Origin of the sequence: Psychrobacter sp. ASPA161_9, from assembly GCF_051970275.1 — a bacterium.
In the GTDB taxonomy this organism is placed as follows: Bacteria; Pseudomonadota; Gammaproteobacteria; order Pseudomonadales; family Moraxellaceae; genus Psychrobacter.
The window spans coordinates 1-57,671 of sequence record NZ_JBEFNI010000009.1; the positions used below are offsets into that span (position 1 = coordinate 1).

A 57,671-nucleotide genomic window follows, 5' to 3' on the forward strand; every position below is an offset into this window, starting at 1 on the left:
GTGGGTGAAATAAGGGGATTAAATAATATAAGTGAACAACGATTAACGTTTACGATAAAATAAGCGCATTAAATAATAAGAATAAAAGGACAGGCCGTGTTCATTGTAAAAAGTATAGAAGAGCTGCCAATTAACGCAATAGAGTTTGAACAAGTGATTCAAGCAGTAGCAAATATTGAAGCTATGGTACAGCCGCAAGACATGTGGACTTATGAGACGTTAATCGAATTGCTCAAGCAAGATAGTATTAAGATGCTTAGTATTTGTGAGCAACAAGAGGAGGCTATCAATAATAAGGTAGTTGGTTATTGTTTATATCAAGTGGTTTTTGAACAAGCAGAAATTTTACGTATTGGCACCCATCCTGACTATCAGCGCCAAGGTATCGCATCGCAAATTTTTACTAGCTTAAATAAAGAGCTACAGAATCAGAAGATGGAGAGCTTACTATTAGAGGTACGCGCAGATAATTTCGCAGCTATTGCCTTATATGAGCAGCAAGGATTTACAGAGATTCACAGACGTAAAGGCTATTATCAAGCACCGCATCAGCCAACAGTTGACGCTTTAATTATGCAGCGCATTTATTTTTAATCACCATTTTTAGCCCATTAGAGGTTCACTCGTTCAGATTGAGGACACGCCCTAAGGTTGTAAAGGTATTTTCTTTTTACAGACTTCAACATCGAGTTTATAGTCACTGTCTGTTCTCATACGCTCTAAAATATCAATTCTTTCGCTTAACATCTCTACCATAACACTGATATTGGCTTGTTGTTTTCTAACTTGTGCCAGTTTTTGCTGCGTAAGCATCAGCTGCAAATCAATATCTAGCTGACCGTCATAATAATCATTGAGACTATCCTTGATTTCAATAAGGGTGAAGCCAATAGCCTGTGCGCTTTTAATGAGCTCAATACGTTCTACGCATTCTGGATGAAACTCAGTATACAGCCGTGATCCAGCTTGGCGTTTACGCGATTTTAGCAGCCCTAGTTGATCGTAATGGCGTACTGTATCTTTGGTCGTATTGGCCTGTGCTGCCAACGTTCCAATCAGTAAAAATGATGTATCAGCTGCCATAGGGTAATCTCATAAATGTAATGATTAACAAAAAGGGGAGGGATAAAAAAGCTCTGAATTCATGCAATGACATAGACAGAAGACTACGTGTGCTTTAGTTTTATTTTTTAAACATTTATTTGCCATGCTTCTGACATATCCAGTCTAGCAACTGCCATCGGTTTATGAGAATTATTTTGCCATTGTACCGAATGGCCTCCAATAAGCGTGTCCAACTGTGTTAAAAAATCAGCACGTGGCAAGGTCTTAGCCCCTAAGCTCATCAAATGCTCATTGGGCAATTGACAGTCCACAAGCGCTATATTGCTTTGTTCGCATAAACGCATCAAGCCCCAAAATGCCAGTTTAGAAGCATTAGAGCTACGGTGAAACATTGACTCACCAAAATAGATGCTGCCTATTTTTAGACCATATAAGCCGCCAATAAGCTGTCCGTTATCATCCCAAACCTCAACGCTATGAGCAAAGCCGTGCGCATGTAGCTCGGTGTAAGCCTCAATCATCTCATCATGAATCCATGTATGCTCACCCTCAGGCTGTTCATCATTGAGGCCATCGCTACGCGGTAAGCTACAAGCGTGTATGACATCATCAAACGCTCGATTGAGCGTAAGCTGCCAGCGTTCCTTTTTGGCCTGACGGCGTAGTGATTTACTTGGCACATAATCAGTCGGTATCATTACACAGCGCGGCTCAGGGCACCACCACGCAATAGGTTCATCTTCATTGAACCAAGGAAACAATCCCTGTGCGTAAGCTGAAATAAGTGTTTCAGGTGCTAGATCACCACCTATAGCGACAATCCCAACGCCATCAGGATCAATGATGGCAGGGTTAGGGAAGTCATAACGCCCAAGACTTTTTAGGGTCTCAGGCGTGATATGAGGGGTAAGCTGTTCAGAGAAATGACTCATTTAAGCTTCATTATCAGCAGTTAAGGTTGATGCATAAGTATGATCAGTAGCAACGGCTTCACCGATAGCATCCAGATATTTTTCCGCATCAAGTGCTGCCATACAGCCAGTACCCGCTGAAGTAATCGCCTGACGATAGACATGATCGGCTACGTCGCCTGCTGCAAATACACCTTCGATGCTGGTTTGAGTCGCATTGCCATTAAGACCACTATTAACAATGAGGTAGCCGTCTTTCATGTCTAGCTGATTTTTGAATAAGTCAGTATTTGGCTTATGACCAATCGCTACAAACATACCATGGCTATCTAACTGCTTGGTGCTGCCATCAATCATCGATTCGATGATAACACCATTGACACCCATGTCATCGCCGACTACTTCTTTGACTTTGTGGTTCCATTCGATTTTGATGTTGCCATTCTTGGCTTTTTCAAATAATTTGTCTTGTAAAATTTTTTCAGAACGCAAGCTATCACGGCGATGCACTAAAGTAACTTCAGAGGCAATGTTTGATAAATATAAAGCTTCTTCAACTGCCGTATTACCACCACCAATGACAGCGACTTTTTGATCTTTGTAAAAGAATCCGTCACAAGTAGCACAGGCAGAAACGCCTAAACCTCTAAATTTGGTTTCTGATTCTAGACCTAAATACTGAGCAGAAGCACCTGTTGAGATAATAAGCGCATCACAAGTATAGCTGCCATTGTCGCCGGTCAGCTTAAAAGGACGCTCGCTTAAATCGACAGCATTAATGTGGTCATAAACCAATTCGGTACCGAAGCGTTCGGCATGGGCTTTCATACGATCCATCAGGGCAGGGCCTGTTAGATCATGAGCATCGCCTGGCCAGTTGTCGACTTCGGTAGTGGTGGTTAATTGTCCACCCACTTCCATACCAGTAACCATAACAGGCTTTAGGTTGGCACGTGCTGCATAAACAGCGGCAGAATAACCTGCTGGGCCTGAGCCTAGAATAATAAGTTTTTCGTGACGGGCTTCTTGAGTAGCAGTAGTGTTTTCAGTTGACATGGTTTTTCCTTGCTAAATAATAATGATTAACTATTAGAAATTATTGAGTGCTGTTAATTATATGTGATACTAACATAAGGGTCGTTGCTATAAAGTGCAAGTTTGCTAAAACAAATATGGATATTATTAGAATTAAATCAGACTTGATAGCTGCTAATTCCGAGTGATTGTGGCACTATTTTTAAATGATTCGCTTTTACTCTTTTATCGATGTATCTGCTTACTCATAAATCCGTTATGAATGTGTTTTCTTGGCCTGTTTCTTAATAACAGGGTCGCCACTTGACCTATGTATTTGTTATTATAAGAAGTTATGCTAAATGCGTTAGATCCTAAATGATATCTTGTATCGATAGGCCTGCATTTGGCAAATGTAAAGCATTGAAGGCATATTTTACGTTATAAGTGGTTAGTTTTTATCTTATAAATGGCTACTTTTACGTCATGAATGACTATGAGATACCTTATAATAGCTATTTTACGACAGACACTTTTTGGTTATAAAAATTTAGCTACGTAAATTTATGTCAGCACTTTATGTCAGCATGGTTAGGCTTAATCATGAGTTGACGACTATTTAGTATGGATAACAAGGCAGATTCTACGTGATATCAGCACCGCTTATTGAGTATTTAAAAAAAGGGATATTTACCTTCCTTGGGATAATTTTGGCAGTTTATCTGTTCGTTATTTTGCTGACTTATACTGGCAATGATCCCAGCTGGTCGCATATCAGCAGTGATATGACAACGATTAATAATATGGGCGGCTCAACGGGCGCATGGTTGTCTGACCTATTCTATAGCTTCTTTGGCTTTGGTGCATGGTGGCTACTGGCTTTTTTAGTCTACGAATCTATCTTGATTTGGTGGGAAAATAAGCCGACGTTTTGGTTGCTGCGACTGGTTGCTTATGTCTTTTTGATATTGAGTAGTAGCGCTTTATTCGCTCAGCTCGTTGCGTTAGTGCAGCATGTTGCAGATCCCATAGCATCAGGCCTTGAAGGTGTCGCTGGCGGTATTATTGGGCTGGAATTACAAGCGCGCTTAACGCAGCTGTTATCGCAGTGGGGGAGTGTGTTGTTTTTGGCGGTATTTGTCGTCATTACGGCGACTTTTGCTTTTAATATTCATTGGCATGCACTGTATCGTAGACTTACCGATTTGTCATGGCTTGGCTCAGGTGTAAAAGACAATAGTGATCAGTATAACTACAGTCAACAAGGCTCTGATAATCAAGCATCCAATGATGAAAAAAGCAATGCAGCTCAGAACTCAGCTGCCAATGCTAGCAATACTAAAAGCGCTGAACGTAAAGCCAAACAAAGTGCAAATGACTATGAGCAACTACCACTTGAGCTACAAACCGCCGGCGTAAGCCATGCGCCAGATAATAGTAGCCGCTTTAGTCATGCACTAACGGATTTCTTAGCCAAGTCAGGACTTGGTGCTAGCGTTAAGGCGACTGTCGCGGCCGATGCTTCTGCGGAATCTATTGCAAGTCAGGCTAGTATGTATGACAGCTCGCAGGCGTCAGCTCCTGTATCGAACAACTATACTGAAAAATCTAATAATAATGTGCAAGCAGTAGCAGCTACTACTATGCCTACCCGTAAAGTTGAGCCTAGCTTTGCATGGAATGACGCTGGTACGGTCAATGATTTACTGGCGACGGAAGCTGAAAAAGATCAATACATGCCGACGCCTACTGCTGATCCAGTCATATCCGCGCCTGTAGAAACGCATGCAAATTTTGAGCAAGCAGTAGAATTTGATGAAACAAGATTCTATGAAAACAAATTTGAAGAAATAGATAGTAATGTTGCTAACGAACAGACGCCGAGCTTAGATGAGTTAGCGAATAATTGGTTAGCTGAAAATGAGCCTGCGAATACAGCATCTTCGTTTGATAACACTATCTCTTCTGACAACGTGACCAATGACTATCAAAATCCGACAAACGACGCTGAGGTAGTAAGTGAACAAAGCTCTCCAGTAATCGAAGACCAGCCTGTAGTTGTAGAGCCTGTGATAGAACAGAGAGAAACCGTAACAGCTAAAGCTGAAGTTAAAGAAAGTCTGCAAGTGCAAGAGCCAGTTGTACCAGCAGATATGACACCAACCAATACGCCGCCTGCTAATCCAAAAGCTGCGCCAACGGTACAAATAGCCGACCCAGTTACAAATGCTGAGCTGATAGCAGCACCTAAGCCAACAGTGAGCTTTTCGGTACCGGATGGTGATAGTAGTAACCATATCACCGATATGATGCCAGAAGACGATAGTCGTTCTGATGATTCTAATACGCTAGTTATGCCAGATATTAGTGATGATGCAGCCTTTGCTAAACGTTCACGTGCGATGCAAACGGCTGAATATCGCGGTAGTTTGACGCCTATTCCAGAAGTATCTATTTTAGATAAGCCAGACCCTGATCGTAAGCCAAGCTATACCATCGTCGAGCTTGAGCAATTGTCAGAGCTATTAGAGATTAAACTTCAAGAGTTCAATGTTAAGGCATCTGTGGTTAATGCTATTCCAGGCCCCGTCGTCACCCGCTTTGAAGTGGATCTTGCGGCTGGGATAAAAGCCAGTAAGGTCACAGGCATTTCACGTGATTTGGCACGTTCGTTATCGATGGCATCATTACGCGTAGTCGAGGTTATTCCGGGCAAACCTTATATTGGCATCGAAGTGCCCAATAAACAGCGCGAGATGGTGCGCCTAATTGAGTTACTTAACACCGAAAAATTCAAAGATCCCAAAGCCCAAATCAGCATGGCAATGGGTAAAGATATCGGTGGCAATCCTATTATCACTGATCTTGCTCGCGCGCCGCATATGTTGGTTGCTGGTACGACAGGCTCTGGTAAATCGGTATTGGTAAACTCAATGCTACTGTCCATGCTACTCAAATATACACCGAACGAGCTGCGTCTTATCCTCATTGATCCAAAGCAGCTAGAGCTTGCCAACTATAATGACATTCCGCATTTGCTTACACCTGTCGTCACTGATATGACTGAAGCAGCCAGTGCCTTATCATGGTGTGTGGCAGAGATGGAACGTCGCTATCAATTAATGAGCCTACTTAAAGTACGTAAGCTTAACGAGTTTAATAAAAAGGTTATCGCTGCTGAAAAATCGGGTAATCCGATGCTTGATCCTTTATGGCGACCTAACGATAATGTGAGCATTGACCAAGCACCGAAGCTCAAAACCTTGCCGATGATTGTCATTGTCGCTGATGAGTTTGCCGATATGATTATGCAGGTCGGTAAGCAAGCAGAAGAGCTTATCACCCGCTTAGCACAAAAATCGCGGGCGGCAGGTATTCACTTGATGCTTGCCACTCAGCGTCCATCGGTAGATGTCATTACTGGTTTGATTAAGGCCAATATTCCAGTACGGGCGGCATTACGTGTTAACTCAAAAGTAGATTCGCGGACGATTTTGGATAGTGGCGGTGCAGAAGACATGCTCGGCAACGGTGATATGTTGTTCTTAGGGCCAGGACAGATTGAACCCGATCGTGTCCATGGTGCTTATGTCAGTGACGAAGAAGTCAACCGTGTGTGTGATGCATGGCGCGAGCGTGGCGCACCGGATTATATCGATAATATGGCAGGTAATTTTGAGCTATCGAGTCCTGGTGGTGGTAGTAGCGGGGCTAGTGCCTCTGGCGAAGACGACGATCTTTACAACGATGCGGTCGCCTTTATTATGGAAACTCGTAAAGTATCTGCTTCTAGTATTCAGCGCAAATTTAGCATCGGTTACAACCGCGCTGCGCGCATCGTCGACTCCATGGAGGAAGCTGGGCTGGTTAGTTCCATGGGTAAAAGTGGTAAGCGTGAGTTATTGATGTAGAGCTGGGGTTTGATTGCATCAAGAAAAAGCGAGTCGCAATAGTGGCTCGTTTTTTTGTTTCAATAAACAGAGTAATGAACATAGTAGTACTGATAAGGTATCTACTTGTTTATTATTTAAACCGATATACTTAGGACGTGTTTGACAGCTCACAAGTAAAATTACTTTTTAAGCAAGGATGCAAAATATGTTTAAAGAATATACTCAGTACGATGCGCTAGGATTAGCAGGATTAGTGAATTCAGGACAAGTCAGCGCCAAAGAATTATTAGATGCTGCGGTAAATCAAGCCAATCGATTTAATCCAAAGCTTAATGCCATTATTCACCGTTTCGATGAGCGTGCTTATAATGCCGCGCAAACAGGATTACCGAAAGGCGCATTTACTGGCGTCCCTTATCTTCTCAAAGATTTGTCTTTTTATTTTGCCGATGAGCCATTAACGATGGGCAGTCGTAGTGTCAATATCGTGACCGATTACGACAGTGAAATTGTCAAACGCATGAAAGCCAGTGGCGTTAACACTTTTGGCAAGACCAATACCCCCGAGTTTGGTTTAATCATCACTACTGAGCCCAAAGCGCATGGCGCCACCCACAACCCATTCAAAAAGGGCTATAGCTCTGGTGGCTCATCTGGCGGTAGTGCAGCGGCAGTTGCGAGTGGCATTGTGCCGATGGCAGGTGCAGGAGATGGTGGTGGCTCGATACGCTTTCCTGCAGCATGGTGCGGTGCATTTGGCCTTAAACCTAGCCGTGGCCGCAATCCAATCGGCCCAGCATTTGGTGAAGGCTGGGATGGCGCAATCGCCGATCACGTAATCACGCGCACGGTGCGCGATAGTGCAGCGATGCTGGATGCGACTAGTGGCGCTGAGGTTGGTGCACCTTACGTCATCGCACCACCTGAGGGGACATTTTTACAAGCAGCGATGCGTGCACCTCGTCCGCTAACAATTGCTTTACATCAGCAGCCGTTAATTGCCAATACAGTAGTGGATAAAGAGGTATTAGCGGTCCTTGAACGAACCGCTAAGCAATTGGAGGCCATGGGGCATCGCGTTGTGCCAGCTGAGCCAGACATCGATATCGAAAAATTCTGGCATGATTTCATAGTGGTGGTTTGCGCCCATACAGCCTTTACTATTGATAATGTTGAGCGCTGCCATGGCAAACAGTATGTGCAAAATCTTGAGCCACAAACGTATAATATGGCGATGCTTGGGCGCTCATTATCTGCAGTGGATTTAGTACATGCCAAACATGGCTGGCATAACAGCCAATATCATACTGGTAAGCTACTTGAGCAATACGATATGATTCTATGTCCAACCGTACCGACAGCGGCGGTGAAGCATGGAGTATTGCCACCAAGCCGAGTAGAAGAGATGCTAATGAACACCTCTGGTCTATTAAGTAAAGGCGTGAATATGGGTAAGTATACTTTTAGCTCAGGTATGATTGAGAAGCTCAGCCACCCCGTGTTGAGTAAAATGGCGTTTACTTTGTTAGGCAATATTACTGGTTTACCTGCCATGTCTTTACCACTCGGCATGAGTAAAAAAGGCTTGCCAATTGGAATGCAATTGATCGGAAGGATGAATGACGAGACGACGCTATTAAGCTTAGCAGGAGAGATAGAGCGTGCGGGTTTATTTACAAAGCCCGCATTTGCTAAATAACGTTAATAACTGACATTTAAACAACTGATATTTAAAATCAGTTATAACAAACGCACTTTAGTCAAAGCGATAGATATCCATCCCAAGACTATGGTGCGCCATGCTTTCATGGACGACAGACACACGTTGACCCGCCCCTAAAGCAAAGAATAACGGTAATAAATGCTCGTCACTTGGATGGATGTTTTTATAGTTAGGATACTGTTGCCAATCTAACGCAGACGGAATATCTGTTTTAAGTTGTTGTAATAACCACAATTTAAAGTCTTTGGCGGCAGGGTCAATACTATCAGCTTGCCAGCGTAGTGCCTGCAAATTATGAGTAATGTTACCTGAGCCAATGACAAGTATTTGTTGCTCGCGCAGATGGGCAAGCTGCGCACCCAGCTGATAGAGAGACACGCTATCATAATGCCGGGGTAGCGATATCTGTACGATAGGGACATCTGCTTCTGGATACAGATGTTTGAGCGGCGACCATACACCATGATCGCAGACCCGCATCGGATTAACCCTGCAAGTAATACCGCGTGCAGTCAGCTGCTGCGCTAGTGATTCAGCAAGCTCAGCATGGCCTAAGGCCGGATACTGCAACTCATGCAATTCGGGATCAAATCCTGAAAAGTCATGCCAAGTCTTAGGTTTGGGGTTGCTGCTAATTTCAAGTTTTTCGGATAACCAATGCGCAGACATGATGACAATAGCACGAGGCTTAGGTAGGTTATGTCCTATCCGCGCAAGGGCATTAGTAGTTGCCGACTGCTCAATAGCAAGCGTCGGTGCACCGTGGGATATAAATAACGCTGGCAGCCTTGCTGCATTGTTTAATCCTGCAGGCGCGTCTGCCCAAGCTACGGCAGCACTTATTGGCTTGATAGCTTTAGCATCATCATAGTAATTATTAGACGGGGTATATTTAGCAGATTTCGGATAGCTCATGTACCGTTTATTAGGGCGCGCAAAGGTTTTTCAATCTATTGAGCCAGTCATATTTTATTGCGCTTAGTTTTCTGATAGATTAGTTTTACGACATTTATATAAGTGTCTTTAGTTGCCACGGTGATAAGGATGGTTATGATTGATACTCATCGCCCGATACAACTGCTCCATTAATACCACTCGTACTAAAGGATGCGGCAACGTCAATGCTGACAATGACCATTTTACATCTGCCTGTGCCAATACTTCTTGTGAGACGCCATCTGCACCGCCAATGACCAACGCAATATCATCGCCTTGCTGCATAGCATCCGCGAGCTTTTCTGCCAGATCTTCTGTCGATAGCATTTTACCTTTGACATCCAGTACCCACAGTTGCTCACGTGCAGCAGTTGCGTGAGCTGCCAAGATGGTCTGACCTTCTTGCTCGCGATACTGCGCCAAATTGGCATCAGAAGGATTTTTGGCACGTTTGGCTGCGGCAAGCTCAACGATTTCAGTGCTGAGCATGGGCTGAATACGTTTATAGTATTCATTAAAGCCGCTTTGCACCCAACTAGGCATCTTATTACCAACGGTTAAGAGTCGTGCTTTCATTGCCGTTTATTCCTTAGCTTTTTGTATTTGGTTTATCTTATAACAAGTAAACAGAATCTGTTTAATCGGTTAATGGCGATAGCGTTTCAGAAATAGTATCTGTATTCTGATCATTACTATCTTTAGTAATAACGGTCAACTTAGCATCAGATTCAAAGACAATCGCTTCAATCTCATTTAAGCTGCTGATACCTTCAGAACGCATCGCACATTCAAGCTCCTGACGAGTCAAGCGTTCTGCACGCATAGCATCCGGTAAATACTGTCCTTGATAAAAAACAATGCGTGGCTCAGATAAAATGACGCTGCTAAATTGCGGTGAAATCGAGGCGTATTTAGTCACTAAAAACTGTAATAAATAGAGCACTAAGATAGAGCTAAACCCTTCAATAAGGGGAACGTCTTTGAGCAAAATAGTACTCGCACCTAACGAGCCGATCATCACGGTGACGATCCAATCGAAGTTATTCAGCTGTGATGTAGAGCGCTTACCAGAGACCTTTGTAATTAGCACAATTAACACGTATACCATAACTGTAGTTAGGACAATACGCCCAAGCTTGTCTATGTTGTCAAAAAAGAGCATTTCCATCGTATTTACTCCTATCAATAATACAAAGCGATTCAAATTTTAAAGTTAGCGGCTCAAATATGAACAATTTAAACTAACTAAAACCAGCGTAACGGAATTTACGCTGTAATAGTGCAAAAACTTTGTAGTACGTTGTAGGTAGCTGCCAGACCTTAAGAGGTTTTGCGTTTTGGATCAAGGAGACGATTCAGCAGCAAAATACTTATCCGCGCGCTGATAAAAGTGAGTACCAATATCATTACTAATGCAGAGAGTAGAGGGAGAGGTTGCTGCATAGTCATCTCAAGTAACACCTCACGGCTTACCGCATCAAACAGCAAGAACCATATCCCTAAGAAGTAAATGGCAGTAAGCAGCCAAACAACACCAACCCCGCCGAACATTAAGCGATTGATCTCATCTCTATCCAGTGCCCGCTGTTGGTGCTTGATAAATTTATTCACAGCAATATAAGCGCCAACCATGATGGACAGTACCGTGACCAGTTGCGAGTTGAGGGCAACTTGGGTTTGAATCATCATAAATATCGTACTGGTAATAATATAGCCAATTGCAAAAAAACCGATATATTGAGCCATTTTGGGTTGAGTTGATTTAGAGTTTTGCGATAATCCATTACGTCCTGACTGAGTATTAGACTTGCTAAGTTTGGTTGTCTTGCGTGCCATAAGCTGACCTTTATAAAGGTAAAAACGTGCAGTTGATATAAATGTAATAAGTATTCGATAAAATCGTAACAAAAGCCACAATAAATACTGCGCCTAATTCTTTGAAGCTGCTTCTTTAAAAAAGACTAGTGCTGGGCGGTCCAGTCGAGCATGGTGTCTAACACCGTTCTAGCCGTATAAGCGTTTAGTGCCTGCTCGGTATTAATAAGACCAACGACGACATAGTCCTGTCCGGACGTCCCTTTGACATAACCTGCCATCGAAGTCACGTTATTTAAGGTGCCCGTTTTTATCCATGCACGGCCAATGGCTGCCGACTCAGGTAGGCGCTCGCTATGAGCGGCAATAGTACCACTGACACCCGCGATGCCTAAAGAGCTGACGTACGCGTCAAAGCTTGGATGATTATAAGCGTATGTTAACAGCTCGCTTAAGTTGGCGGCAGTTATTGTACAGTCGCGGCAAAGTCCTGAACCATTGGTTAAGTACGGCGGCGGAGTGCTTAGATTGGCTTGCCACCACTGGTTCATGGTTTGTAAGGCAGCAGGATAGCCCGTAGTAGTAGGCTTACCAAATTGGTATAAGCTGCTTGTTTTACTGTTTATTATTTTATTATTAGCTGTTTCATCATGGTTCGCTTTATCACTGTTTGTGCTAAACGTCTCAACAGTAGCGATGTGTGCTTCAGTGGTTTTGGCTTTGTCGTAAGCCCCAATCGATAGCGCCACTTGCTCGGTCATGACATTATTAGAGAAGTGATTAATATCATAAATTTGCTGAGTTAAGTTTAAGGATGGATAGCTGACAAGAGGTAGCGGTGACATAGGGAGCGCTGCCAGACCACGTGTTGGTTTTGTGTTTTTCAACGCCTCGTAAGGAGTTTCTTGAGTGATGACCTTTCCGCTCAGCGTATTGCCCAGCTCTTGCCATTTGGCGGCGATGACACGCGCAGCAAAATCTTTGGCATTAGGATACGCGACATAAAAGGCATGCTCCCCGCAGCTATCTGGTAGATTGGCATTCAAAGCTAGCTGTTGTGGCTGCCACTGCGGGGCTAAGCTATAACTAGCTTGACCACAGGAAGCTGAGCGTGTGTTGATCGTGTTAGGCATCTGATAATTTGCTAATTGCGGTTTATAAGTCAGCTGCGCCTGTCCATTAGCTAATGGATAGCTTTGGATACCGATAGTGCTAAAGTTCACCAAAAACCCATCAGGGCTGGCGTTATAAGGTCGCAGTGGTGCGTTATCAAACGCCGCAGGATCTTTGCCAACATTTTCAAAAACCCCGCTATCGATGATAATATCACCATTAATATGACGAATACCTGAAGCTTGCACTTTGTAAAGCAGCTGTTGCAAACGCTCATGGGTCATCTTGGGATCGCCACTCCCTTGAATAACCAAGTCACCAAGTAGACGATCGCCGATAATAATACCCGTATGATAGACGCGTGTATGCCAGACAAAGTTAGCGCCTAGCGTATCTAAAGCAATAAAGCTGGGCACAAGTTTCATGGTGCTGGCTGGCGTACGTGCGATATCTGGTTGATGACTCAATAAGGGTGAGAAAGAAATTTTGATAGTTGGCGTAGCAACATTAGCATTATCTATGTCGTTGGCGTTGGCATCTTCATTACTATTAGCATTGTTAATAGACTTTGAGCTTGCATTATCTGAGAGTACTGTTGGAATGCTTTCTAAGCTTTGATAAGTATAAGGGTCGTCAGTATAAGCGTGTAATTTTTGCTCATGCTTTTTAATCGTGCGCTTCTCAATAGTAGTCAATGTAATCTGCTGGCTAGCATCGTTTTTGACATTGTTATTCTTCTTCTGTGTCGTTTTTTGACTAATGCTATTAGTTTCAGAAGGGGTGCTCGCAAGCTTAGTCTGATTGACAAGCTTTGGTTCACTGTCGTCATTAACACTGCTGTCAATAACTTTAATCGGAGAGGGCAGTCGACTGGCGTTTTTATCACCCACTGGGGTAATGACAATACTGATATCAGCCGCTGTTAAGTCTGCTCGCGATAGTGCTGCTTGGATAGCTTCCGGTAGGGCTGCCTGTGCGTAAAGTGGCGATACAATAGCCGTTGCCAATAGTGCGAGCATTGATAAGCGTTTGCTAGACTGATTCGACGGTCGCAAATAAGTGCAAGGAAGCTTCGGTTTGGTAGTAGGAGACATATAAAATTTGGAAGTGGGTTGCATGAGCAGTCTACCATCAGGTGGCAAAAACCGCATATGTTAACATGAATTGGCGACGAGCTTTAGCGTACATGCAAAAATGCCATTGCCGTCATGATGGCATCGTTATAGGCATCATGAATGCCGAGCTCAGGAATATCATAATGCGCCAAGATACTGGTCAGATGCTGTGATTGACCGGAAAGGCCTTGGGTTTGACCGCTCATGCGCCGACTATATAAATGTCGCACATCAATGACTTCGTTGGGTAAAGTAGTGCCCATATAGTGCTTCACCAAGGGGTTTAGAAACCCAGTATCTATCTTTGGACAGAATCCCACTATCGGACGATTATCAATAAACGGTAATAGTAACTCTAGCATCTCATCGTAGCTCATACCATTTTCAACATCAGCGGTACGCAGACCATGAATTACAATGGTATCGCGGTCAGGCATCACAGGCGGCCTACAGACCAGATGCATACCATTACCTGTATCGATAGTATTTCCGTTGATATGAATGGCTGCTACAGATAATAAGTGATGCCTTTTCGGATTGAGCCCTGTCATCTCACAGTCAATCGCCACCCATTGCTCAGCCAAAGGTTTGCTAAACATCGATGCCAGCTCTGGACGCTGCAATTGCGACTTTTGCCATGTACACGACAACTGCTTTAGCCAATTCATATCAGTCTACTATCCCTCTATGATGCCTCTAGTTGATAGTGCTGCCGGAGCTGCGTTTTGAAGCTTTTGACCACTGCAAGACACTCTTTTAATAAGTCACGCTCAAGCGCTGATAAGGTAGTCGGGTCGATGTGCCGTGCATACTTATCATCTGTAGAGAGTGCGACTGACAAACGCTGCGCCATAAAAAACTCTAAGGCTTCCGATAAGGTGTCAGCCCGCTCTTGGTTTAAAGCGCCAGCTTGTACCAAACCTTTAAGGCGACCTTTAGTGCTAGGTACTTCTAAAATATCATTTTCTAATGCCAAGGTACGGATACCGTGTACCAATGGAAAGATACCGGCTTTTTTAAGGTCAATATCATGCGAGCTAGGTTTACCACTTAATAACGGCACAAACTTTTGCCACCATTGATTGACATCACCGAACTGGAGCGCCGCCCGTACAAATTGCCGTACGAACATCCGATCTGATTGCCGATGAGCTGTTTTTAAATGTTCACGTATATCCTTTAGCAGAGATTCATCGCCGCAGACGTACTCACCATCGAGTATGGCGGATAAGTAAATACTGTGCATCGGATCAGTATTTTTAAACCATAAGCTAATTTGTGCTTTAAACGGTTTCAGTGGTTGCCGCCACATTGGATTATTCATCATGATATTGCCATCACATAGTGGATAGCCAAGATCTGCCAAGTGGTTGTTAAATATATCAGCAAACTGCGCCAACTCAGGATGAGTAAAGCCATCACGAATGATCAGTGCATTATCTTGGTCGGTACGCATGATCTGCTCACCGCGACCTTCTGAGCCCATCACGATGACGCAGGTATTTGCTACGACCTCATCAGGAACGATAAGTTTCCAAAGCTTAGTAAAGACTTGCGCGTTTAGCGTTTGTACCATGCGGCTGACGATACCAATCTTGACACCGTTTTGATGCTGCGCACGAATGTAACGGCCAATGAGCTCGACCGCTGTATCTAGGCTGTTTATGTCTTTTGCTTGCTCAATTTGAATACTAATGAGCTGTGAGTGATGACCAAGATAAGCCAAGACATCGCTTTGTCCCAGTACACCTACGACCTGACCTTTATTATCAATGACAGGTAAGCGGTGGATACGGTAGCGAGTCATGGTCATTAGAGCATCGCCAATCTCATTATCAGTATCAATAGTCCGTAGGTTGAAACTTGCAAAATGCTGGCAGGTAGTGGTAGCAGGGTCTTGCTGTTCGCTGACCGCCCGGCAGATGTCAGTATCAGTCAAGATGCCTAGCTCACGATCTGAACGGCGGGTAATGCTATGTTCAGGTTCAGGCTTAGAGTTTTTTTCAATATCGCTAAGCGTACCTCTTACTTGCTCTAACAAATGACTGGTTGGACGTACCAGCACATGCTTCAGTCCAGCTTCGGTCATGATACGTGCGGCTTGGTGTAGGCTACTATCGGCATCAATAATATGTACGGGCAATAAAATTACATCAGTGACTGGTTGTAGCATGATTTGCTGCACTTCTTGCTGCGCAGTATAACTATCCGCATGCAATCCTAATGCTTGACCTTGCGTACTACGTCTTTGTTGTAGTGCTTTTAAGCGCTCAGGTAATTTGTCTGATAGCAGTTGGCGGACTAGATGATTTTGCGCGCTTATTTTATCGATAGCAGCACCATCAATTTGCAGCAACAAAGTATCTTCGTGAGCCGTGTATTGATAGGGCTCAGTATTGCCATCATTTTGTGATTTGGTAATACGACCTTGCGATTCAGGCGTGCGGCGACTATCGAACCAGTCGTTGCTGTTCAGTTGGTCGGAGTGATTACTACCAAAATAAGAAGCGACAAATTCGCCAGCTAGCGTTTGATCAACTTGTCCTTTTAATACCACAAAAAAGTTATGTAGGTCATCACTGGATAAGGATTCGTTTGCACCAAGATAGCGGACTTGGGTGTTTTTTTTGAGGCTTTGACGTTCAGTTAGACGCAGTACATCAAACGGTGGCTGAGTAAAATCAAGATGGGGCATGGCATCATCCTTGATGGCATAATCAATAAGAGCAGCTTACTATCAATAGGCTTAACAATAGGGCAGAAGCAGTATAGGAAGCAGCATCAAAAGCAAAAAAATTACTATTATAAAACGTTATCGTCTTACTATAGCACTATCTTGCTGTTCATAACATTATTGTTAATAAGGATATATTTAACCTAAAATTTCCAGCCTCTCATCTTTTAAGGTTTAGTACATCAACCCTTAACTCACCAGTTTGGCTTGTGCTGATAATAACTTGCGAATACGGTCAATCGCCTCGCGACTCTCTTCAACACTAGCAACGAGAGCGATACGGACATAACCTTGACCGGGATTTTTACCATTAACTTCACGTGATAAATAACGCCCAGCAAGCGCATGGATATTGGCTTGTTCGTACAAGGTTTTGACAAATATTTCATCATCACCGTCGAACTGCTCAGGAACTTTTACCCAAAAATAAAATCCTGCATCAGGCATGCGTAAGTCTAATAGCTCGCCTAATTCTGCCATCCACAACGCAAATTTTTCTTGGTATAGCGCTCGATTATGCGCGACATGCTTCTCATCTTGCCAAGCGGCAATCGATGCCAACTGATGCGGTATAGGCATCGCACAACCTTGGTAGGTGCGATATTGCACATAAGACTTTAGGATGGACTCGTCGCCTGCGATAAACCCTGAGCGCAGACCGGGTAGATTCGAGCGTTTGGATAGCGAATGAAATACAACACAGTTCTTGAAGTTATTACGACCAAGTTCTGTGCATGCTTGCAGCAAGCCAATAGGTGCTTTATCAAAGTATAGTTCGCTATAACATTCGTCGCTGGCGATGATAAAGTTGTATTGATCTGATAGGCGAATGAGAAACTCCCAATCATCCATGGTCATCACTGAGCCGGTCGGATTATTTGGGCTACAGATAAATAACAGCTGTGTTTGCTCCCAGACATCTTTCGGTACAGCGCGATAATTGCCTTTAAAGTCATCATCTGCGGTGCAAGGCACGAAGTATGGTGTTGCTTGTGCCAGTATCGCCGCCCCTTCATAAATTTGATAAAAGGGATTAGGCATCACGACTATAGGGTTACAAGGCTTGTTATCTATATTTGTTTGATCCACCTTGTCTGTACTTTCGTCATGATTAACCACCGCTTGTACAAAACTAAAAATAGCTTCGCGCGTCCCCATGACGGGTAGTACTTCGGTATTGGCATCAAGATGATGCAGAAAAAATCGCTTCTCAAGCCAATGCGCAATGGTTTGACGCAGCTCAAAACTACCGTCAGTGGTCGGATAACGACATAGTTTGTCTAAGTTTTCTCGTAATACGTCCAGCACAAAAGTTGGCGGTTCGTGTTTTGGCTCACCAATTCCAAGCTTAATCTCAGAATAATCGTTAGCTGGTATGCTGTCAGCTAACAGAGTCGCCATTTTGGCAAACGGGTATGGATGCAAATGCGTTAAGTTGTTATTCATAAGTTTGGTAACTATAATAGGCAGATGATAATAAATGTATAAAGAAAAATTACATTCAAGCAGTGTAGCACTTCTCTTATTTTTTGTCTTTTCCTTCTTACTCGTGTTTTTTGCTATTAACTGATGATTTATTTGATAGCAGTTCAATGACTTAGCTGTTTGTCTTATCACTCACAGCTTATAAATAATAACAATATATACAATGGTTGCCTTAGCTTCTGGTAAGTTGTTGTTAGGATAATTGAAATGCTTAAAGCTTCCAACTCTGACCACCTTAATATCGAAGTTCTCAATGCTAGTACTAACAATGTTAATAAGGCTAGTGATAATAATGTACAGCATTCTGGTTTTTGCGAACAACTAAAACAGCGTGAACAGCAATGGTGGCAAGCACGTCAGCGCCTTATCGCTCTTGAAGAGCGGTGGATGTTTTGGTTCGGGGAGAACAGTTTAATTATGTGGCTCATGTGGCAATTGGTCAGCTATGTATTTGTCGCTATCGTCCTGATGCTGTCCAGTAAGCTATTCGATTTGCAGCTTTATTTATGGCAGTATATGACTATATTTGGCGCACAAACGCTATTATTTGCAGTGACGCTGGGGTCTAAAGGACGTCTGGCTAATCGTCTGCAGAACAATATTGATAGTGCAGATTTTGTACGCGAGCAAGCATTGAATGAGATGTATATATTAGCATCAGATATCATTCTGCCTGCTATCCATGCCAGTGCACCCATCTCTTTACAAACCATTCATGAGCGCTATAAGTCACATTTAAAGCTGGCTAGCCTGCGACGATTACTACAAAAAGAGGTCGATGCCGGACGGTTAGTTTTGGGACAATATCAAATAGAAGCAGAAGTGTTGCCACCAGAGCTTGCCGACGAAGCGTTGTCACCATACGCTGACAAGATGGTATATAAAAGCTTAGTCAACATCTCTTAAAATAAGCAGCTCTTAAGATAAACACCTCTGAAGATAAGAGGTGCCATCCAAAAGACTTATCAGAGCTTGTTAATTTAATTTTTAGGATAGCCAAACTACGTTAAGCATGATTGCTATCTGGCTGAACGCTAATACTAGTAGTCAGGGCAGTTTGCAAGGTTTCAAGCTTGTCCTCAGATAATGGCGCATCGTCTTGATCACTGATATAAAACATATCTTCTGCGCGCTCACCCAAAGTAGTAATACGTGCAGCATGGACTTCGATACCTTGCTGCAAAAATACTTGTCCTACTCGTGCTAGCAATCCTGGCTGATCCAGTGTTTGTAGACTCAGAATGTGCTGACCTGAAGCTTCATTAAACTCAAAATCAATAATAGTTGGCACATCAAAGTGTCTAAGCTGGCGCGGAATACGTTTTTGCGCCAGCTTAGGTGTCATCGGGTTTTTAAAAGCATCAATTAAGCGTTGTTTTAACTCTTGCTGGCTGTCTTCGTCTCTTAATAACGTACCGCTACGGTCAAGTAATACATAAGAGTCCAAAGCAAAGTCACGAGTAGCAGTGATAATTCGTGCATCTAATACATCTAAATTCATCTGATCAAATACGGCCATCGTCACTGCAAATAAATTGGCCTGATCTTGGGTATAAACGAAAACTTGCACTGCATCAAGTGCCAGCTCCCGATGCTCACGTAATACGACTAGAGGTGCGCTATCAGCGTTAGAAGCATAGCCGATAGGGGGATGGTTTAAGATAGCTTCGGTATGCCATAAGATATCTTCTGCAATCTCACGCAAAAAATATTCATCGCCCAAGTCGTCCCATAATCTGAGCACTTCATCACGATTCATATGTTGATTGTCAACATTATCAAGCATCGTCAGCGCCTGCTTACGCGTCGCACGAATCATGTCTTGGCGGTTGGTTGGTGCATCGATATCGGCGCGCAAGATGCGCCGCGTTTGTGAGTATAGTTGTTTCATCAAAGTCGCCCGCCAGCTGTTCCAAAGCTGCGGATTGGTAGCATTCATATCCGCTACCGTCAACACATATAAGTGATTAAGATGAGTGACATTACCAACTAAGTCAGCAAAGATAGTCACCACTTCAGGGTCTGAAATATCTTTTTTCTGCGCGGTCATAGACATTAATAAATGATAACGCGTTAGCCAGCCTACTAGATGGGCATCGGCCTTACTCATGCCATGTGCCAAACAAAACTCAATCGACTCGGTCTCCCCAAGCTGACTGTGATTGCCACCGCGACCTTTAGCGATATCATGAAACATTGCCGCTAGTACTAAAATCTCTTTACGCTCAATGCGTTGAAAGATAGAGCTGACCAATGGAAAATCTTCATAAAAGCGTGCGTCGGTAAAGCGGTGTAAAATTCGAATCAAAAATAGCGTGTGAGCATCGACCGTATAACGATGAAATAAATCATACTGCATAAGACCGGTCACTTGGGCAAAGGCGGGAATATAATTACCCAATACCCCGTAGCGATTCATCGCGCGCAAACGATGGAACAAATAGTTTTGCTCTTTTATATTTTCTAAGAACAATGCCTGATGTTCAGGATTGTCACGGTAAGTCTGATCGATACCGCGCGCGGCAATTTTTAACGCGCGTAGGGTTCGGGTTCGGACACTTTTTATTCCGTATTGTCCCATGAGTAAAAACATCTCTAAAATCGCTTCAGGATGCTGAGAAAATACGCGATGATGGGAGATGGCAATCTGCTCGCCAACCTGATTAAAAAGCGCATTTAAAGGCCGCTTAGTAGGCTGCTCATTATCCGGCAGATGTGGCTCTATGATGGTCTCAAAGTAGTGATTGATGAGCATCTCAGACAGCGTTGATATTTGCATTGCGCAGCGATAGTAGTCGCGCATAAAACGTTCGACAGCTGCGTTGGGCTGATCATCTGGCTGCGACTCATAACCCATTCGCTGGGCAATATCGCGCTGATAATCAAACAGTAATTTATTTTCGTTGCGACCTGTCATCTCATGTAAATAGTGACGTATTTGCCATAAGTAACCTTCAGCAAAACTAAGCTCGTCGAACTCTTTTTCAGTCACAAAACCTTGTTGCACTAGGTCATATAGCTTACTGACTCGAAAGTAGCGTTTGGTCACCCAGCCGACGATATGAATATCACGTAATCCGCCCGGCGCCGTTTTGATATTAGGCTCAAGATTGTACTCAGTGGCATTATGCTGAATATAACGCACTTTAGCCTCGTTGATTTTTACCTCATAAAAATCTCGCTGCGACCATAGCTTGTTGACGACGTCTACAGGAATACTTTGTAGCGCTTCATTACCAATCAATAACCGTGCTTCTAACAATGCACTGGCAATAGTATGATCCGTGGCGGCTTCTAAGCAGTCATTGACACTGCGTACGGACAGCGCAGGCTCCAGTCCAATATCCCACAGCATCGCCACCAAGCTATCAATCTTACTACTGACATCTGGTTTTATCTCATCAGGTGCTAGCAACAAGATATCAATATCTGAGTATAGCGACAGCTCACTGCGCCCATAGCCGCCCGTAGCAAATAATGCCAAATCTGTCTGATCTAGCTCAAACCATTTAAACAAAGCCATGAGTAAGCCATCGATTGCCCAAGCACGCGCGACTACTAACTGGCGAATATTTGCCCCACGCTCGAGTGCACGGCTAATATCAGCATTAATCTGCGTCAGCCATTCAGGTATACCGAGTAGAGATTTCTCTGCATCGGACGGTTCTGACGACACAGTATTTGGCGCAGGGAAGGACGGCAGCGGAGTAAGGTTAATAGAGGCGGCATCGAATGTGAACATGAGCGTTATCCAATCAAGAATTTAAAAATAGAGACCATCAAAAGTAAAAGCTTATCAGAAGTATAAAGGTAAAAAATCAGCAAGCATAATGCTCAACGTGTATCCACCGACTAACAATGATAATAGTAGCCTAAAGCCGATAATAATAGTCCAAAAAAAAGACCGCCTAAGCGATCTTTGTTTATATTACTGGGTCAAGAAACTTAAATCTTCTTCTGGGCGCGTGGTAAATACCTCACAGCCGTTATCAGTCACGACCATCGTATGCTCCCATTGCGCAGACAGCTTACGGTCTTTGGTAATTGCTGTCCATTCATCTGGTAGGATTTTGGTCTGCCACGTGCCTTGGTTAATCATCGGTTCGATGGTAAAGGTCATACCAGTCTTAAGCTCAAAACCAGTGCCCTTTTTGCCATAATGCATGACTTGTGGCTCATGGTGAAACTCATTACTGATACCGTGACCACAGAACTCGCGCACGATACTAAAGCGTTCAGGCTCAACCACTTCTTGAATAGCGGCACCAACATCACCCAAGCGCGCGCCATCTTTGACGACACTCATGCCTGCATAAAGAGCGTCCTGCGCCACTTTACAGATACGCTGCGCCATGATAGAGCCATTACCGACGATCCACATTTTTGAGGTATCACCATAATAGCCATCTTTAATCACGGTCACATCGATATTGATAATGTCGCCGTCTTTAAGCAGTTTATTTTCGGTTGGGATACCGTGGCATACCACATGATTCACTGAGGTACAGATTGATTTTGGGAAACCATTATAGTTAAGCGGTGCTGGAATGGCTTGTTGCTCATTAACGATATAATCATGGGCAATTTGGTTGAGCGCTTCGGTACTGATACCGACTCTAACATGCTCATCAAGCATCACGAGTACGTCGCTGGCAAGCTTACCAGCAACACGCATTTTTTCTATGGCTTCAGGGGACTGAATAAGGGATTTTTTAGTCATGATTGTCGTACTTATAGTTATAGAATTAAGGTAGGTGAATTATATCATAAATGCATAGTTGGCGTTTTGCCATAAGCGGTAGCAGTCGTAGAATTTTACTGATGAGCAGCGTGCTATAACAGGAATATACCCACGAGTGATTGAGCTAATGCTGGAGTCATTAGCAAAACTAAAATTTTAAATAGTGATTAAACAATGACTAAGTAGTCATGCGCATAGTGAAGCTTACAGATTAAATTGGTTGAATATTACAGATTATAAAAGTAATGTAAATTTCACTGCTAAAGGGATTAGCAGGTGTCTTCGATAGCTTTTGCAAGATATGCAATACATAAGCTGGTCAAAGATTAATACATATTAACGATAACAAGGATGTTGTTATGAAGCTTAACGCTTACCTCTCTAAGGCCTTGAAGCCAAGCAGGTTTTTACCGACACTAGGTGCTGTTGGTACTGGTTTTCTGCTAATGTCGATGCAAACAACTCCGGCTCAAGCATCTACCTACTATAGCTGTTCTGCCCCTAGCGGATGCCAACTGGTAGGCGCTAGATTGTTAACCTCAAATTATACCAATACCCAAAACCCAGTGATACTCGCACATGGGCTTGGTGGTTTTAATAAACTCTTTGGCGTCCTAGATTACTTTTACGGTATTCCTCAAACTTTAATGCGCGGAGGTACAGACGTATTCGCCACCAAAACCTCAGCAGTTAATAATAGTGAAGTTCGCGGTGAGCAGTTATTGGCGCAAGTCAAACTCATCTCAGCCATTTCTGGTAAACCTAAAGTTAATTTGATTGGACACAGTCAAGGCGGTATCGACGTTCGTTACGTCGCTGGTGTTGCACCTGAATATATAGCATCAGCAACTGCAGTTTCAAGTCCAGAACAAGGCTCAAAAACGGCAGATGCAGTGTTAGATCAACTGTCAGAAGGTAGTATTACCACTGAAGCTACGCTGGGTTTATTTAAACTCATTGGCATCGCTACAGATGTCGGCTCTGGTGTCAGTGTCACAGAGCTACAACAGCAAGATGGTTGGAAATCGCTAGTGGCCTTGTCTACTGATGGTGCCGCACAATTCAATGCCAAATTTCCTGCTGCAATGCCAACCCGTTATTGTGGTCAGCCAGCCAACACTGAAGTCAATGGTATTAAGTACTATTCATTTAGTGGTGTAGGGCAAATAACCAACTTACTTGATGCCACTGATCCTATATTATTGGCAACTAGTACGCCATACAAGGGCGAAGCAAATGATGGCTTAGTATCTGTTTGTTCAAGTCGTCTCGGCTATGTCATCCGAGATAACTATGTAATGAACCATCTAGATTCAGTCAATCAACTATTGGGCTTAGTGGCATTTGGAAGCGTTAATCCAACAACCGTGTATCGTAGTCAGGTCAACCGTCTCAAAAACGCTAACCTGTAACGTATAAAATGACTCTTAAAACAAGACGCCTCTTTTATGTCGAATAATCGTCGTCCCTATTTAACAATACTTGTCATTACCGTGGTTATCATTGTAACTGCGGTGATTATCTTATGGTTTAAGCCTAATCAAAGCAATATGACGCCTTCTCAAACATTGTCTACGGTAGACAGTGACATTAGTAGCACTATGGTAAAGCTGTCTGATAACAATAACGAGACGGCATTGTCTACTAACAACAACGATAGATTTATTACTGGATTAGAAAATCTACCGCGCTCACTACAGGGTACAGATGTGGACGGTGAAATAATTATTGATGAAAACAAACAACTGGTCGTCACCGAAGGTCTGCGGCGCTTGTTTGATTACTTCTTATCGGCGCTTGGTGAAGAAGATGAAGCCACTATCTTTGCCCGTGTTGAGAGCTATATTCGCAGTTTTGTTCCTGAGCCAGCCGCCAGCCAAGCCATTGTTATATTCAATAAATATGTAGCCTATCTCAAAGCGATTCCTGAAATAGAAAAGCGTTTTGGTAACTTACAACTGCAAGCCACACAAAATGGTGAGCTAGATCTAAATATGGTAGCGCAGCAAAAGCAAGACGTTGCCAAGCTACGTCAGCAGTATTTCGATACGCAAACTATTACCGCGTTCTTTGGCGCTGAAGATGAATATGATGACTATAGTATTGCGATGATAAATATTAATCAAAACAAGCTAATGTCGGATGAGCAAAAAGCAGCGGCTCAGCAGGATTATGTTAGCCGAATGCCGGACAACATGACCAAGGTCAATATAGAGCAACAGGCCAACCTAAACGCGCTGATGAGCCGTACTGAGCAAATGAAAGCCCAAGGCGCGACGCCTGAAGCTCTCTACAATATGCGCCGTGAATTGGTAGGCGCGGCAGCAGCGGGCAGGCTTTCACAACTAGATAAAGAGGATGCTAATTTTGATCAGCGCTTTACTCGATACCAAGTACAAAAACAACAACTCCTAAGCCAAAATACTAACAGTACGCAGACTCGTGTCCAGATTGAGCAACTAGAGCAGCAGTTGTTTAGTGATACTGAGCGTAAGCGTTTAGCGGGTTATGCGGCTATGCAACAGCAACAGCAATAATTTCGATAAGTATTTTTGGTTAACATTAAATAACCTATGCTAATGTAAAATATAGTTGTGATTGGAATTTAAACAAGCTACGGTTAATAGTGGAAATACGAACCAATAGCGTAGTTCTAATACAGTGACAAACTCCAGCCAGTATTCAATTTAAACAAAATTATTAGGAGCTCAAATGAAAAACATCACTAAAGCAGTAATGACCGGAATTGTAATGTTAAGCGTATTAGTAGGCTGCCAGTCTCTTACAGCAGAGCCAACCAGTCAACCAGATATCACTGGTACAGATGTTATATAATAGCAATCTGTTCGAACAACCTCGCTAATAAGTGGGGTTTTTTTATGCTGAAATTCATCTTAGTTTACGTTATCTTTATTACCAATAGTCTCGTTATAATAAAATTATAGGTGACCGTTAGCAGGTAATGTACTCACTGGCAAGAAGCGTTAGCAAAACGCCTATAGAGTTGAACAAATATGGTTTTAAGTGTGTACGCAATCTTTCATGATAATAATCTGCTAGTCATGCATAATAGGGCTATTGTTTAGTACATCGAATAAAACAATAAATTAATCATTATAAAAACTATGATCTTCAGTGAAAAATGTGTTTTTCACTGAAGATCTTAAATTTATCTGTTATAGGAGTTTCTATGAAAAATATAACTAAAGTAATAATGGCTGCAACCCTTACGGTAGGTACACTTGCTGCAGGCTGTCAAACCACAACGCCTAGCGTTATAGCACCAGTGACTCAGCCAATTACATCTGAAGCTTTAAAAGCTCATAACTGGCAGCTTGTCGATGCCAAACGTACTAATGGCGAAAAAGTAACGCAGCTATTTTATAGCCCATCTAAGCCGCTAACCCTAAGTTTTTCTGAAGCCAACGGTAGCGATCGCGTTAGCTTTATGAACACTTGTAATAACATGGGTTCTGATTACAGTGTTGTAAATGGCAACGTAGTATTGGGTAATGTTATATCTACTATGATGGCATGCCCTGAGCCACAAGCAAGTTTCGATACAGCAACGCTGGCGACGGTGCAAGGTAAATACAGCATTAATAATAATGTAAACAATTTACCTATCTTGACTATTCGCAATGCTAACCAAGTTGCTTATTTTAAAGCGGTATCTAAGTAATCGCTCATTGAGCACTTAACAGTAACTTGAAATTATGGTGATAAATTATTGTTATCGTTATAAAAGTAAAGCCAAATAATTTATGACTATAGAGCGCCTCACTATATAATGTAGTGGGGCGTTTTTTATGGCATGATTATCGAGCTTATTGTTTTGATTATTCATGCATGAGTATCTTTTATATAAAAATATGCCATACATTCAGCTACCTTATAGTGTCTTTTTTTGACACTTAACCTATCAATAACTGCTCCTAGCCAGAATCTAACTGAGTGCCTCTTTATGCTTACCTCCAATATCTCCCAGCGTTTACATAAAAAATGCCTTTCTATAGCTCATTCGACTATTACTCATACGAAAATCACTTTTAATATTACTATTAGTGTCGCACTTAGTATTTTTTTGACGGCTTGCAGTACCTTGCCAATGGATAAGGTTGCTCGCACGCCTACTAGCAGTACGGTTGTCAACCCACTAATGGCTAAGATGCCTCCAATAGATCGCGCGGGCCGTATTGCCTACGTGGAAGAGCAAGGCGCAGGATCTGCAAAAATCTCTAGTTTGTATACTATCAGTCCTGATGGTAGTGATAGACAGCTCATTGATGAGCTAAGCGGTTATATATATGCACCAGCATGGTCAGCTGATGGGCAGCTATTGGCTTATAGTAAGCAAACCCCACGTCAAAATCCAAAAATTTATATCTACGACGTCAGTAGCCAAACCCGTAATCTGGTGGTGAACACTGAGGGCAGTAATCTATCTCCGTCCTTCTCATCAGATAAACAAAGGTTGCTCTATAGCTCAACGGTCGGTGGTAACGCAGATATCTACGAGATGCGCTTGGATAGCGGCGAAACTCGCCAGCTGACCACACTTCCTAGCACTGAGGTACAACCAAGCTACGCAAGCGATGGGCAAAGCTTTGTTTATACGAGTGACAAGAAAAATGCTGGACGACCACGCATATATCGCTATAACTTTGCGACTCGTAGCGCTACCCAAATCACCACAAAAGATTATGCTGCCAGCCCTCAGCTCAGCAATGACGGCCAGCGTCTAGCGTATCTAAACGGTCGCCAAGCGGCGGTTATGACATTAGCAACTGGGCAAATTGTCAAACTTGCCGAGACTGGTCTTGATGAGCCAGCACGTTTTTCGCCATCTGGACTGTATACCGTTTATCCCACACGTAAATCACAAGTCGACGGTCAAAGTGGTGGTAGTATAGTCATACATTCGCTATCTGGTAATACAAGCTATGCGATTAGTAGTAAAGCAGGTGGGGTGGTACGTTCACCTATATGGAGTCGTTAGGCTTTAAAGAATAAAGTTAATTTTAAATAACTAATGCATGAAACAATTAGCGAGAAAAGTATGGCGCACAAAAAGAAAAACGTCCGCAAAAAAGAATGTCCAGTCTGCCAGCGCGAGTTTAGCTGGACCAAAAAGCTAGATAAAAATTGGGATAACATGGTCTATTGTTCAGACCAGTGTCGCCGAGTGAAGAAGTATGAAGGCTTAGAACATCAGAAATAATGCAAAATTCAAGGTGGTTGTAGGCTGGCGCTTTTAGCTCAGCATCTTATATTTAGATAGCAAACTTTATGTAATTGGCGTGTAAGGTGCGCCGGGCGCACCAATTTGAAAATCTGTCTTATAAATTTATTCATAAATATCATGCAAAACTCTGAATAAGACAAAAGGAAAGCGATGGCACATAAAAAAGTAAACTTACCGCAAAAAATCTGCCCCGTCTGCCAGCGACCATTTACTTGGCGTAAGAAGTGGGAAAAGGATTGGGAGCAGGTGATTTATTGTTCAGAGCGTTGTCGGCGTAGGAAGAGAAGCGACTAAAATACAAAGACGCTAATTTCTTTCAGGTTTATAAATACAGCTACCTTTCAAACGACATCATTAACAAACAGCCAATATCACAACCAACCCGACCGAGACCTTCATGAAATCAAAGCCGCCATCAAAGCCAACTTTTAAACTGTTAAGTCTCAAAAGCATCTACGACAATAAAGTCCTGCCTTTATTAATTGATAAGGCCTGTGCATTAGACGTTGTGAGCGAGCAAAGAGCGCTTGTCGTCCCACAAGCCCACGGCATAGTACTAGAGGTCGGTGTTGGCAGTGGGCTTAATGCCAGATTTTATAACCCACAAACCGTCAAACGAGTGATAGGCGTCGACCCGCACTTGCATCCATTGGCAGCAGAGCGCTTTGCTAGTGCAGGCATCGACTTTATCTCGCAGCTGTTGTCCGCTGAGACGCTACCTCTTGAGGACAATAGCGTTGATAGTATCGTCATGACGTTTACCCTATGCTCTATCCCTAATCCTATCCAAGCGCTAACTGAGATGAGACGCGTGCTAAAACCGACTGGCACCCTATATTATGCCGAGCATGGCTTAGCGCCGCAGCCCAAATGGGTCGGTAAAATGCAACAGCTCATCACTCCGGTATGGAAGCCGGTAGCAGGCGGCTGTCATCTGGATAGAGATATCGAACACCTGATAGCGCAGGCGGGGTTTGAGGTATCGGGTCATCAAGGATTTACTCAGGGCGTAAATATCGTGGGTTATCACTATTGGGGCGAGGCAACGGCTGCTACCCCCAAGTTGTTATAAATTTGGCTTTGTTTGTAGATCAAAGCTATCTAAAAGCTAATCGAATAGTGGCAACAGATTGTCCAAACTCTTAAGCCCAAAGGCATCCAAAACCTAAAGGATAATAGGCAGCCATTTCCTGCTTTTCGCTCATATCTTGGTCGGAGATTGCGACACCCAACGATTTTATATTATGCTAAGTTTAAATGGAGAGTTATGCTACGCTAACCCACCCTACGCGACTATTTAAAGGAGTTTCCTTGAGAGGCGTAGGGTGCATCCAGCGCGCCAACTTTATAAAACATCTGTCTTATCAATGCGATGAAAATCACCCTAAAATACCTGATCTGTGCAGTAGGTAGGCTGTAGCTTTAGTCCAGCTCTATATCCGATGTAAGGAAAACCATGTTACACAAAAAGCAAAACCTACCCTGTCTATCATCGTTCATTCACTTGGTACAAAAAGTGGGAGAAGGATTAAGAGCAATGTTGAGGTGGCTAAGATTTAATAGGCCTCTAGGTAATACTAATTCTAAATAGTATCGCTTATCAACATCCCTATTATTCAAAAAGATTAGCGTTTTTATTTTATAAATTCTGTAATTGTTCAATTATCCAGCGGTGAATGGGGCTGTCATTGGTACGAGGATGCCAAGCAGCAATTACCTGAAATGTTGGTGGTAACGCTTCTACTTCTAATTGTTTAACCTTACTGCTCGGCAATAACCTGGCAGGATAAAATGCAATCATGTCAGTGGTATGAAGAATATCTGGCACTGCTGAAAAGCTTGGAACCGACATAACAATATTTCGCTTAAGACCTCTTGCTGCAAACCATTGATCATGGGAGCCGCGCAAATTAGCACGCGAAGGCGACACTACCAGCTGAGGATAAGCGGCAATTTGTGCCAGTGTTAGTGGCGCTTTTGTAAGCTCGTTATTACAACCAGTAATGCATAAATGCTGCTCTTCAAGCAAAGTCACGTAAGTCAGATTATCAGGAATAAATTCTGGGAAAGTAATCAGCAAATCAAGTTCACCTGCCGTAATCAGCTGATTGATATTATCAGACGCAAAGTCGCGTACTATCAATTTTAGCTCAGGGGCGTCTCGCCTCGTTATCTTAAAAAGCTGCGGCAACAACGCCTGTGTCGCGTAGTCAGTAGCGCTAATCGTAAAGACGCCTTTATAGGTTTTCGGTGTGAATAACTCAGGCTCTAATAGCGCTTCTAACTGTGCCAATATATGACTAATGGGTTGCTGCAGCGATAGCGCTTTTGGTGTTGCCACCATGCTATTGCCTTGACGAATAAATAAGCGATCATCAAATAAATCACGCAACTTGCGTAGCTGCTCACTAATGGCTTGCTGGGTTAAGCCCATTTTTCGGGCGACTTGCGAGAGGTTTTTTAAATCTAGCAAAGCATGCAACACTCTAAGCTGTTTAATATCCAGCCGATTGATACCATTCATAATTGTATCTCAAACAAAAAATCGTTGTTTCTAATTGTATCTTTAAATCCCTAAGCTTATCAATATTGCTTCAGTAAACCCTTAGTTATCAAAATCTATTCAGGGGTTAAAACCATAAGCTTATTCATATCCTTTAAAAAAGAGAACTTTATGGAACAATCTAATCCAAATACCAGCACCTTATTTTCATCTGTAGCGCTTGGACCTTATACGGCTAAAAACCGTATTGTGTTGCCAGCATTGACACGCTCTCGTAGCACTCAACCAGGCAATATTCCTAACGACTTAATGGCAAGCTACTATGCACAGCGCGCATCAGCGGGCTTTATGATGACGGAAGGCACGCAAATTGAACCAAGAGGACAAGGCTATGCGTGGACGCCCGGTATACACTCGCAAGACCAAATTGACGGCTGGAAGAAAGTCACACAAGCCGTGCACGCCAAAGGGGGTATTATTTTTGCTCAATTATGGCATGTTGGTCGAGTGTCTCACACCAGCTTACAGCCAAATGGCGCACAACCTATAGCGCCTTCTGCTATTACTGCTGATAACGTCAAGGTGTTTGTTGAAACTGGCCCCGGTGCAGGCGCTTTAGATGATCCAAGTGAGCCGCGTGTGCTGAGCACTTCTGAGGTTGGCGAGCTGGTCGATATGTACGCGCAAGCAGCACGCAATGCGTTAGAGGCAGGATTTGATGGGGTTGAGCTTCATTGTGCTAACGGTTACTTAGTCAATCAGTTTATCTCTGAGCATAGCAATAACCGTGATGACCAATATGGCGGTTCGCTGCCTAACCGCTTACGCTTTTTAAAAGAAATAGTCGAAGCCGTCAGTGCCGTCGTGGGTGCCGAGCGTTTAGGGGTCAGATTTGCTCCCTTATTTGCTAGTACCAATGAGACTCGCGTTTACTTAGGTTTGGTAGAGTCAGACCCGCATACTACTTATGTTGAAGCGGTCAAAGTGCTCGAACAAGCGGGCATTGCTTACTTGTCAATTGCCGAAGCGGATTGGGATAATGCCCCTGATTTACCGGAAGCCTTTTATAAAGCGGTCAGAGCTGAGTTTTCAGGCCGTATCATCTATGCTGGTAAATATACCGTTGAAAAAGCAGTCAACATCTTAGCCAAAGGCTATGGCGACTTATTTGCTTTTGGCCGCCCTTTTATTGCCAACCCAGATTTACCTGAGCGCATCGCCAATGATTGGCCACTTAATGAAGTTGATCTCACCACTATGTATGGCGGCACTGACATCGGCTACAACGACTATCCGTTTTACCAAAACACTTAAAACAGTGAAAACAATCGAGGCCAAGGAAGGCCTCATTTTTTTGTTTTTAAATAGCGGGTGTTCTAGCCGTAAGCTGATGTGAGAGTTGAGAGAGTGAGACTGTTTCTATAGAAGATATAGAACGTACTCATTGGGAAGGCTAGGATTTATAATTTTTCGGCTTTCTTTGTAGATTAAAACTATCTAAATGCCAAGCACATAGTGGCAACAAATTGTCCAAACGCTCAAGTCCAAAAGTATTCAAAACCTAAAAAATAATAGGCAGCCATTTCCTGCTTTTCGCTCATATCTGCTGGTTTAGGCGAGGCATTGGCTAAGCAGGATAGCCGCTATCAGAAAATCCCCTTTAATGGATTTTCTCTTGCGTCCCTAAAATTGCAGTGTAATTTTTTAACGGGTCTCAGGGCTAACGGCAACATCCTATTCTTACAAGTATTGGTCGTTTTTCAATACTGATTAATTTTCTAAATCTAAATTTATTGGTAAGCTAATGTTTGAGATAGGGCGGTATTAGACCTGTCAAAAAGAAGCACTGCTTCTTTTCGACGGCTTTCAGGTTACGCTCTTTTAAACCTTCCTAAGATGGTCTTGAAAATTTAAAGAACTCATCGCTGTCTATTGAGCCGCTCTGATCGTTATCAGCTTCAATAGTAAGGGCGGTGTCACCAGTCACTCGCGCGTAACGTGTACGCGGCTCTGATAATCCATTGTCATCGTTATCGTCATAGATCAGAGAAGTTGCTAACTGCCCAGTCGTAGGGTCGACGGTGTAGTAACCCCATTCCATACCGTTTTTGGGATTGTTCACTAAGCCAATTTTATCAACTTGGACATGGACATAAGTACCATTATCGAAGAAAGCTAGTCCGATTAGCTCATCGTCATCAGCATCATCGTAACTCCAAGACCCTAAGATCCCTTCAGGTTTGGTCTTTGAAAACTCATAGCTTTCATCACTGTCGATAACGCCATCATTGTTTTCATCTACTTCGAGGATCAGCTTGCCGTTAGATACCTTAGCATGACGATTGATGGAGTCTGACAATCCAGAGCTACCATTTTTATCAAAAATAGGCGTAGCGGTTAGTTCTCCTGTCTTATCGTTAATGTTGTAATTACCCCATTCCATACCGTTGTTAGGGTCACTTGTAGACTGACTACTATTGACTTGGACCTGTACATAAGTCTCGTCATCCATAAAGACAATCGTTGATAACCCACTACTACCATCATCACTACTCCACGTTCCAATGATTTCAGTGTCTATATCAGGTTGTGACGTTGATGATCCATCATTATCATCATCATTACATCCTTGTAAAAAAATATAGCTGTTATGGCTAGTAGTGTTAATTTGAACGATTTCATTTTCATCTCTCCTTGATTTAAAAATGTAAAATCTCACTTTCTATAACTATTATGCCGATATACCTCCTTGTTTCTAACAGTTTTTAATGCTCATGCTATAGCCAAACCCATTTAAAAGTGTTATAAACTAATTATTAAACCCAATTGTTATCATAAAGACCATGACTTACTCACTAGATTTTCGCAAACAAGTACTAAAAAGCTTAGACGAGGGTATGACCATTGCCGGGGCGGCTGAGTTCTATAATCTCAGCCCAACCACCATACAAAACTGGAAGAGACGTGTTCATAGCAAAACAATCAGGCAAACCAAACCCTATAAAATACCAGATGACGTGCTACTTAATGATGTCAAAGAACATCCTGATGATTACCAGTATGAGCGAGCACGTCGTTTAAATTGTAGTAAAACAGGCATTTATCATGCCCTAAAGCGCCTAGGCATCAGTCAAAAAAAAGACCTTAGAGCATCCAAAAGCTTGCCCAATAAAAAGAGCGGCGTATCAGGGAAAGCTTGATAGCTTTACGCAGCAAGGCTATCCCATTGTCTATATGGATGAAAGCGGCTTTGAGCACGAGACCATCCGCTCTCATGGCTATGCGCCGATCGGTAAGCCTTGTATCGATAGCTACAACTGGCAAGGTAAAAAGCGAACCAACGTTATTGGTGCTCTGTATGAAAAGATGCTGTTTGCGCTTGATTACTTTGAGACAAACATCAACAGCATCGTCTTCTATCACTGGTGCAAACACAAGCTAATCCCAAGTCTTAAAACCAAATGCGTGATTGTGATGGATAACGCCAGATTTCATAAGAGCAAACGCATTCAAAAGCTACTAAACAGGCACGGGCATCGTATTCTTTGGTTGCCGCCGTACAGCCCAGACCTAAACCCTATCGAAAAGAAATGGGCTCAAGTGAAGTTTCTACGCCAAGGTTGGATGCAAAATGACTTATCCAAATTGTTTTATGATATTTGTCCAAGGCATAACATTTTTATTTTGAACTGACTATATATAGTAATATTACTAGGGTGTGTTGAACATTGAGTATAAATTTCTGGCAAAAAAAATAGCGAACGGGTAATCTTTAAGTTCTCACACAAAAAAGATCTCGTTCGCTATGCCTCGTACTATGCTCAAAAATGAACACTGGACAAGACTAAGACCTATATTACTAGAACTTAATATCTATGACAAAGGAAATCTGAGACTGACCATTGAGGGCATCCTTTATCGTATGCGAACTGGCTGTCCTTGGCGCGATTTACCGGCTTACTTTGGAAAGCCCAATACTGTCTACAAGGCTTATCAACGCTGGTTTCGCAGTAATAAGCTCATTGGACTATTTGCTTTAGTTATCAGAGAGCCTGACCTTGAGTGGGTGTTTATAGATGGTACTCATATCAAGGCACATCAGCACAGTAGTGGTCGTCATGAAGCTGCTCAAGCCATTAGTAAGAGTGTCGCAGGACGTGCCACTAAAATTCATCTAGCGGTCGATGCTCATGGCAATCCGATTACCTTTATTCTGTCAGATGGCACAACCCACGATGTTAAAGTCGCATCTGACTTAGTAGATAAGGTTGATTTGAGCAAGACAGACGTTGTATGTGCAGATAAAGGCTATGACTCTGACACACTACGAGAGTATATTGAACAAACAGCAACTTGTAATAATATCCCTCGGAAACGAAACACCAAGTCCTCTAACGACCATATGGATTGGGACTTGTACAAAGCACGACATTTAGTAGAAAATGCTTTCGCTAAGCTAAAACAGTATAGAGCGGTTGCCACCAGATTTGATAAGCTAAGACAGAGTTATGAGAATACGGTCGCTCTTGCTTGTGCTTATATCTGGCTAAAATTATGAATGTTCAACACGCCCTAATCAATTCAAATATATTCTTAATTATAAATATACCAAATATTTTTAAGTTAATCTAATCAGATAGCTGTTTTTATTGAATATTTTTTAAAATAAATTAACCGAATTTATTTACCTTGATATATTAACTTGAAGTATTTAATAAACCTGCAACGTACTAATTTGGTTAAGTTTTATGGAAAAACGAATGTAAAAAGTGAGTAGTTCGCTACGACAGTTGATTTTGTTTGGTCCCAGTATTACGTGGTTATCAACTTATTAATTTTATTGTGTACTAGCTATAATTGTGTGCTATTAAAAGTAAGAAAAATAATTTCGAAGTGATTATCAAAGAATAATTAAAGAAATTTAGGTAATAAAAAACCGCCAATTTTTTTAATCCAATGTTGCCAAAGGGAATAAATAGAAGTGGCGGTTTCTTATGAATAGAAGCCAAGTTTTTTATTAAGGAATATATCAGCTATTACTTAATCATCCCTACAAATTCGGATTCAACCACTTCTCAGCAGTCTTCATATCCCAGCCTTTACGCTCAGCATAGCTCTCTAACTGATCGCTGCTGATTTTACCCACATTAAAGTATTCACTCTCAGGATGCGAGTAATAGAAGCCACTGACCGAAGACGCAGGCCACATTGCAAAGCTCTCAGTTAGCGTCGTACCGATAGCCTCAACCGTACCGAGCCAGTCAAACAATTTACCTTTTTCGGTATGCTCAGGACAGGCAGGATAGCCAGGCGCAGGGCGGATACCAACATATTTCTCTTTAATCATCTCATCATTGGTTAAATTCTCATCAGCCTGATAGCCCCAATAATCTTTGCGAATCAGCTCATGCAGATGCTCAGCGAATGCTTCGGCTAAGCGGTCAGACAAGGCTTGCACCATGATAGCGTTATAGTCATCGCCTGCCTCTTTGTACTTTTCAGCCAGTGCTTCTGTCCCAACTATCGACACCGTAAAGCCACCAAGATAATCGGTTTGCGTGTCCGATGGTGAGATAAAGTCTGCCAAGCTAAAGTTCGGCTTGCCACTGGCTTTATCGCTTTGCTGACGTAAGTGCTCAAACTGATAGGTCGGCTTGCCGCCATCAGCTGGACTGTTGTCATAGACGGTGACGGTATCGGCGCCAGTACGTTTGGCTGGCATCAGTTTAAACACACCTTTGGCAACGATTAACTTCTCATCAATCATTTTTTGCATCAAGTGATTCGCATTGTCGAACAAATCACGGGCCGCTTCTCCAACCACATCGTCTTGCAAGATTTTCGGGTATTTGCCCGCTAGACCCCAAGAGATAAAGAAAGGTGTCCAGTCGATATAAGGCAGTAGGTTAGTGATAGGATAATCGTCAAATATTACTTGTCCTAGTTTGTTAGGTACAGGTGGCACATAGTTTTCCCAGTCATCTTTAAAGCCAATCTTGATAGCGTTGGCATAAGATATTTTGGCCGCTTTTGGTTGGCGCTTAGCGAGACGCTCACGTACCTTTATATATTCTTCGCGGGTCTCATCAATCAAGCCTTGACGGTGCTCTTTAGAGAGCAGCTTAGTCACCACGCCCACTGAACGTGAGGCATCAGCCACATAGATGACGGCATCGTTTTGATACTGAGGTTCGACTTTGACTGCCGTATGCGCTTTAGAGGTCGTTGCCCCGCCAATCATCAAGGGTAGGGTCATGCCGCGCTCTTGCATTTGCTTGGCAACATAAACCATTTCATCAAGGCTTGGCGTAATCAGGCCAGATAAGCCAATGATATCGACTTCCTCAGCGATAGCGGTATCGAGGATTTTTTCACAAGGTACCATCACGCCCATATCTACGATGTCATAGCCGTTACAGCCGAGTACCACACCGACGATGTTTTTGCCGATATCATGGACGTCGCCTTTGACGGTAGCCATGAGGATTTTACCTTTCTTTTCATCTTCGACTTTTTCCGCTTCGATATATGGATTCAACCAAGCGACTGATTGTTTCATTACACGTGCAGATTTCACTACTTGCGGTAAGAACATTTTACCTGCACCGAATAAATCACCGACGATATTCATACCGTCCATGAGTGGCCCTTCGATGACTTCTAGCGGTTTGGGGTATTTCTCCCAAGCTTCTTTGGTATCGGCTTCGATAAAGGTGGTGATACCTTTGACTAATGCATGAGCAATACGTTCTTCTACCGTGCCTTCGCGCCATGACATATCAACGGTGCTGTCTTTTTTCTTGCCGCCATCTTGGTAGTTTTCAGCGACGGTCATCAGACGCTCAGTAGCATCTTGACCAGTCTCACCTTGGTTTCGATTCAGCATTACATCTTCGATAGCATCGCGTGCTTCCTTCGGGATGTCGTCATATAGCTCTAGCATGGCAGGGTTGACGATACCCATCGTCAGACCGTTTTGAATCGCATGAAATAAAAATACGGAGTTGATGGCTTCTCGAATCGGATTACCACGGAAACTGAATGAAACGTTAGATACGCCGCCCGATACCATCGCATTGGGCAAGTTATCCGTAATCCACTTAGTGGCATTGATAAAGTCGGCGCCGTAATTATTATGTTCAGTGATACCGGTGGCGACCGCAAAGATATTGGGGTCAAAGATAATGTCCTCGCTAGGGAAGCCGACTTCATTGACTAAGACATCATAGCTACGCTGACAGATCTCAGTTTTACGCTCAAAAGTATCGGCTTGACCGTCTTCATCAAAGGCCATGACGATAATAGCAGCGCCGTAGCGCATACATAGTTTGGCGCGCTCGACGAACTCAGCATGACCTTCTTTTAAGGAGATAGAGTTGACGACGGACTTACCTTGGATACGCTTAAGACCTTCTTCGATGATGTCCCATTTCGAGGAGTCAATCATCAAAGGTACACGACTGATATCAGGCTCACCAGAGACCAAATTAACGAAGTGAATCATCGCCTGCTTGGAGTCAAGCATGCCTTCGTCCATGTTGATATCGACGATTTGCGCGCCGCCCTCGACCTGATCGCGCGCGACATCTAGAGCCTCGGTATAGGCTTCGGTTTTAATCAAACGTAGAAACTTCTTCGAGCCGGTAACGTTGGTACGTTCACCAACGTTGACGAATAAGCTATCAGGCGTGATAGTAAATGGCTCAAGCCCAGACAGACGACAAGCAGGTGCGATTTCAGGAATCACGCGCGGTGGGTATTTTGCCACCATATTAGCGATTTGGCGGATATGCTCAGGCGTCGTACCACAGCAACCACCGACGATGTTTAAAATGCCCGCTTTAGCAAAGCCTTCAAGCAGGGCAGTGGTTTCCTTTGCCGTTTCGTCATATTCACCAAACTCATTCGGCAAGCCGGCGTTCGGATGCGCTGAAACATAAGTATTGGCAATATTAGATAACGTTTGGATATGTGGACGCAGTGCATCTGCCCCGAGTGCACAGTTGAAACCAACCGATAGCGGCTTGGCATGGCGAATTGAGTTATAAAACGCCTCAGCCGTTTGACCTGATAGCGTCCGACCAGAGGCATCAGTGATCGTACCCGAAATCATAATCGGTAATTCAAAACCAATATCGTCAAACACCCCAGTAATCGCAAATATCGCCGCTTTAGCGTTTAGCGTATCAAAAATGGTTTCAATCAATATAAGATCCACACCGCCTTCTATTAAAGCTAGTGTCGCTTCACGGTAATTTAGCACCAACTCATCAAAGGTAATGTTACGAAAGGCTGGGTCATTGACATCAGGTGATAGCGAGCAAGTTCGTGACGTTGGCCCAATGACTCCAGCGACGAAGCGCGGCTTCTCAGGGGTCTTGGCAGTAAATTCGTCAGCAGCTTCGCGCGCTAATTTAGCCGCAGTCTTGTTTAGCTCTGGCACCAGATATTCCATATCATAGTCAGACATCGATAGCCGCGTACCATTAAACGTATTGGTCTCGATGATATCTGCACCAGCAGCAAGATGGTCGCTATGAATCTCCTTAATCATCTGCGGTTGGGTGAGCACGAGCAGATCGTTATTACCACGTACGTCTTGGCTAATATCAGCAAAACGTTCTCCGCGATAATCAGCTTCCTCCAGCTTATAATTCTGAATATGCGTGCCCATCGCCCCATCTAACACCAAGATACGTGAGGCCATCTGTTCAGTTATGCGCGTACGTGCAGTCAGTTGCTGCTCCTTAAAAGGAAATACAGCAGGCGGCGTCAAGATAAAGTCATCGGCGGCATTTGAGTGAGTGGGCATAGTATTATCTTCAGAAGAAGTCATCGAGGTCATTTTTTGAGTCATAGGAACACTGCTTATATCGTCAATATCATAAAAAGGAGAAAAAAGAGAAAATTTACAAAACTATAAGAAATAAGAAAGCACAAATCTGCAATATTCTAGCATGAAAAATATAGCGTTTATCGGTATGTTTTTATTCATATTTAGCATCAAAGACAAGACCTTGAGCTTTTGAATATGTAAATTTACATAGCATTAAAGTCATACTCAAAGGCATCTTATATGCTTTTATACGAATATATGGTCATTGCATTAGTTGCTCAGGATATGAAGGTTTTTCTTAAGCGATTAAAAAATAGACCATGTTACAAAGCAGACAAAACTTACAAGGATGTGACAAAAAATAGCGCAAACGCAAATAGTTAAAGTTGTAAGCCATGCTAATTTGGCTGCGTAAGGTTTGGTTGCTCGTAAGTATAGCTTATAAGCTCTTAGATAATAATGGTGAACTATTATCCCTAGGCAGTACGTATATCATCTGTGATAAGTCACTGTATATACTCATTAACTGCGACTGCCTAGATAGATAGTAAGTCACCATGTATAAGTTAATTTATTAAAACTTTACCTTCAAAAAGAACGACTCAATCATTAAATTCGCACTCAGGATAGACCTCAAAATCAAGGATATGAATATGAAATTTACTAAACTCGCTACTATCGGTACATTGGCTGTCTCAATTGTTGGCCTAAGTGCTTGTAACAACATTATGCCAGCTAAAAAAGCACCGATGCCAGCAAAACAAGCATCTGCACAAGCTCAGCAAGCACCTGCACAAAATGCAGCTATGGCTAAGATGAATGTGGTACAAGTGGCTCAAAGCAATCCTGAATTCTCAACGTTAGTTGAAGCAGTACAAGCTGCTGGTATAGCTGGTCCGTTAGCTAACCCTGATGCGAACTTCACTATCCTTGCACCAACCAATGCAGCTTTTGCCCAAGCCTTACAAGAAACTGGTATGAGTAAAGAGCAGCTATTTGCTAACAAACCCGTATTAACCAAGATTTTAGGGTATCACGTGATTAATGGTGCAGCTCCAGTTTATGCCAAAGATGTAAAACCAGGCAATATTATGATGCTTAGCAAAGATACCTTGATGGTAACACCTGAAGGCAAACTAATGGATGAAAGTGGCCGTACTGCCAATATCCTACAAACAGATATCGCAGCTTCTAACGGTGTCGTACATGTTATCGATAAAGTATTGTTGCCGCAATAAATGAACGGAACGCTGCTTTTTGACTTTATATAATGTAATGAATGCAAAACTACTTAATTAATATTCATAAGGATAGACCCATGTTAAAAAAGACTTTATTATCTTTAGCAATCGCCACAACGGCAATGACATTGGTAGCTTGTAACGATGCAGAAACGGTTGCTGAGCCGGCAGTTGAGCCTGAAGTAACGACTGAACCGATGGTTGAGCCGGAGCCAATGGTAGAGCCTGAAGTTATGGAAGAACCTGCTGCCATGTCTGAAGAGGCTACTGCTACACAAAATATCGCTGAAATCGCCGCTGAAAATAATGATTTAACGATCTTGACCGCAGCATTAAAAGCGGCTGGACTTGATCAAACATTAATGGCAACGGATACCAACTACACGGTATTTGCTCCAACAGATGCAGCATTCGCTGATGTGCTAACCAAGCTGGATGTTACTAAAGAAGAGCTGTTGGCTGACAAAGATATGCTAACCAAGGTGCTGTCGTATCATGTTATTCCAAGCATGATAGTAAAATCTGCTGATATCCCTTATGGTACTGACATCGAAACAGTGAACGGTCAAGCGTTCTCTATTAGTGATGCTAACGTGATCACAGATGCTAGTGGTGGTACTGCCAATATCACTCAGCCAGACATCGTGGCGACTAATGGTGTCGTTCATGTAATTGACACAGTGTTAATGCCTAAATAACGTTGTTCTAAAAGTAACATAGCTAAATTAGTCAATATTTTTAAAAGAAAAACCCAGCACTTATTGCTGGGTTTTTTGTTTTGCTAAAAAGTTATCTATCTCTTAATCTGAGCGATGGCAACTATTATCAATTAAACATAATGTGTACTACACGAAAAAGCCCAAGACCATTGCCTCAGGCTTTTTTGATTTAATCGTTAGTTGCTACTTTTACATTCTTTAAAAAACGTTATTTATGCTCTTTATGTATTGGATTTTTTGCCAATCTTTCTTGCTCTTCTAGATGACGTGCTTCCCAATAAGGCGCATTTTTGATACCGAATTTTGCAGGATCAAAGGTATAGCGCTTCACACCAGCTTTACGCTGTGCTTCATAATCTTTAAGCATAGTGAGTGTTGGACGTGCAACAACAAAGATAACAAGAATACCAACGATATTGAGCCAAGCCATAAGACCAACACCGATATCACCAATAGCCCAGATATAGCCGGCTGAGTTAAGACCACCGTAAGCAACCATCACCATAATTAAGACTTTGACGAAAAAGAGACCTTTTTTATTGGCACCGCGACTAATAAAGCGAGTCAAATAAGCAACGTTTACTTCAGCGATATAGTAGTAAGCCAAGATAGTCGTAAAGGCAAAGAAGAATACGGCGACAGCGATAAAGGTATTACCGTAAGTACCATAAACAGATTCCATTGCCATTTGCGTAAAGGCAGGCGAGTTAATTTCAACACCAGTAGCTACGTTTTGGACGATGAACTGACCATCTGGAAGCTTACCTTGTATGTTATACATACCTGTAGATAAAATCATGAAGGCGGTAGCAGAACAGACTAGCAACGTATCTACATATACTGAGAATGCCTGTACTAAACCTTGCTGTGAGGGATGCTGAACCTCTGCAGCAGCAGCAGCGTGAGGGCCAGTACCCTGTCCGGCTTCGTTAGAGTAGATCCCACGTTTTACACCCCAACCAATAGCAGCACCAAAACCTGCTTGTGCCGTAAAGGCATCGCCAACGATCATACCGAAGACTTGTGGAACCATGTCAATGTTACTGAACATGATAATCAAAGCAAGGACAATATAGCCTAGTGCCATAAAAGGGACTGCAAACTCAGTAAAGGTCGCAATACGCTTAATACCACCAAAGATAATAATACCTAGGACAACTAGAATAATGCCTAGCGCTACTAAACGCATAGAGCCGACTTCTAAGCTGCCAATATTTACTATTGTTCCTTCACCCATCACCTGTGCAAAAGCACTGATAACACCGTTCGCCTGTACGCCAGGTAAGAACATACCACAGGCTAAGATAGAGGCGATCGCAAAGAGGATACCATACCATTTTTGACCAAGTGCGCGTTCAAAATAGTAAGCTGGACCACCACGATATTCGCCAGTAATCACATCTTTTTCTTTGTAAATCTGTGCGAGCGTAGACTCAACATAGGCAGTAGATGCGCCTAAGAAGGCCACAATCCACATCCAAAACACAGCACCTGGACCACCGAAACCGATAGCAGCAGCTACCCCAGCGATGTTACCCATACCCACACGTCCCGCGAGTGAGACGGCAAGTGCCTGAAATGATGAAATACCATCTGTACTGGATTTACCAGTAAATAGTAATTTGATCATTTCACCGAATAGACGCACTTGTACAAAGCGCGTCATAATAGAATAAAACAGACCCGCGCCCAAACACAGGTAGATCAGTGCAGGGCTCCAGATAATTCCGTTTACTAAATTGACTAAACCTTCCATATTATGTCTTCCTCAAACGTCCTCAAAGTGGTAATGCTCGGTGTTAATTATCCCATTAAGATAAAAATTAACACCCTTTTAACCACTCAGGATGGATTGTAATTGTCTGTATTTATCCGCTTGGCTTATCATTAACACAACTAGTGTTAATACAATCTTAGCTGCGGTCGCAATTCCTTTTGCCTTTCTGGTTGTCGCAGTATTATGATGACATAACGCAGTAAGAATAGGTAGATAAAGAATAGACCAGCGGATAAAACAAGTAGTTATTGTCATTAAATACCAATCAATATACTGACAGCATTCAACCTTTATTCAGCTGTTTTTGTTATCTCTACTTACTGATAGCTTTCAAATCCACAGTACATCAACTCTAACCACATGTTACTATTGAATAAATTAATAAATGTCGAAAAAGAATCAATGAGCAGTTCGCTCAACAGCTGTGGCATTTGCATTTAGCACAAGCAGGATATTCATCTTTTTGCGCTTAGCTAATACTAAATGAATAACAACTCCACTACCGAATGTATGCAAACCATACGGTTAAGTAACTGCAATTTGCCACAATTTCTTTATAATTACTAGATTTTTTTTTGAATCTACTGTGTTTATATTTTGCAATTACCACTTAATAACCTAATACAAGTCTACTAAAGTTATTAATAGAATGCGCTAATTGCTGGCAAGCTTAGTACTTTATAACTTTTTAATATGTGATTATTAGCAACTATTAATAAAATCTGAATCAGCTAGTCATAGCAAGATGATAGATAGTAGGGCGATAGGTAGAATAGAGAGTTATTTGGTGATAAAAAAGTCAATTATTTTGTTTTGCGGTTGTGTTTTGGTAACGATGAATTGTAAAAGAATAGCTATATCGCCATTATTAGCAGCATAATTAAAGGTAACCGTTTATTGACGATCACGATATTGTTTTCCAGCATAAATGGATAAACGGTAAGTTATCACTAAACGGTCAGCTATCACTATTAGGAGAATCAGATATGACGCGTAAATCTATTGTAAAACCCATGTTACTATCAGCGGTATTAGCTACTTCAACAGTTGGCTTAACAGGTTGTGGTTATAACAATCTACAATCACAAGATGAACAAGTGACAGCCGCTTGGTCAGAAGTAGTCAACCAGTATCAACGCCGTTCGGATTTGGTTCCAAACTTAGTGAAAGTCGTGCAGCAATATGCGGATCAGGAGCAAGAGGTCTTTACGCAAGTGGCAGAAGCGCGCTCGCGTGCAGGTAGCATTAATATAACCCCTGAAGTGCTCAACGACCCACAAGCGATGGAGCGTTATGCTGAAGCACAAGCACAGATGGGTGGCGCATTGTCACGTCTGATGGCAGTATCTGAGCGTTACCCTGAATTGAAATCAGATGCTTTATTTCAAGATTTACAGGCACAGTTAGAAGGTACTGAAAACCGTATTACCGTAGCGCGTAACCGCTATATCCAAGAAGTACAGGGTTACAACACGACAGTACGCCAGTTCCCCACTAATATCACCGCCAAAGTATTCGGTATGGATACCAAACCGAACTTTACGGTAGCTAACGAAGAAGAGATTTCTACTGCGCCAACCGTGGATTTCGGTGATGATGATGCCGCTACTGCTCAGTAAAGATTAGTAGATGAAAGTAAAAATAAAGCCATGCCAGAGTGTTTACGACTCTACTGCGTTAAGCCTATCTAATATAGGCGGCTTTACTTTTTATTTATCGTTGATAAGTATTAATAGAAGCATACATTTCATGGAAACGTACGGTAATACCGAACGCTTCGATATAGTACGTCACAATCCAGCTCAGCACGGATGTCATTCAAGGTGGTATAGATTAGATGAATAACTCAAAAGCGATCGTCTCTGCATTACTATTAACGCTTAGTGCTGGCAGTACCACGCTGCTATATGCTGCACCGGATGATGCTAGTGCTGCTACTAATAGTAGTGCCACCGATACACAGTTGCAGAATCGTAGTGTTGAGGACTTGGTTGCTATTGCTAAAGCTGGTGAGGCTAATGAAGCTATCAATGATGCGGTACTCGGTAATGAAGCTATTAGTGGCACTATACTAGGTAATGATGCTATCAATCCCAACGCTGCTAATGACGAAGCTGTAGCACAGTCGCAGGCGACGACTAAGCCACCTATCCAATCAAGTGCTGCTAGTGTCGATGCTGATAAATTGATATTGAACGAACCAGTCGTTGATCAAGCCAACATCTTAAATCCTCAAGAAAAACAGCGCTTAGAGGCACAGCTGCGTAATATCTATCAGCAAGGTCTAGCACAAGCAGCTGTTGTCATTGTGCCAACCACTAATGGCTTGCCAATATTTGACTATGCTTTGCAAGTTGCCACTAAATGGGAGTTAGGGGATAAAGACATCGATGACGGTTTGCTAATTGTGGTAGCTGTCAATGATCGCGATATGTACATTTTGACTGGCTATGGGTTGGAAGGTGTCCTACCGGATGCTGCGGTCAATCGTATTATTCGTGAGGATATTACCCCATTGTTTAAACAAAATGACTATGGGGCAGGGATATTGGCAGGCGTTAGTGCCCTTGAAAATCGACTCAATGCTGACCCTGAAGTACTGGCCCGCGCTGATGCTCAAGCAGCGGAACGTACTGCTCAGCAAGGCTCGGATGAGCTACCAACTCCTATCTTCCTATTTATAATGGCAATGATTTTTGGTAAGTTTATTACTAGTATCTTTGGACGCGTATTTGGTTCTATCTTAACCGCAGGTGGTTTCTTCGCAGGTTCTCTAGCATTGGGTGGCGGATTTTTCATGACTGTCATTATGGCCATATTTATCTGGATGTTCTTGATTGCTCGAGGCTCAGGTGGCGGTGGTCGAGGAGGACGCGGCGGTGGCCGTAAAGGCGGTATGATATTCTTGCCTGGTCTTGGTGGTGGCAGCGGTGGCGGTGGCGGTTTTGGAGGTGGTGGCTTTGGCGGTGGCGGCGGTGGCTTTGGCGGTGGCGGTGCTGGAGGCTCGTGGTAGACTTTGTTGAATTTATTCACTTATCACCAATTTTATAATCGATTTCTAGTTTAAAGTCAGTTTCTAGCGTCGAAAATTGAAAAAGCTGCTTGTATAATCAGTCCTAAATAAAAGAAGTACAAAAATAATAACGCGCTACTGAGATAGTTTTTCCTTGCTTGCTGTGCCTACGCAGACAGAGGCTGCGCAAAATTTATCTCAGTAGCGCGTTATTATTTTATAGTGGATTGACTATATAGCATGTTTGAATACCTACTAGATAACAGTTAGCAATCGCCTACTTGAGGAAAAAATAATGGTACAAAATAACTTACCTTTATCAGAGGCAAGTTTTGCCCGTTGGTGGCGTCAAGTCTTGTTTGTCCCTATGCTGCATAGCAAATGGCTGACGGCAGAGGCCAAGGCACGACTGACAGCAAAAGTTACAGAAGCGGAGCAAGGTCATCGTGGCGAGGTGTTTTTGATTGTAGAAAATCATCTGCCTATTCAAGATGCTTATAGCACCAACTGCCGTGAGCGCGCTATTGATCTGTTTAGCGAATATCGAGTATGGGATACTGAAGAAAACACTGGTGTCTTAGTTTATGTCAATATCTGTGAGCACAAACTGGAAATCATCGCTGATCGTGGTATCAGTGCCCATGTTAGCCCAACAGTATGGCGAGCGATGTGTGATAAAGCAGTAACAGGCATTGCTAATAAGAAAATGGAAGAGAGCTTAAGCGATTTATTAGACGAGGTAGGACAGCTACTACGTCAATATTACCATTTGGAGCATGATCCAGCGGGCAATGAGCTATCTGATACAGTCGTATTTCTAAAATAGTGCTCTAAAAGGGTATATTTAGATAACAAAGACAATGGGATTACTATGATTGAATTAATAAGAAAACTACCGAAAGCTGAGCTGCACTTACATATTGAAGGCTCATTAGAGCCTGAGCTTATGTTCAGATTGTCCAAAAAAAACAACATAGATATTCCTTATAAAGACATAGAAGATGTGCGCGATGCCTATAATTTCACCAATTTACAGACTTTTTTAGACATATATTATGCCGGTGCCAAAGTACTCATCACAAAAGACGATTTTTATGATCTGACTTGGGAGTACATTTTAAAGTGCGTTGAAGACAATGTTATTCATACTGAGATATTCTTTGATCCCCAGACGCATACCGCAAGAGGCATCGCTTTTGAAACGGTCATAACTGGAATAAAAGAAGCTTTGATGGATGCCAAGGAAAAATACGGCATTACCTCCTGTATTATCATGTGTTTTTTACGGCATTTATCACAACAAGATGCTTTTGATACTTTAGAAGAAGCTTTGGCATTTAAGGATGACATTATTGGTGTCGGTCTTGATTCTTCAGAACTCGGAAATCCTCCATCGAAATTTACAGAGGTATTTAAGAAGGCCAAAGAAGAGGGGTTTAAATTAGTCGCGCATGCAGGTGAAGAAGGCGATTTCTCTTATATTTACGAAGCGCTAGATTTGCTAGGTATTAATAGAATAGATCATGGCGTGCAATCTATAAAAAGCGCTGAGCTTATGCAAAGACTAAAAGATGAGCAAATACCTCTTACTGTCTGCCCAAACTCAAACATTGAGCTAAAAGTATTTGAAACTTATAAAGAGCACAATATAAAAGAGCTTTTGGATTACGGCCTAAACGTAAGTGTTAATTCAGATGATCCAGCCTATTTTAAAGGTTATATCAATCAGAACTTTATCAATTTATGTGAAAACCTACCATTATCAGAGGATGATATTATCACTTTGGTAAAGAACTCTTTTAGATCCTCATTTATAGATGATGAGTTAAAAGAAGTATATTTAGCTAAAGTTGATCGTGCACTACAATAATTTTGGTCAGGGTACGCCTAGTAGCTAGAGACCTAACCTTGTTTTTCGTAAAGCCATTATGATAGCGCAATGACTTGCTGTAACAGTAAGGGCATTACTACTCCTGCTTTCACCGCTAATGTGATATCAACGATGGTGTTGGGTGTTGGATCAGGGTTTATCTCAACAAGTTTTGCACCATTCTGCTTTGCTAAATGTGCCAGCCCTGCAGCAGGGTAAACTAAACTTGACGTACCAATACTGATGAATACTTCACAATTGGCGGCCGCATCCTCGGCGGTTTGCCACGCCTGTCCAGGTAGCGCCTCACCAAACCAAACAATATCAGGTCTGATATAACCATCGCAATGCTGGCAAGTTACTAGTTCATCGTCAAAGTTAACAGCCTCTTTGCTACTATCCCAAGCTGCGACTTCATTTTGGAAAGGCGTACCACAGTCATGACAACGATTACGCCACAGGTGACCATGTAAGTGCGTCACGGTGCTCCCAGCCTGTTCATGCAAGTCATCGACGTTTTGCGTAATTAAGGTGAAGCTCTGTTTATTTTTTTTGGCATCTTGTTGCCATTCGGCAAGAGCAAGATGGGCAGGGTTAGGGGTTTTATCATGGACCAATTGCCTGCGCCATTGATACCAAGACCAGACCAGCTTTGGATCACGTTCGAAGGCGGTAGGAGTGGCCAAATCCTCGGCACGGTAGTGTTGCCAAAGGCCAGTCTGCTTATCTCGAAAAGTGGGAATGCCACTTTCGGCTGACACGCCTGCACCAGTTAAAACACAAATGCGTGATTTAGTAGCTAGTAATTTAGCAGCACGCTGCACTTCTGCTATTAATTTTGGCGACAATTCTGCTAACATGGCTAAACCCTTGCTAATAATGGATATATCTTCCTATGATAGACGGAATTTGGTGGCTTGTCATATTGCTAGCAGTCATTGCAGTGCTATGGTTTATAGCGCACCTACGCGGTACTAAAAGTAATTATAAAGATAAAAACCACAAGCTATCGGCTACAAAGTCACAAGCTAATGATAGTTTGCAGAAAACTGCCGTTTTAATTAAGCAGCACTTTCCTGACTACCGAACCAGTCGAAGAGCCAAGCACTTGCTTATCGTTAAAGAAGGTAAGAAGATTGCGATGATTACTATAGATAATAGTATAGCGGTAGGTCAGCGACGATTAGGAGATGTGCCTATTATTAATTATCATCGAGTACCAAATCGGGCGCAGCTGAGTACTGATTTGCAAGATGTATATTGAGCTAAACATAGAAATACAAGCGCTGAGCTAGCAAAATAGTATTTGGTGTATAGGACTGTCTAAATGATTTTAGCTCTGTGAGAAAAACAGGAGACATACGGAAATTAAAGCAAGTTGGTCGTAACTTTTTCGTATTGAGAAAATAGCCTGGAAGTTAGGAAAAGTAATAAGGCTTAGGCGCCTAGCAAGTTAACAGCTAGTAGTCAGCGAATTACGATTAAACTTTCATTTTGAGTCGTATATTTTTATTGAACATCCACTCATAATGATTATATGAAGCTTTGTAATGGCTCTCACGACATTGTTTAAATGGTTATGTTGCTGCATAGGTAAAAATGCTAGGTACCTATATTATTCTGACCATATCAAGATTTTGATATGGTTAAGCTCGATGTTACTCATCGTGTTGCCATTAACCAAACGACTACCATACCCCAAAATACAGATCCTACTGACAATGCAGCCATATAAAAAACACTCATTACGTCTCCTAGACTCAACTCATATAATATTAAAATTTACAAACTGCTAGCTTGTTTCAAGCATTTCTTAAATATGCAATTAACGAGCCAAACAAATATTTTTGTATTTAAGACTATATTTAGTTTCTAGAATATTGCGCTAATATTCGTTTATATACATATAGTTACATAAATACCTTAAGAAGCAATAATACTCATATTGCTTTTGAAATGTAAGCAATATTTTTAATAAAGAAGTTTTTTTTGTAAAGATAGCTTGAGAGCTAGTTAAATAGTTGATTATATGCTGAAATTTACTTATTAAAGGTGTGATGAACAGAGTAGTATCTACGATTTTAGTGCTAGAAGAATAATGCAGTTAATAAAATGATGTTTACAAAAACTATATACATAGAATCATTGCTAAACGAAAGCAGATAAAAAGGCAAAATTAAACAAAAGGAGGGGTTAGAAAGTGGGTAATATAATGATTGGTGCGCTCGGCGGGAGTCAATCATATCGCTATAGATATTGATATTAAAGGCATGTGATTTTTCGCTAAATATTTTTAACAACAAATTTAACAACATATGAGTGACGCTATTGTTTATAAACACAACGGCATTTGTAAACAGTTAAAAAGCCCAACGGTTACAGACGCTGGGCTTTTCTATTAGAATTCCCCAAGCGTAATCCGTTTAGGAGAACAGAATAAGTTGATTTTAACATAGATTTAAATGAAATAGCATTGTGTTATTACCGTTCACCATGATGATGAATGTATAAAATTAGACGGTAGCCATAACTTCTATTGGCTTGATCATTCGAAAATTTTGAGCTACTGCTGGCAAGCAATGTAACTTGATTGGACTTCAAATCTGTCCAAGTTTTTCTTTATATGCTTATCCAGTGTTATCTAGTATGCATAAAACTCGTAAATAAAATTTCTAAACAGTTGCCCAAAATTTACCAATCGTTTACAGTTGGGTAAATATTATCTTGGTGATTAGTCATGAGAAAATTAGCGATTGTTAGTTTATTTGTGGTTCTTGTTGGATGTGGCGGTGGCTATGATGATGTTGATGCCATGAGAGGCGCCACTATAGGCTCTACTAGCGTTGTTGGTGGCAGTACAGGCTCTAGCAGTGGTAATACCGATAAATGTTTTGAACCTAATGTATTGAATGCTAGCGGTGTCCGTGTCATTGACGGCGATACCGTAGAAGTTACTCCATTATCAGGGCAAAGCGAACGTGTGCGCTTATTAGGGATTGACGCACCGGAGGCACAACAAGAGTATGGATCAGAAAGTACCTCAGAACTGGCTCAATGCGTCAACAATGCTATTGTCACCATTGAGTGGACTGAGAGAGATCGATATGACCGGCTTCTAGGTAAGGTCATTGCCAACAATATTGATTGCAACTTAAACCAATTACAGAAAGGTGCAGCTTGGCACTACAAAGAATATCAAAGCAGTCAGACACCTTACGATCGCATTGAGTACGCTAATGCTGAAAGTGTAGCGCGATTAAACGGCAGGGGCTTATGGGTAAATCGATATCCTATAAAACCGTCAGATTATCGAAGTGGTAAAAATAGCTCTGACCTTGGCTTTGATAATGAGCGCTTATCATCGAAAGGCGTTAGCAGATGCTATAGCAAACCTAGTGCAGGTGCTTCTAGTGGTTCTGGTACTATTATCCCATTACCACCTACTGGTGCTATCTGTAGTAACTTTATTAAGAAAACCTGTAGTCAGCTAACGACTTGCGTAGAAGCACAACAGCAACTTGCCTGCGGCAATTCACAGATTGATGGCGACAAGGACGGAGTACCATGCGAATCTATATGCCTAGGTGGTTAATTAGCATCTTTGTCTTATCGTTAGCTGCATGCACTCCTGTACATGACAACAGCAATGAGTTTGTTTCTGGCTATGTTGCGGTGCATGAAATTTTCTGGGCTGCTGATCATGATACGCCCTACCCATTTATGACATCAGGTGAAGTATCCTGTGTCTATTATCCAGATTTTGGCATTGAAGTGTATTTTGAACCTTTCGGCTATATCGAAGACTCTTCTATCGGTACGCCGCTTAATAAGGCCGCTGCAGAGTCTCTGAAGAAAGAAGGTATGATCCCAAACGTACCTTATAGCATTAACGAAGGTGCTGACTTGAGTGAGGTTATAGATGTTGGGCTGGAATTGTGTGTATCGTGAGGCTTTGTATTGGGTGTGGTTGGTAGCGGTTAATAACCCTCTAACATGTAAGATTAGCGACATCAGTTGACGTATGAAATTCTATGATTATATATAGCAATTCTTTTATTTGAGATAATGGAGCCCTCAAAATGGCAGTGAATATTAAATTTAATTACTACAATCTTAGCATTAATAAAAAGAGAGCGAGATCGACAGAACAAGGACAACAGTTTTTTGGCAAGATTACAGTTGATGATTTTTGCCAGTGGTTAGCAGAATATCAAAAACATAATACTAGTGAATTTGATAAACATGGTAAACACGTTATCCAATATAAAGATGGCAAAAAGTGGGTAAGATGGGTTGGTTTTGAACATGATAAGAAAAAGGGTGTTTATAAAATGCTATGCACCTTTAATGATACAGAGGTAGATCCAAGGCTACTTTCTGATACATCTGATAGCGTATTAACTCAAGAGATACCGGACGAATATGGACAAAGAACTTTACTTCATATTGTGTTTAAACTTGACCAAACTCATCCATCAAAAGCAAATATATCAATACAAGCTGTTACTGGTTTTACTAAGGACTACATTGTCAGGCTAATTACTAGATTAATAAAACTAACTAAAGATGATAATAGTTTTTGGAAGGCTAGCGATCCAATGACACAGAAAGATGTTGCTATTGCGCCTTATGTTGAGATGAGCCAAGTAACTGATGAGAGTATTATTTCGGCTATTAACGATGGGTTTTTGAGAGGTGTGGTCTTAAAAGAGCGCAACTCCGACAAAGAAAAGTTTGATGTGACAAATCATCTAACTGAAAAAGACTTAAGGCTGACAATCAAAGTATCTCAAAACGACAGCTTCTTTCAAAAAGCCAAAGAGCAGGATATTTTCTCTTGGATTAAGAGAGTGGCGAAGAAAAAAAGTGAAGGATTTGAAGATCCAACGTCCTATCTTCTTATGAAAGACCCTCAATCATCATCTGAGATACTACATGAATTTCATAATGACGCCATTACAGGATTTGCCAAAAAATCTTACTTAAAATGGGAAGATAGAGAGCCTGATACTCACGATAAGATAAAGCAAGAAAATCCAACGCCTATTATTCAGTTTTACGATAAAATGATTGATAGCTTTTAACTTTTAACTCTTGTGTATAGGAGGTCATATGCTTAATCAGGCTATTAATGTGTTTGATTTCCTGAAGATTAAATATCCCGACCGTGCGCAACGAATGGCATTGTATTATCTTCCGGCTATATCCAGCTGCATTATTTCAGCTATAGTCATTGTCGTTTCCATTATTGGTGGTGAAGGATCAAATTTTCTGTTTAGTAACAAATTCAATGATCTGCTTACTTTAATTGCTATTTTACCTGGCTTTTATATTGCTGCATTATCTGCTGTCTCGGCCATTAACCGTGACGCAGTGGATAATATCATAAACCCTAATAGCCCACCTACAATCAAGAAAAAAGAGCCTAATAGGGCAGAGTATTATGACGATCCTTTGACCAGACGAGTATTTCTTTCGATGCTATTCGCTTATTTAGCAACACTTAGCTTACTATTGGCAATTTTTCTAATATTTATTCGCTTTCTATTTTCACTAAAATTCTTGGAATCCTTTGTTCATTTATCCAACTTTACAGAATGGTCTACACTCATATTCACCATAATTAACTTTGTTGTTTTCTTCTTAATAACACAGTTGATAGTCTTAACTCTTGTTGGCGTAAATTATCTTGGGTATAAAGCTTTAGTTGATGGATAAGAAGATTAAACTGCCTTAATTACTGATTTTCCTCTTAACTTCTATGCTCTTTATCCAAAAAACCCACCTCACGGTGGGTTTTTTATTGTCTATTAATCTACCAAAGCCTAGCTAGTACAAACTTTCTTAGACTGGCTAATCTTGCCATTATTACAGACAAACTTACCATCTTTGCAATGCGATACACCGCCCATGCTTTTAGAGCAAGGATAGTTCTGTGCATTCGCCTGTACAACTGGCGCCATCATTAACATAGATACGAAAAACGCTGAAAATAGCTTCATAACAATAGCCTTAATAGTTAGATGATGTAAGTTCAGAATATAGCACTGACCTCTATCATCAGCAATAACTATCTTACTTATGTTTATACTTATAATTGATTTTTCTCAATAGTATTTTGTTGACTGCTATAATGATATTTACCATTTCACCGCAGTTATAGCTTGAGGCTTATTATGTCTAACTTATTACCGTACCAAATCTCTAAAGGTGAGAGTGTTGATTTATCGTTCACAGACGATACTATTTGGATCACACAAAAAGAGATGGCACGTCTCTTTGATGTTGATGTAAGAACTATTAATGAACATCTAAAAAATATAATTGATACCAATGAATTAGATGAAAATGCAGTTATCCGGAAATTCCGGATAACTGCCACTGATGGGAAGTCTTATGATACTAAGCATTACAGTTTGGATGCTATTATCTCTGTCGGCTATCGTGTCAACTCCTCTAAAGCTACACAATTCCGTAAATGGGCAACCCAAGTTTTACACACCTATATAAAAGATGGTTACGTTGTAAATGAAGCGCTTTTACGTGATGACCCAGAAAAACTTAATAAGCTTGCTGCCAAAATTCGAGAGCTTCGCGCCGATGAAAAAAATGTCTTCGCCCAAGTTCGTGAGTGCTTTAAGATATCAGCATCAGATTATGAGCCAACATCACAAGAGGTCCGCAATTTTTATTCTCTACTCCAAGACAAATTTCACCATGCCATCACTAAAATGACCTCATCCAAGTTAATTATGGATCGTGCAAATTATAAAGAAAGTAATATGGGCATGGTCAGTTTTAAAGACCTATGTCCTAGTAAAACAGAAGCTAAAACAGGTAAAAGCTATCTAACAGAGAATGAGCTTTATCGCATGTACTTGCTGTCGGAACAGTTTTTACTATTCGCTGAGTCATCAGCTCTTATGCATAAAAATCTAACTATGAAAGATTTGCACGAGCAGCTGGATAAAATTCTAGAGGTTAACGGCTATCCAGTGTTTAGTGGCTATACCGACTATATTAAAGATACTGCTATGCGCCATGCTGAAGTGGAATACAATCGATTCAGAGACATTAAAAAGCTTGAGATGTTAGGAATTGATGTCGATATAGTAGAGTATGAGCTAGGAGGCTATAAGGACTATCAAAGCGAAATTGATGCTATTACTACTCAACAGCTCAATAAGCACTTCCACAAACTAGGTTCCTTGCAGTAGCACTCGTTTAAGTAATTATTTCTCCTATAATCTAACCCGCCATCGAGCGGGTTTTTATTGACGAGTTAATTTACTGGTAAATATTAATCTCATAATTAGAATGAAAAAGTCAGCAATTTAGAAATACTATTTTCTACTTGTAACTTCCTTGCATGGAGTTAATTTTCTAATGATTGCACACGCTCTAATAATGCTGTTTAAAGTTAAGCGTTTTTCGTGCGTTATCTTTGCAAGGTAGTAATATCTTGCGTCTTATAAGCTCCTGACAGCTCGCAGTTCTTCTCAAATCATCCGCAACTTGCTAGTTAGTGTTTAATACACTTAATTGTGTGTAGTGCAGTCTATGGGCTGCTTAGTACCACTCCTAGTTTACGCATTTGCGCGCAACTAATTGTGCTTTTAATAAACTAGATCGTACTTATTCGTGAATTATCAGTTTAGCTACACGACTAGCATAGCTGTCTGTGGTCGCGCGTAATTCACACAAATTTCGCGCATTTTAGCCAATAAGCGTTAAGCTAATTCATATTATATTAGATCACTAATACTGGCAGAGGCAGATGGTATATAGGTTTGAAGTAAGCAGTAACCAATTAAGTTTTATCTAAAATTGCCCTCAAAGTACCGCTTAGAAGGAGCGAGAAAGAACGAAATATTCCCTGATCTAAGTTATTAACTAAAAAACACTATTTGCAGCTTGCAACTTCTTTGCATGGGGTTGTTTCCCTAAATGCTCATAATGCGTTAGAACCATACCAAAGTGATAGAGTTCTTTATAGTTACCTGACCAAACTGTATGATACTAGCGGTGACATAGCCCCACATTAAATAGTAGTATCACTTAAATAATATCAATTAGTATGACAAGGCAGTTATAAACAATGAGTTTAGATTATCAACATATTCGTGAGCAACTACGCCGTATTATCCATGACTATAAAGATGCTGAAGGTTATGAGCGTGGGCAAAGTCAAAACTTTTGGACACAGATTTTTAATGCCTACGGTGTATCGGGCCAAGTACAACTCAAAGCGTTTGAACATCGTTTAAAAAACGACAAATCACAAAAGTATGTTGATGCTTTTATTCCTAAGCTGGTAATGATTGAGCAAAAAAGTCGTGGCGTAGATTTGAATAAGGCCTACAAGCAAGTTAGTGAGTACTACGATCGCCTGAAGACAGATAAGCCAAGATATATCGTATTATCTAATTTTGATGAGGTTTGGCTGTACGATATAGCTAATCCTTTAGATATTAAAGAATATAAATGTGCGCTTACTGACTTACCTAAAAACGCGGAATGGTTAGATTTCTTGGCACCAAACGCGGCGATGGCTGAGATAGTCGAAGAAAACCCTATTAACCGTCAAGCAACCGAAATGGTCGCAAAGCTACATCAGGCGTTTATCTCTGACGGGGTTAATGCTGATGATTTAGCTCTATTTCTAACTCGTCTGATATTTTGTTTCTTCGCCGATGATACTGGTATTTTTGGCCAAAGAAATCTGCTAGATGGTTTGCTAAAGAATGAAGCTAGAAGTGACGGCAGTAATCTTAACGAGGTGTTTACCACTTTGTTTGATACGCTTAACATCAAGGAGCGTTCAAGTCGCTTACCTGATAGTTATAAAGCGTTCGCCTATGTGAATGGCGATTTGTTCTCTGAATCTATTCGCATCCCTTATTTCGATGAAAATCTTTATAACCTTGTCGTTCAATGTAATAACCTTGATTGGAGTGAAATTAGCCCAGCTATTTTTGGCTCAATGTTCCAAAGCGTTCTTGATCTAGGTGACACAGCAGACAGTGAGGATAAGCGTCGTGAGTTTGGCGCTCATTACACCAGTGAAAAGAACATCCTAAAAGTCATAAACTCACTGTTCTTGCAAGAGCTGCGTGACGAGTTCTCAAAGTGTACGACTAACAAGCCAAGAGCATTAAAGCTTTATGAGAAACTGCCTACCTTAAAATTCTTTGACCCTGCCTGCGGCTGTGGTAATTTTTTGATTATCGCTTACCGTGAGTTACGGCTATTAGAAAACCAGTTAATCGCCTTGATATATGGTGATCAAAAAGGACTGCTTGATATTAGTAGTATGTGTCAGGTCACAGTAGAGCAGTTCTACGGTATCGAGATTGAGCCACACGCCGCGCATATCGCAAGGGTAGCGCTTTGGATTACTGACCATCAATTGAATCAAGCAACTGCTGAGCGCTTTGGTACGACTAGACCGACGACCCCTATTGTCTATAGTCCGCATATTGTCGAAGGTAACGCCCTACAGCTAGACTGGCAAGATGTACTCTCTGCCAGCGACTGCGATTATGTGATGGGTAATCCGCCTTTTATTGGTTATGCTTATCAGAGTAAAGAGCAAAAAGCAGATATGGCTCATGTGGCAGGAAGTATCAAAAAGTATAAGTCTTTAGATTATGTAGCAGGCTGGTATATCAAAGCCATGCACTATATGCAATCAGTTACAATACAAAATCACTTCGTAGAGACTGCATTTGTCTCGACCAATTCGATAGTTCAGGGCGAGCATGTCGCTAACCTGTGGCGATATATTCTTGAAAAGTGTGGTGGTCATATTAATTTTGCCCATCATACCTTTAAGTGGAGTAATGAAGGCAAAGGCGTAGCAGCAGTACATTGCGTGATTATTGGTTACTCGACCATTGAGCATAAAGAAAAAACTATATTT

48 protein-coding genes (1 of these 48 running past the window's edge) are annotated in these 57,671 nt (G+C 41.9%); 29 read left to right on the forward strand and 19 right to left on the reverse strand.

The window, feature by feature from the left end; all coding sequences use genetic code 11:
- Nucleotides 1-96 precede the first annotated feature (96 nt).
- On the forward strand, nt 97-594 hold the full coding sequence (gene rimI / locus ACTQ9S_RS10710) for a ribosomal protein S18-alanine N-acetyltransferase (protein WP_440454929.1): 498 nt from the start codon (nt 97-99) through the stop codon (nt 592-594).
- A gap of 51 nt (nt 595-645) precedes the next feature.
- On the opposite strand, the gene ACTQ9S_RS10715 is transcribed toward rimI, so the two are convergent.
- The 3 genes from ACTQ9S_RS10715 to trxB all read right to left on the reverse strand — a co-directional run bounded on the left by ACTQ9S_RS10715 (nt 646) and on the right by trxB (nt 3,032).
- Nucleotides 646-1,083: a MerR family transcriptional regulator gene (locus tag ACTQ9S_RS10715; RefSeq protein WP_440454930.1), complete on the reverse strand. Its 438-nt coding sequence runs from the start codon at nt 1,081-1,083 to the stop codon at nt 646-648.
- A gap of 107 nt (nt 1,084-1,190) precedes the next feature.
- Entirely contained in the window at nt 1,191-1,997 is an 807-nt protein-coding gene (gene aat / locus ACTQ9S_RS10720) for a leucyl/phenylalanyl-tRNA--protein transferase (RefSeq protein ID WP_440454931.1), read from the reverse strand.
- Nucleotides 1,998-3,032: a thioredoxin-disulfide reductase gene (trxB, locus tag ACTQ9S_RS10725; RefSeq protein ID WP_440454932.1), complete on the reverse strand. Its 1,035-nt coding sequence runs from the start codon at nt 3,030-3,032 to the stop codon at nt 1,998-2,000.
- Between the two features lie 605 nt (nt 3,033-3,637).
- Here trxB and ACTQ9S_RS10730 point away from each other — a divergent pair.
- Entirely contained in the window at nt 3,638-6,901 is a 3,264-nt protein-coding gene (locus tag ACTQ9S_RS10730; protein ID WP_350657428.1) for a DNA translocase FtsK, read from the forward strand.
- A 187-nt stretch (nt 6,902-7,088) separates the two neighbouring features.
- Nucleotides 7,089-8,582, forward strand: coding sequence for an amidase (locus tag ACTQ9S_RS10735; RefSeq protein ID WP_350657427.1), 1,494 nt, complete (start codon nt 7,089-7,091; stop codon nt 8,580-8,582).
- 57 nt (nt 8,583-8,639) lie between these two features.
- Here ACTQ9S_RS10735 and ACTQ9S_RS10740 read toward each other — a convergent pair whose 3' ends face one another.
- The 8 genes from ACTQ9S_RS10740 to dapC all read right to left on the reverse strand — a co-directional run bounded on the left by ACTQ9S_RS10740 (nt 8,640) and on the right by dapC (nt 17,765).
- The gene (locus ACTQ9S_RS10740; protein WP_350657426.1) at nt 8,640-9,521 is read right to left on the reverse strand and encodes a DODA-type extradiol aromatic ring-opening family dioxygenase; all 882 of its coding nucleotides are present in this window, start codon (nt 9,519-9,521) and stop codon (nt 8,640-8,642) included.
- 108 nt (nt 9,522-9,629) lie between these two features.
- Complete coding sequence (gene rlmH, locus ACTQ9S_RS10745) at nt 9,630-10,118, reverse strand: 23S rRNA (pseudouridine(1915)-N(3))-methyltransferase RlmH (RefSeq protein WP_068034484.1); 489 nt, start codon at nt 10,116-10,118, stop codon at nt 9,630-9,632.
- Nucleotides 10,119-10,179: 61 nt separating this feature from the next.
- Nucleotides 10,180-10,710 carry a DUF421 domain-containing protein gene (locus tag ACTQ9S_RS10750; RefSeq protein WP_068034485.1) on the reverse strand — a complete coding sequence of 177 codons (531 nt, stop codon included), beginning with the start codon at nt 10,708-10,710 and terminating at the stop codon, nt 10,180-10,182.
- A gap of 152 nt (nt 10,711-10,862) precedes the next feature.
- A complete protein-coding gene (locus tag ACTQ9S_RS10755; protein WP_350657425.1) occupies nt 10,863-11,378 on the reverse strand; it encodes an ABZJ_00895 family protein in 516 nt (171 codons plus the stop codon).
- Nucleotides 11,379-11,503: 125 nt separating this feature from the next.
- On the reverse strand, nt 11,504-13,588 hold the full coding sequence (locus ACTQ9S_RS10760) for a D-alanyl-D-alanine carboxypeptidase/D-alanyl-D-alanine-endopeptidase (protein WP_350657424.1): 2,085 nt from the start codon (nt 13,586-13,588) through the stop codon (nt 11,504-11,506).
- Between the two features lie 59 nt (nt 13,589-13,647).
- Complete coding sequence (locus tag ACTQ9S_RS10765; protein WP_440454933.1) at nt 13,648-14,253, reverse strand: 3'-5' exonuclease; 606 nt, start codon at nt 14,251-14,253, stop codon at nt 13,648-13,650.
- Nucleotides 14,254-14,270: 17 nt separating this feature from the next.
- On the reverse strand, nt 14,271-16,280 hold the full coding sequence (locus tag ACTQ9S_RS10770) for a DUF294 nucleotidyltransferase-like domain-containing protein (protein WP_440454934.1): 2,010 nt from the start codon (nt 16,278-16,280) through the stop codon (nt 14,271-14,273).
- A 228-nt stretch (nt 16,281-16,508) separates the two neighbouring features.
- Complete coding sequence (gene dapC, locus ACTQ9S_RS10775) at nt 16,509-17,765, reverse strand: succinyldiaminopimelate transaminase (protein WP_068034496.1); 1,257 nt, start codon at nt 17,763-17,765, stop codon at nt 16,509-16,511.
- A gap of 246 nt (nt 17,766-18,011) precedes the next feature.
- Here dapC and ACTQ9S_RS10780 point away from each other — a divergent pair, with 246 nt between their 5' ends.
- A complete protein-coding gene (locus ACTQ9S_RS10780) occupies nt 18,012-18,710 on the forward strand; it encodes a hypothetical protein (protein WP_440454935.1) in 699 nt (232 codons plus the stop codon).
- 100 nt (nt 18,711-18,810) lie between these two features.
- On the opposite strand, the gene glnD is transcribed toward ACTQ9S_RS10780, so the two are convergent.
- Together glnD and map are read right to left on the reverse strand one after the other, a co-directional pair.
- Nucleotides 18,811-21,546: a [protein-PII] uridylyltransferase gene (gene glnD / locus ACTQ9S_RS10785; protein ID WP_351118870.1), complete on the reverse strand. Its 2,736-nt coding sequence runs from the start codon at nt 21,544-21,546 to the stop codon at nt 18,811-18,813.
- Between the two features lie 186 nt (nt 21,547-21,732).
- Nucleotides 21,733-22,524, reverse strand: coding sequence for a type I methionyl aminopeptidase (gene map, locus ACTQ9S_RS10790; protein ID WP_068325997.1), 792 nt, complete (start codon nt 22,522-22,524; stop codon nt 21,733-21,735).
- Nucleotides 22,525-22,904: 380 nt separating this feature from the next.
- On the opposite strand from map, the gene ACTQ9S_RS10795 reads away from it, so the two are divergent.
- The 8 genes from ACTQ9S_RS10795 (at nt 22,905) to ACTQ9S_RS10830 (ending at nt 28,862) form a co-directional block, all read left to right on the forward strand.
- Complete coding sequence (locus ACTQ9S_RS10795) at nt 22,905-23,957, forward strand: esterase/lipase family protein (protein ID WP_440454936.1); 1,053 nt, start codon at nt 22,905-22,907, stop codon at nt 23,955-23,957.
- Nucleotides 23,958-23,993: 36 nt separating this feature from the next.
- On the forward strand, nt 23,994-25,082 hold the full coding sequence (locus ACTQ9S_RS10800) for a lipase secretion chaperone (protein ID WP_440454937.1): 1,089 nt from the start codon (nt 23,994-23,996) through the stop codon (nt 25,080-25,082).
- A 175-nt stretch (nt 25,083-25,257) separates the two neighbouring features.
- Nucleotides 25,258-25,380 (forward strand): hypothetical protein, encoded by a 123-nt coding sequence (locus ACTQ9S_RS10805; protein WP_440454938.1) that lies wholly within the window; start codon nt 25,258-25,260, stop codon nt 25,378-25,380.
- Nucleotides 25,381-25,735: 355 nt separating this feature from the next.
- Nucleotides 25,736-26,227, forward strand: a complete 492-nt coding sequence (locus ACTQ9S_RS10810; protein ID WP_440454939.1) for an META domain-containing protein — start codon at nt 25,736-25,738, stop codon at nt 26,225-26,227.
- Nucleotides 26,228-26,509: 282 nt separating this feature from the next.
- Nucleotides 26,510-27,544 carry a DPP IV N-terminal domain-containing protein gene (locus ACTQ9S_RS10815; protein ID WP_440454940.1) on the forward strand — a complete coding sequence of 345 codons (1,035 nt, stop codon included), beginning with the start codon at nt 26,510-26,512 and terminating at the stop codon, nt 27,542-27,544.
- Nucleotides 27,545-27,604: 60 nt separating this feature from the next.
- On the forward strand, nt 27,605-27,766 hold the full coding sequence (locus tag ACTQ9S_RS10820) for a DUF2256 domain-containing protein (protein ID WP_350657415.1): 162 nt from the start codon (nt 27,605-27,607) through the stop codon (nt 27,764-27,766).
- A 174-nt stretch (nt 27,767-27,940) separates the two neighbouring features.
- Entirely contained in the window at nt 27,941-28,084 is a 144-nt protein-coding gene (locus ACTQ9S_RS10825) for a DUF2256 domain-containing protein (RefSeq protein ID WP_440454941.1), read from the forward strand.
- 103 nt (nt 28,085-28,187) lie between these two features.
- Nucleotides 28,188-28,862, forward strand: coding sequence for a class I SAM-dependent methyltransferase (locus tag ACTQ9S_RS10830; RefSeq protein ID WP_440454942.1), 675 nt, complete (start codon nt 28,188-28,190; stop codon nt 28,860-28,862).
- A 567-nt stretch (nt 28,863-29,429) separates the two neighbouring features.
- Here the strand turns inward: ACTQ9S_RS10830 and ACTQ9S_RS10835 are convergent.
- Complete coding sequence (locus tag ACTQ9S_RS10835; RefSeq protein WP_440454943.1) at nt 29,430-30,314, reverse strand: LysR family transcriptional regulator; 885 nt, start codon at nt 30,312-30,314, stop codon at nt 29,430-29,432.
- Between the two features lie 150 nt (nt 30,315-30,464).
- Here ACTQ9S_RS10835 and ACTQ9S_RS10840 point away from each other — a divergent pair, with 150 nt between their 5' ends.
- Nucleotides 30,465-31,607, forward strand: a complete 1,143-nt coding sequence (locus tag ACTQ9S_RS10840; protein WP_440454944.1) for an alkene reductase — start codon at nt 30,465-30,467, stop codon at nt 31,605-31,607.
- A 577-nt stretch (nt 31,608-32,184) separates the two neighbouring features.
- Here the strand turns inward: ACTQ9S_RS10840 and ACTQ9S_RS10845 are convergent.
- Nucleotides 32,185-33,012 (reverse strand): hypothetical protein, encoded by an 828-nt coding sequence (locus ACTQ9S_RS10845; RefSeq protein ID WP_440454945.1) that lies wholly within the window; start codon nt 33,010-33,012, stop codon nt 32,185-32,187.
- A 124-nt stretch (nt 33,013-33,136) separates the two neighbouring features.
- Between ACTQ9S_RS10845 and ACTQ9S_RS10850 the strand changes: the two genes are divergently transcribed.
- The 3 genes from ACTQ9S_RS10850 (at nt 33,137) to ACTQ9S_RS10860 (ending at nt 34,851) form a co-directional block, all read left to right on the forward strand.
- A complete protein-coding gene (locus ACTQ9S_RS10850; protein WP_440453723.1) occupies nt 33,137-33,493 on the forward strand; it encodes an IS630 transposase-related protein in 357 nt (118 codons plus the stop codon).
- The gene (locus ACTQ9S_RS10855; RefSeq protein ID WP_149031835.1) at nt 33,462-33,986 is read left to right on the forward strand and encodes an IS630 family transposase; all 525 of its coding nucleotides are present in this window, start codon (nt 33,462-33,464) and stop codon (nt 33,984-33,986) included. The genes ACTQ9S_RS10850 and ACTQ9S_RS10855 overlap by 32 nt, the downstream gene beginning before the upstream one ends.
- Nucleotides 33,987-34,098: 112 nt before the next feature.
- Nucleotides 34,099-34,851, forward strand: a complete 753-nt coding sequence (locus ACTQ9S_RS10860; protein ID WP_440453480.1) for an IS5 family transposase — start codon at nt 34,099-34,101, stop codon at nt 34,849-34,851.
- A 492-nt stretch (nt 34,852-35,343) separates the two neighbouring features.
- Here ACTQ9S_RS10860 and metH read toward each other — a convergent pair whose 3' ends face one another.
- Nucleotides 35,344-39,030 (reverse strand): methionine synthase, encoded by a 3,687-nt coding sequence (gene metH / locus ACTQ9S_RS10865; RefSeq protein ID WP_440455002.1) that lies wholly within the window; start codon nt 39,028-39,030, stop codon nt 35,344-35,346.
- Nucleotides 39,031-39,782: 752 nt separating this feature from the next.
- Between metH and ACTQ9S_RS10870 the strand changes: the two genes are divergently transcribed.
- Nucleotides 39,783-40,367 (forward strand): fasciclin domain-containing protein, encoded by a 585-nt coding sequence (locus ACTQ9S_RS10870; protein WP_440454946.1) that lies wholly within the window; start codon nt 39,783-39,785, stop codon nt 40,365-40,367.
- 80 nt (nt 40,368-40,447) lie between these two features.
- Nucleotides 40,448-41,068: a fasciclin domain-containing protein gene (locus tag ACTQ9S_RS10875; protein WP_440454947.1), complete on the forward strand. Its 621-nt coding sequence runs from the start codon at nt 40,448-40,450 to the stop codon at nt 41,066-41,068.
- A gap of 229 nt (nt 41,069-41,297) precedes the next feature.
- Here the strand turns inward: ACTQ9S_RS10875 and ACTQ9S_RS10880 are convergent, their stop codons facing one another.
- Entirely contained in the window at nt 41,298-42,845 is a 1,548-nt protein-coding gene (locus tag ACTQ9S_RS10880; RefSeq protein WP_068034533.1) for an alanine/glycine:cation symporter family protein, read from the reverse strand.
- Nucleotides 42,846-43,852: 1,007 nt separating this feature from the next.
- Between ACTQ9S_RS10880 and ACTQ9S_RS10885 the strand changes: the two genes are divergently transcribed.
- The 4 genes from ACTQ9S_RS10885 (at nt 43,853) to ACTQ9S_RS10900 (ending at nt 47,749) form a co-directional block, all read left to right on the forward strand.
- The gene (locus ACTQ9S_RS10885; RefSeq protein ID WP_068034535.1) at nt 43,853-44,485 is read left to right on the forward strand and encodes a LemA family protein; all 633 of its coding nucleotides are present in this window, start codon (nt 43,853-43,855) and stop codon (nt 44,483-44,485) included.
- A 218-nt stretch (nt 44,486-44,703) separates the two neighbouring features.
- Complete coding sequence (locus tag ACTQ9S_RS10890) at nt 44,704-45,879, forward strand: TPM domain-containing protein (RefSeq protein WP_440454948.1); 1,176 nt, start codon at nt 44,704-44,706, stop codon at nt 45,877-45,879.
- 295 nt (nt 45,880-46,174) lie between these two features.
- Entirely contained in the window at nt 46,175-46,705 is a 531-nt protein-coding gene (locus ACTQ9S_RS10895; protein ID WP_068034538.1) for a TPM domain-containing protein, read from the forward strand.
- Nucleotides 46,706-46,750: 45 nt separating this feature from the next.
- A complete protein-coding gene (locus tag ACTQ9S_RS10900) occupies nt 46,751-47,749 on the forward strand; it encodes an adenosine deaminase (RefSeq protein WP_351118867.1) in 999 nt (332 codons plus the stop codon).
- Nucleotides 47,750-47,805: 56 nt separating this feature from the next.
- Here ACTQ9S_RS10900 and ACTQ9S_RS10905 read toward each other — a convergent pair whose 3' ends face one another.
- Nucleotides 47,806-48,609, reverse strand: a complete 804-nt coding sequence (locus ACTQ9S_RS10905) for an SIR2 family NAD-dependent protein deacylase (RefSeq protein WP_350657404.1) — start codon at nt 48,607-48,609, stop codon at nt 47,806-47,808.
- Between the two features lie 35 nt (nt 48,610-48,644).
- Between ACTQ9S_RS10905 and ACTQ9S_RS10910 the strand changes: the two genes are divergently transcribed.
- From ACTQ9S_RS10910 to ACTQ9S_RS10930, 5 genes are all read left to right on the forward strand, one after another.
- Nucleotides 48,645-49,013: a hypothetical protein gene (locus tag ACTQ9S_RS10910; RefSeq protein WP_068326047.1), complete on the forward strand. Its 369-nt coding sequence runs from the start codon at nt 48,645-48,647 to the stop codon at nt 49,011-49,013.
- 1,473 nt (nt 49,014-50,486) lie between these two features.
- Nucleotides 50,487-51,341: a thermonuclease family protein gene (locus ACTQ9S_RS10915; protein ID WP_440454949.1), complete on the forward strand. Its 855-nt coding sequence runs from the start codon at nt 50,487-50,489 to the stop codon at nt 51,339-51,341.
- On the forward strand, nt 51,326-51,697 hold the full coding sequence (locus tag ACTQ9S_RS10920) for a hypothetical protein (RefSeq protein ID WP_440454950.1): 372 nt from the start codon (nt 51,326-51,328) through the stop codon (nt 51,695-51,697). The genes ACTQ9S_RS10915 and ACTQ9S_RS10920 overlap by 16 nt, the downstream gene beginning before the upstream one ends.
- Nucleotides 51,698-51,828: 131 nt before the next feature.
- A complete protein-coding gene (locus tag ACTQ9S_RS10925) occupies nt 51,829-52,833 on the forward strand; it encodes a hypothetical protein (protein ID WP_440454951.1) in 1,005 nt (334 codons plus the stop codon).
- A 28-nt stretch (nt 52,834-52,861) separates the two neighbouring features.
- A complete protein-coding gene (locus ACTQ9S_RS10930) occupies nt 52,862-53,467 on the forward strand; it encodes a hypothetical protein (RefSeq protein ID WP_440454952.1) in 606 nt (201 codons plus the stop codon).
- Nucleotides 53,468-53,574: 107 nt separating this feature from the next.
- Here ACTQ9S_RS10930 and ACTQ9S_RS10935 read toward each other — a convergent pair whose 3' ends face one another.
- Nucleotides 53,575-53,751 carry a hypothetical protein gene (locus ACTQ9S_RS10935; RefSeq protein WP_440454953.1) on the reverse strand — a complete coding sequence of 59 codons (177 nt, stop codon included), beginning with the start codon at nt 53,749-53,751 and terminating at the stop codon, nt 53,575-53,577.
- 174 nt (nt 53,752-53,925) lie between these two features.
- On the opposite strand from ACTQ9S_RS10935, the gene rhuM reads away from it, so the two are divergent.
- Nucleotides 53,926-54,966 carry a RhuM family protein gene (gene rhuM / locus ACTQ9S_RS10940; protein ID WP_440454954.1) on the forward strand — a complete coding sequence of 347 codons (1,041 nt, stop codon included), beginning with the start codon at nt 53,926-53,928 and terminating at the stop codon, nt 54,964-54,966.
- 881 nt (nt 54,967-55,847) lie between these two features.
- Nucleotides 55,848-57,671 carry the 5' portion of a DNA methyltransferase gene (locus tag ACTQ9S_RS10945; RefSeq protein ID WP_440454955.1) on the forward strand. It continues 966 nt past the right edge of the window, so the window shows 1,824 of its 2,790 coding nt (coding positions 1-1,824); its start codon is at nt 55,848-55,850; its stop codon lies off the right edge, out of view.

Coding starts and splice junctions, on each gene's coding strand:
- ACTQ9S_RS10815 (WP_440454940.1), top strand. CDS start 26,510: ATGCTTACCTCCAATATCTCCCAGCGTTTACATAAAAAATGCCTTTCT.
- ACTQ9S_RS10760 (WP_350657424.1), bottom strand. CDS start 13,588: ATGCAACCCACTTCCAAATTTTATATGTCTCCTACTACCAAACCGAAG.
- ACTQ9S_RS10850 (WP_440453723.1), top strand. CDS start 33,137: ATGACTTACTCACTAGATTTTCGCAAACAAGTACTAAAAAGCTTAGAC.
- ACTQ9S_RS10825 (WP_440454941.1), top strand. CDS start 27,941: ATGGCACATAAAAAAGTAAACTTACCGCAAAAAATCTGCCCCGTCTGC.
- ACTQ9S_RS10750 (WP_068034485.1), bottom strand. CDS start 10,710: ATGGAAATGCTCTTTTTTGACAACATAGACAAGCTTGGGCGTATTGTC.
- ACTQ9S_RS10810 (WP_440454939.1), top strand. CDS start 25,736: ATGAAAAATATAACTAAAGTAATAATGGCTGCAACCCTTACGGTAGGT.
- ACTQ9S_RS10870 (WP_440454946.1), top strand. CDS start 39,783: ATGAAATTTACTAAACTCGCTACTATCGGTACATTGGCTGTCTCAATT.
- ACTQ9S_RS10795 (WP_440454936.1), top strand. CDS start 22,905: ATGAAGCTTAACGCTTACCTCTCTAAGGCCTTGAAGCCAAGCAGGTTT.
- ACTQ9S_RS10900 (WP_351118867.1), top strand. CDS start 46,751: ATGATTGAATTAATAAGAAAACTACCGAAAGCTGAGCTGCACTTACAT.
- ACTQ9S_RS10780 (WP_440454935.1), top strand. CDS start 18,012: ATGCTTAAAGCTTCCAACTCTGACCACCTTAATATCGAAGTTCTCAAT.
- ACTQ9S_RS10890 (WP_440454948.1), top strand. CDS start 44,704: ATGAATAACTCAAAAGCGATCGTCTCTGCATTACTATTAACGCTTAGT.
- ACTQ9S_RS10910 (WP_068326047.1), top strand. CDS start 48,645: ATGATAGACGGAATTTGGTGGCTTGTCATATTGCTAGCAGTCATTGCA.
- ACTQ9S_RS10915 (WP_440454949.1), top strand. CDS start 50,487: ATGAGAAAATTAGCGATTGTTAGTTTATTTGTGGTTCTTGTTGGATGT.
- rhuM (WP_440454954.1), top strand. CDS start 53,926: ATGTCTAACTTATTACCGTACCAAATCTCTAAAGGTGAGAGTGTTGAT.
- glnD (WP_351118870.1), bottom strand. CDS start 21,546: ATGTTCACATTCGATGCCGCCTCTATTAACCTTACTCCGCTGCCGTCC.
- rlmH (WP_068034484.1), bottom strand. CDS start 10,118: ATGAAAGCACGACTCTTAACCGTTGGTAATAAGATGCCTAGTTGGGTG.
- ACTQ9S_RS10765 (WP_440454933.1), bottom strand. CDS start 14,253: ATGAATTGGCTAAAGCAGTTGTCGTGTACATGGCAAAAGTCGCAATTG.
- ACTQ9S_RS10925 (WP_440454951.1), top strand. CDS start 51,829: ATGGCAGTGAATATTAAATTTAATTACTACAATCTTAGCATTAATAAA.
- ACTQ9S_RS10715 (WP_440454930.1), bottom strand. CDS start 1,083: ATGGCAGCTGATACATCATTTTTACTGATTGGAACGTTGGCAGCACAG.
- ACTQ9S_RS10860 (WP_440453480.1), top strand. CDS start 34,099: ATGCCTCGTACTATGCTCAAAAATGAACACTGGACAAGACTAAGACCT.
- ACTQ9S_RS10835 (WP_440454943.1), bottom strand. CDS start 30,314: ATGAATGGTATCAATCGGCTGGATATTAAACAGCTTAGAGTGTTGCAT.
- map (WP_068325997.1), bottom strand. CDS start 22,524: ATGACTAAAAAATCCCTTATTCAGTCCCCTGAAGCCATAGAAAAAATG.
- ACTQ9S_RS10885 (WP_068034535.1), top strand. CDS start 43,853: ATGACGCGTAAATCTATTGTAAAACCCATGTTACTATCAGCGGTATTA.
- ACTQ9S_RS10820 (WP_350657415.1), top strand. CDS start 27,605: ATGGCGCACAAAAAGAAAAACGTCCGCAAAAAAGAATGTCCAGTCTGC.
- ACTQ9S_RS10740 (WP_350657426.1), bottom strand. CDS start 9,521: ATGAGCTATCCGAAATCTGCTAAATATACCCCGTCTAATAATTACTAT.
- ACTQ9S_RS10880 (WP_068034533.1), bottom strand. CDS start 42,845: ATGGAAGGTTTAGTCAATTTAGTAAACGGAATTATCTGGAGCCCTGCA.
- ACTQ9S_RS10895 (WP_068034538.1), top strand. CDS start 46,175: ATGGTACAAAATAACTTACCTTTATCAGAGGCAAGTTTTGCCCGTTGG.
- ACTQ9S_RS10905 (WP_350657404.1), bottom strand. CDS start 48,609: ATGTTAGCAGAATTGTCGCCAAAATTAATAGCAGAAGTGCAGCGTGCT.
- ACTQ9S_RS10800 (WP_440454937.1), top strand. CDS start 23,994: ATGTCGAATAATCGTCGTCCCTATTTAACAATACTTGTCATTACCGTG.
- ACTQ9S_RS10755 (WP_350657425.1), bottom strand. CDS start 11,378: ATGGCACGCAAGACAACCAAACTTAGCAAGTCTAATACTCAGTCAGGA.
- ACTQ9S_RS10875 (WP_440454947.1), top strand. CDS start 40,448: ATGTTAAAAAAGACTTTATTATCTTTAGCAATCGCCACAACGGCAATG.
- ACTQ9S_RS10735 (WP_350657427.1), top strand. CDS start 7,089: ATGTTTAAAGAATATACTCAGTACGATGCGCTAGGATTAGCAGGATTA.
- trxB (WP_440454932.1), bottom strand. CDS start 3,032: ATGTCAACTGAAAACACTACTGCTACTCAAGAAGCCCGTCACGAAAAA.
- ACTQ9S_RS10830 (WP_440454942.1), top strand. CDS start 28,188: ATGAAATCAAAGCCGCCATCAAAGCCAACTTTTAAACTGTTAAGTCTC.
- ACTQ9S_RS10840 (WP_440454944.1), top strand. CDS start 30,465: ATGGAACAATCTAATCCAAATACCAGCACCTTATTTTCATCTGTAGCG.
- dapC (WP_068034496.1), bottom strand. CDS start 17,765: ATGAATAACAACTTAACGCATTTGCATCCATACCCGTTTGCCAAAATG.
- ACTQ9S_RS10935 (WP_440454953.1), bottom strand. CDS start 53,751: ATGAAGCTATTTTCAGCGTTTTTCGTATCTATGTTAATGATGGCGCCA.
- ACTQ9S_RS10930 (WP_440454952.1), top strand. CDS start 52,862: ATGCTTAATCAGGCTATTAATGTGTTTGATTTCCTGAAGATTAAATAT.
- aat (WP_440454931.1), bottom strand. CDS start 1,997: ATGAGTCATTTCTCTGAACAGCTTACCCCTCATATCACGCCTGAGACC.
- ACTQ9S_RS10920 (WP_440454950.1), top strand. CDS start 51,326: ATGCCTAGGTGGTTAATTAGCATCTTTGTCTTATCGTTAGCTGCATGC.
- ACTQ9S_RS10805 (WP_440454938.1), top strand. CDS start 25,258: ATGAAAAACATCACTAAAGCAGTAATGACCGGAATTGTAATGTTAAGC.
- ACTQ9S_RS10770 (WP_440454934.1), bottom strand. CDS start 16,280: ATGCCCCATCTTGATTTTACTCAGCCACCGTTTGATGTACTGCGTCTA.